At 72.6% G+C, this 56241-nt stretch carries 53 protein-coding genes and 1 pseudogene (1 of these 54 only partly in view); 23 read left to right on the top strand and 31 right to left on the bottom strand.

Going from position 1 to position 56241, the window contains the following annotated elements:
* Positions 1-143, top strand: the end of a protein-coding gene (locus ACFQ8C_RS07630) for an AzlD domain-containing protein (protein ID WP_383453282.1). It extends 175 nt beyond the left edge of the window; only the last 143 of its 318 coding nucleotides appear in the window; the start codon falls outside the window, past its left edge; the stop codon is at positions 141-143.
* A 187-nt stretch (positions 144-330) separates the two neighbouring features.
* On the opposite strand, the gene ACFQ8C_RS07625 is transcribed toward ACFQ8C_RS07630, so the two are convergent.
* Positions 331-1281, bottom strand: coding sequence for a hypothetical protein (locus tag ACFQ8C_RS07625; protein WP_383453280.1), 951 nt, complete (start codon positions 1279-1281; stop codon positions 331-333).
* Positions 1282-1360: 79 nt separating this feature from the next.
* On the opposite strand from ACFQ8C_RS07625, the gene ACFQ8C_RS07620 reads away from it, so the two are divergent.
* On the top strand, positions 1361-1555 hold the full coding sequence (locus ACFQ8C_RS07620) for a DUF3046 domain-containing protein (RefSeq protein WP_383453278.1): 195 nt from the start codon (positions 1361-1363) through the stop codon (positions 1553-1555).
* Positions 1556-1810: 255 nt separating this feature from the next.
* Positions 1811-2947 (top strand): AI-2E family transporter, encoded by a 1137-nt coding sequence (locus ACFQ8C_RS07615; protein WP_383453315.1) that lies wholly within the window; start codon positions 1811-1813, stop codon positions 2945-2947.
* A gap of 115 nt (positions 2948-3062) precedes the next feature.
* Here the strand turns inward: ACFQ8C_RS07615 and ACFQ8C_RS07610 are convergent, their stop codons facing one another.
* The 4 genes from ACFQ8C_RS07610 to ACFQ8C_RS07595 form a co-directional block, all read right to left on the bottom strand.
* Positions 3063-3842, bottom strand: a complete 780-nt coding sequence (locus ACFQ8C_RS07610; RefSeq protein ID WP_383453276.1) for a cytochrome d ubiquinol oxidase subunit II — start codon at positions 3840-3842, stop codon at positions 3063-3065.
* A 142-nt stretch (positions 3843-3984) separates the two neighbouring features.
* Positions 3985-5271 (bottom strand): cytochrome ubiquinol oxidase subunit I, encoded by a 1287-nt coding sequence (locus ACFQ8C_RS07605; RefSeq protein WP_383453274.1) that lies wholly within the window; start codon positions 5269-5271, stop codon positions 3985-3987.
* 249 nt (positions 5272-5520) lie between these two features.
* Entirely contained in the window at positions 5521-6198 is a 678-nt protein-coding gene (locus ACFQ8C_RS07600; protein WP_383453272.1) for a response regulator, read from the bottom strand.
* Positions 6195-7505, bottom strand: coding sequence for a sensor histidine kinase (locus tag ACFQ8C_RS07595; RefSeq protein WP_383453270.1), 1311 nt, complete (start codon positions 7503-7505; stop codon positions 6195-6197). Before ACFQ8C_RS07595 ends, ACFQ8C_RS07600 begins: the two co-directional genes overlap by 4 nt.
* 143 nt (positions 7506-7648) lie before the next feature.
* On the opposite strand from ACFQ8C_RS07595, the gene ACFQ8C_RS07590 reads away from it, so the two are divergent.
* The 5 genes and pseudogenes from ACFQ8C_RS07590 to recX all read left to right on the top strand — a co-directional run bounded on the left by ACFQ8C_RS07590 (position 7649) and on the right by recX (position 10862).
* Complete coding sequence (locus tag ACFQ8C_RS07590; protein WP_383453268.1) at positions 7649-8434, top strand: SGNH/GDSL hydrolase family protein; 786 nt, start codon at positions 7649-7651, stop codon at positions 8432-8434.
* A 93-nt stretch (positions 8435-8527) separates the two neighbouring features.
* A complete protein-coding gene (locus tag ACFQ8C_RS07585; RefSeq protein WP_383453316.1) occupies positions 8528-8650 on the top strand; it encodes a hypothetical protein in 123 nt (40 codons plus the stop codon).
* A pseudogene (locus ACFQ8C_RS07580) lies at positions 8635-8885 on the top strand (hypothetical protein); the annotation flags it as partial. The gene ACFQ8C_RS07585 and the pseudogene ACFQ8C_RS07580, both read left to right, overlap by 16 nt.
* A gap of 272 nt (positions 8886-9157) precedes the next feature.
* Complete coding sequence (gene recA, locus ACFQ8C_RS07575) at positions 9158-10291, top strand: recombinase RecA (RefSeq protein WP_383453266.1); 1134 nt, start codon at positions 9158-9160, stop codon at positions 10289-10291.
* 4 nt (positions 10292-10295) lie between these two features.
* The gene (recX, locus tag ACFQ8C_RS07570; RefSeq protein ID WP_383453264.1) at positions 10296-10862 is read left to right on the top strand and encodes a recombination regulator RecX; all 567 of its coding nucleotides are present in this window, start codon (positions 10296-10298) and stop codon (positions 10860-10862) included.
* Between the two features lie 172 nt (positions 10863-11034).
* Here the strand turns inward: recX and ACFQ8C_RS07565 are convergent, their stop codons facing one another.
* The 13 genes from ACFQ8C_RS07565 to ACFQ8C_RS07505 form a co-directional block, all read right to left on the bottom strand.
* A complete protein-coding gene (locus ACFQ8C_RS07565) occupies positions 11035-11448 on the bottom strand; it encodes a rhodanese-like domain-containing protein (protein WP_383453262.1) in 414 nt (137 codons plus the stop codon).
* A complete protein-coding gene (locus ACFQ8C_RS07560; protein ID WP_383453260.1) occupies positions 11445-12002 on the bottom strand; it encodes a cysteine dioxygenase in 558 nt (185 codons plus the stop codon). Before ACFQ8C_RS07560 ends, ACFQ8C_RS07565 begins: the two co-directional genes overlap by 4 nt.
* A 133-nt stretch (positions 12003-12135) precedes the next feature.
* Positions 12136-12222 (bottom strand): putative leader peptide, encoded by an 87-nt coding sequence (locus tag ACFQ8C_RS07555; protein ID WP_346768519.1) that lies wholly within the window; start codon positions 12220-12222, stop codon positions 12136-12138.
* Between the two features lie 32 nt (positions 12223-12254).
* The gene (locus ACFQ8C_RS07550) at positions 12255-14012 is read right to left on the bottom strand and encodes an FAD-dependent monooxygenase (protein ID WP_383453258.1); all 1758 of its coding nucleotides are present in this window, start codon (positions 14010-14012) and stop codon (positions 12255-12257) included.
* 369 nt (positions 14013-14381) lie between these two features.
* Positions 14382-15272, bottom strand: a complete 891-nt coding sequence (locus tag ACFQ8C_RS07545) for an amino acid ABC transporter permease (protein WP_383453257.1) — start codon at positions 15270-15272, stop codon at positions 14382-14384.
* Positions 15269-15943, bottom strand: a complete 675-nt coding sequence (locus ACFQ8C_RS07540) for an amino acid ABC transporter permease (RefSeq protein WP_383453255.1) — start codon at positions 15941-15943, stop codon at positions 15269-15271. The genes ACFQ8C_RS07545 and ACFQ8C_RS07540 overlap by 4 nt, the downstream gene beginning before the upstream one ends.
* Positions 15944-16074: 131 nt before the next feature.
* Positions 16075-16731: a hypothetical protein gene (locus tag ACFQ8C_RS07535; RefSeq protein WP_383453253.1), complete on the bottom strand. Its 657-nt coding sequence runs from the start codon at positions 16729-16731 to the stop codon at positions 16075-16077.
* A complete protein-coding gene (locus tag ACFQ8C_RS07530; RefSeq protein ID WP_383453251.1) occupies positions 16728-21155 on the bottom strand; it encodes a polymorphic toxin-type HINT domain-containing protein in 4428 nt (1475 codons plus the stop codon). The genes ACFQ8C_RS07535 and ACFQ8C_RS07530 overlap by 4 nt, the downstream gene beginning before the upstream one ends.
* Before the next feature lie 84 nt (positions 21156-21239).
* Positions 21240-22142 (bottom strand): FG-GAP-like repeat-containing protein, encoded by a 903-nt coding sequence (locus ACFQ8C_RS07525; RefSeq protein WP_383453249.1) that lies wholly within the window; start codon positions 22140-22142, stop codon positions 21240-21242.
* Between the two features lie 235 nt (positions 22143-22377).
* Positions 22378-23763, bottom strand: a complete 1386-nt coding sequence (locus ACFQ8C_RS07520; RefSeq protein WP_383453247.1) for a hypothetical protein — start codon at positions 23761-23763, stop codon at positions 22378-22380.
* The gene (locus tag ACFQ8C_RS07515) at positions 23753-24325 is read right to left on the bottom strand and encodes a DUF6114 domain-containing protein (protein WP_383453245.1); all 573 of its coding nucleotides are present in this window, start codon (positions 24323-24325) and stop codon (positions 23753-23755) included. Before ACFQ8C_RS07515 ends, ACFQ8C_RS07520 begins: the two co-directional genes overlap by 11 nt.
* A gap of 105 nt (positions 24326-24430) precedes the next feature.
* Positions 24431-25114: a DUF6230 family protein gene (locus ACFQ8C_RS07510; RefSeq protein ID WP_383453244.1), complete on the bottom strand. Its 684-nt coding sequence runs from the start codon at positions 25112-25114 to the stop codon at positions 24431-24433.
* 627 nt (positions 25115-25741) lie between these two features.
* Positions 25742-26710: a tetratricopeptide repeat protein gene (locus tag ACFQ8C_RS07505; protein ID WP_383453242.1), complete on the bottom strand. Its 969-nt coding sequence runs from the start codon at positions 26708-26710 to the stop codon at positions 25742-25744.
* A 252-nt stretch (positions 26711-26962) separates the two neighbouring features.
* Between ACFQ8C_RS07505 and ACFQ8C_RS07500 the strand changes: the two genes are divergently transcribed.
* Complete coding sequence (locus ACFQ8C_RS07500) at positions 26963-27595, top strand: TetR/AcrR family transcriptional regulator (RefSeq protein ID WP_383453240.1); 633 nt, start codon at positions 26963-26965, stop codon at positions 27593-27595.
* A 94-nt stretch (positions 27596-27689) separates the two neighbouring features.
* Here the strand turns inward: ACFQ8C_RS07500 and ACFQ8C_RS07495 are convergent, their stop codons facing one another.
* The 4 genes from ACFQ8C_RS07495 to ACFQ8C_RS07480 form a co-directional block, all read right to left on the bottom strand.
* On the bottom strand, positions 27690-29390 hold the full coding sequence (locus ACFQ8C_RS07495) for a methylmalonyl-CoA mutase (RefSeq protein WP_383453239.1): 1701 nt from the start codon (positions 29388-29390) through the stop codon (positions 27690-27692).
* Between the two features lie 71 nt (positions 29391-29461).
* Positions 29462-29794 carry a DUF3817 domain-containing protein gene (locus ACFQ8C_RS07490; protein ID WP_383453237.1) on the bottom strand — a complete coding sequence of 111 codons (333 nt, stop codon included), beginning with the start codon at positions 29792-29794 and terminating at the stop codon, positions 29462-29464.
* Positions 29795-29838: 44 nt separating this feature from the next.
* Positions 29839-30348, bottom strand: coding sequence for a MarR family winged helix-turn-helix transcriptional regulator (locus tag ACFQ8C_RS07485; RefSeq protein ID WP_383453235.1), 510 nt, complete (start codon positions 30346-30348; stop codon positions 29839-29841).
* A 9-nt stretch (positions 30349-30357) separates the two neighbouring features.
* Entirely contained in the window at positions 30358-31686 is a 1329-nt protein-coding gene (locus tag ACFQ8C_RS07480) for an MFS transporter (protein WP_383453233.1), read from the bottom strand.
* An 80-nt stretch (positions 31687-31766) separates the two neighbouring features.
* On the opposite strand from ACFQ8C_RS07480, the gene ACFQ8C_RS07475 reads away from it, so the two are divergent.
* Positions 31767-32762 carry a DUF5937 family protein gene (locus ACFQ8C_RS07475; RefSeq protein ID WP_383453231.1) on the top strand — a complete coding sequence of 332 codons (996 nt, stop codon included), beginning with the start codon at positions 31767-31769 and terminating at the stop codon, positions 32760-32762.
* Between the two features lie 86 nt (positions 32763-32848).
* On the top strand, positions 32849-33871 hold the full coding sequence (locus ACFQ8C_RS07470) for a glycoside hydrolase family 6 protein (protein WP_383453229.1): 1023 nt from the start codon (positions 32849-32851) through the stop codon (positions 33869-33871).
* Positions 33872-33898: 27 nt separating this feature from the next.
* Here the strand turns inward: ACFQ8C_RS07470 and ACFQ8C_RS07465 are convergent, their stop codons facing one another.
* From ACFQ8C_RS07465 to ACFQ8C_RS07440, 6 genes are all read right to left on the bottom strand, one after another.
* Positions 33899-35866, bottom strand: a complete 1968-nt coding sequence (locus ACFQ8C_RS07465; protein WP_383453227.1) for a galactose oxidase-like domain-containing protein — start codon at positions 35864-35866, stop codon at positions 33899-33901.
* A 3-nt stretch (positions 35867-35869) separates the two neighbouring features.
* On the bottom strand, positions 35870-37705 hold the full coding sequence (locus ACFQ8C_RS07460) for a glycosyltransferase family 2 protein (protein ID WP_383453226.1): 1836 nt from the start codon (positions 37703-37705) through the stop codon (positions 35870-35872).
* A 91-nt stretch (positions 37706-37796) separates the two neighbouring features.
* Positions 37797-38474: a TetR/AcrR family transcriptional regulator gene (locus ACFQ8C_RS07455; RefSeq protein WP_383453225.1), complete on the bottom strand. Its 678-nt coding sequence runs from the start codon at positions 38472-38474 to the stop codon at positions 37797-37799.
* On the bottom strand, positions 38471-38608 hold the full coding sequence (locus ACFQ8C_RS07450; protein WP_383453223.1) for a hypothetical protein: 138 nt from the start codon (positions 38606-38608) through the stop codon (positions 38471-38473). Before ACFQ8C_RS07450 ends, ACFQ8C_RS07455 begins: the two co-directional genes overlap by 4 nt.
* Positions 38609-38743: 135 nt before the next feature.
* The gene (locus ACFQ8C_RS07445) at positions 38744-39037 is read right to left on the bottom strand and encodes an MTH1187 family thiamine-binding protein (RefSeq protein ID WP_250761794.1); all 294 of its coding nucleotides are present in this window, start codon (positions 39035-39037) and stop codon (positions 38744-38746) included.
* Positions 39034-39378 carry a DUF3817 domain-containing protein gene (locus ACFQ8C_RS07440; RefSeq protein WP_383453221.1) on the bottom strand — a complete coding sequence of 115 codons (345 nt, stop codon included), beginning with the start codon at positions 39376-39378 and terminating at the stop codon, positions 39034-39036. Before ACFQ8C_RS07440 ends, ACFQ8C_RS07445 begins: the two co-directional genes overlap by 4 nt.
* Before the next feature lie 123 nt (positions 39379-39501).
* Between ACFQ8C_RS07440 and ACFQ8C_RS07435 the strand changes: the two genes are divergently transcribed.
* The 4 genes from ACFQ8C_RS07435 to ACFQ8C_RS07420 all read left to right on the top strand — a co-directional run bounded on the left by ACFQ8C_RS07435 (position 39502) and on the right by ACFQ8C_RS07420 (position 42172).
* Positions 39502-40140 carry an AIM24 family protein gene (locus tag ACFQ8C_RS07435; protein WP_383453219.1) on the top strand — a complete coding sequence of 213 codons (639 nt, stop codon included), beginning with the start codon at positions 39502-39504 and terminating at the stop codon, positions 40138-40140.
* The gene (locus tag ACFQ8C_RS07430; protein ID WP_383453217.1) at positions 40140-40790 is read left to right on the top strand and encodes an AIM24 family protein; all 651 of its coding nucleotides are present in this window, start codon (positions 40140-40142) and stop codon (positions 40788-40790) included. The genes ACFQ8C_RS07435 and ACFQ8C_RS07430 overlap by 1 nt, the downstream gene beginning before the upstream one ends.
* Positions 40787-41572: an AIM24 family protein gene (locus tag ACFQ8C_RS07425; RefSeq protein WP_383453215.1), complete on the top strand. Its 786-nt coding sequence runs from the start codon at positions 40787-40789 to the stop codon at positions 41570-41572. Before ACFQ8C_RS07430 ends, ACFQ8C_RS07425 begins: the two co-directional genes overlap by 4 nt.
* A gap of 123 nt (positions 41573-41695) precedes the next feature.
* Positions 41696-42172, top strand: coding sequence for a MarR family winged helix-turn-helix transcriptional regulator (locus tag ACFQ8C_RS07420; protein ID WP_383453213.1), 477 nt, complete (start codon positions 41696-41698; stop codon positions 42170-42172).
* 97 nt (positions 42173-42269) lie between these two features.
* Here the strand turns inward: ACFQ8C_RS07420 and meaB are convergent, their stop codons facing one another.
* Together meaB and ACFQ8C_RS07410 are read right to left on the bottom strand one after the other, a co-directional pair.
* The gene (gene meaB, locus ACFQ8C_RS07415; RefSeq protein ID WP_383453211.1) at positions 42270-43226 is read right to left on the bottom strand and encodes a methylmalonyl Co-A mutase-associated GTPase MeaB; all 957 of its coding nucleotides are present in this window, start codon (positions 43224-43226) and stop codon (positions 42270-42272) included.
* A gap of 24 nt (positions 43227-43250) precedes the next feature.
* The gene (locus ACFQ8C_RS07410; protein WP_383453209.1) at positions 43251-44453 is read right to left on the bottom strand and encodes an acetyl-CoA C-acetyltransferase; all 1203 of its coding nucleotides are present in this window, start codon (positions 44451-44453) and stop codon (positions 43251-43253) included.
* A 137-nt stretch (positions 44454-44590) separates the two neighbouring features.
* On the opposite strand from ACFQ8C_RS07410, the gene mce reads away from it, so the two are divergent.
* From mce to ACFQ8C_RS07375, 7 genes are all read left to right on the top strand, one after another.
* A complete protein-coding gene (mce, locus tag ACFQ8C_RS07405; RefSeq protein ID WP_383453207.1) occupies positions 44591-45043 on the top strand; it encodes a methylmalonyl-CoA epimerase in 453 nt (150 codons plus the stop codon).
* 214 nt (positions 45044-45257) lie between these two features.
* Complete coding sequence (gene scy / locus ACFQ8C_RS07400; RefSeq protein ID WP_383453312.1) at positions 45258-49430, top strand: polarized growth protein Scy; 4173 nt, start codon at positions 45258-45260, stop codon at positions 49428-49430.
* A gap of 114 nt (positions 49431-49544) precedes the next feature.
* Positions 49545-50480 carry a cellulose-binding protein gene (locus ACFQ8C_RS07395; RefSeq protein WP_383453205.1) on the top strand — a complete coding sequence of 312 codons (936 nt, stop codon included), beginning with the start codon at positions 49545-49547 and terminating at the stop codon, positions 50478-50480.
* Between the two features lie 123 nt (positions 50481-50603).
* On the top strand, positions 50604-51617 hold the full coding sequence (locus ACFQ8C_RS07390; protein WP_383453203.1) for an ABC transporter ATP-binding protein: 1014 nt from the start codon (positions 50604-50606) through the stop codon (positions 51615-51617).
* Positions 51618-51619: 2 nt separating this feature from the next.
* Positions 51620-52399: an ABC transporter permease gene (locus ACFQ8C_RS07385; protein ID WP_383453201.1), complete on the top strand. Its 780-nt coding sequence runs from the start codon at positions 51620-51622 to the stop codon at positions 52397-52399.
* A 210-nt stretch (positions 52400-52609) separates the two neighbouring features.
* Positions 52610-53746, top strand: coding sequence for an ABC transporter ATP-binding protein (locus ACFQ8C_RS07380; protein WP_383453199.1), 1137 nt, complete (start codon positions 52610-52612; stop codon positions 53744-53746).
* Positions 53743-54579 (top strand): ABC transporter permease, encoded by an 837-nt coding sequence (locus ACFQ8C_RS07375; protein WP_383453197.1) that lies wholly within the window; start codon positions 53743-53745, stop codon positions 54577-54579. The genes ACFQ8C_RS07380 and ACFQ8C_RS07375 overlap by 4 nt, the downstream gene beginning before the upstream one ends.
* An 11-nt stretch (positions 54580-54590) precedes the next feature.
* Here ACFQ8C_RS07375 and ACFQ8C_RS07370 read toward each other — a convergent pair whose 3' ends face one another.
* Entirely contained in the window at positions 54591-54917 is a 327-nt protein-coding gene (locus ACFQ8C_RS07370; RefSeq protein WP_383453195.1) for an ATP/GTP-binding protein, read from the bottom strand.
* A gap of 199 nt (positions 54918-55116) precedes the next feature.
* On the opposite strand from ACFQ8C_RS07370, the gene ACFQ8C_RS07365 reads away from it, so the two are divergent.
* A complete protein-coding gene (locus ACFQ8C_RS07365; RefSeq protein ID WP_383453193.1) occupies positions 55117-56160 on the top strand; it encodes an LLM class flavin-dependent oxidoreductase in 1044 nt (347 codons plus the stop codon).
* Positions 56161-56241 lie beyond the last annotated feature (81 nt).

Raw genomic sequence — 56241 nt, 5'->3', positions numbered from 1 at the left:
CCACGGGGTCGGCCCTCACCCTGGACGCCCGGGTCGCCGGTGTCGCCGCCGCCGCGCTCGCGCTCGTCCTGCGCGCGCCCTTCCTGGTCGTCGTGGGCGCCGCCGTGGTGGTGACCGCGGGGGTGCGGGCCCTGGGCGGGTGAGCGGGGGACCGTCGTACGACTTCGGCCGCCTGGGCCGCGCCCGGGCGGCCCAGGCCGCCCAGGCCGCCCGGGGTCGCTGGGGGTCGCTGGGGGTCGCTTGGTCGACCGGTGGGGCGCGGGCCCCGGGCGGCTGGGCCGGGACCGTACGAACCGGGTCGACCGGTCCCACGCGCGCGTGGGGGCGGGATCAGCCGTCCAGGGGCCGCCCGTAGGCGCGCAGGGTGCGCAGGGCCTCGATCGTGACGATCGGCCGCCACTCCAGGGCCGAGCCCGGCGCCCAGGCCCGCCACCGGATCGGCCAGCCGCCGTCCTCCTCCTGCTCCGCCGCGAGGAAGTCCAGGGAACGGGACAGCTCCGCGTCGGTGAACCAGCCCCGGGCGAGCGAGTCCGGCACGTGCGCGTAGTCGTGCGGATAGTGGTGCTCGCCGGGCGCGTACCCGTCGGCCACCGGGAACTCCTCCGGGCGGTCAGGGTCGAGGACCGCGAGCCGCTGCTCGCGCACCAGCCGCCCGAGCCGGTCGGCCGCCGCCTCGGCCCGCGGCCGGTCCGGCGCCGAGTCGAGGAAGGCCACCGCCGCCCGTACCTCGTACGGATGGGACTTCTCCAGGGACTCCACCGCCGCCCAGCAGAACTCGGTGGCCCGGAACAGCCAGGCGTGCCAGACCTGGTTGCGGTGGAGCGTGCCGACCACCGGGCCCGTCGACAGCAGTTCCCCGGGCGGGTCGTCGACGACCGGCACGAACGGCGCCGAAGGGTAGCCGCGCTGGGAGGGGTGGATCGCGGGGAGCGCCCCCTCGTGGGTGGAGACCGCCGTCAGATAGCGGCAGATCCGCTCCATCCGCAGTCCGCCGCAGCGCCCGATGGAGTCCAGGACCCGCAGCGCGTGCGCGGTGTGCAGCGGCTGACTGACCGGACCCCGCAGATCCGGTTCGAGCCCGTGGCCGTAACCGCCGTCCTCGTCGAGGTACGCGGTCAGGGCCGCCTCCACCTGGTCCGCGCCGCCGCGCAGGAAGTGGTAGGCGAAACGGCGCTGTTCGAGCACCCGGGCCGTCAGCCAGACGAACCGCTCGGCGCGGGCCAGCGGCGACCCGGGGGCCGCCGTGGGAGAGGGCGGGGAGGAGAGGGGTTTTTCGGCCATGTTCCGACCGTAGGGCGGAACCGCGCGGTGGCAAGCCCCGGCGGGCGGGCTGCACTCTTGGGAGCGGGATACTGGGGTCATGCGGTTGACGATTTTCTGGGAACGGATGGCCGATCACTTCGGCGCCGGGTACGCCGACTCCTTCGCGCGTGACCACGTCCTGTCCGAACTGGGCGGCCGGACCGTCCACGAGGCGCTGGACGCCGGCTGGGACGCGAAGGACGTGTGGCGGGTGGTCTGCGGCGCCATGGACGTCCCGGCCGAGAAGCGCTGAGGGCGTCTTGGGAGGATCCGCTCCGACCCCGGGCGGATTGTCCGCCGGGTGCGCGAGACTTGCGGGGTGGCCCCGACTGACGACACCGAGATGACCGCCCGGAATCCCTCCGCGACGCCCGCCCCCGCCCGGAGCGAGCCGCCCGACGCGAGTGCGGCGCCCGGCGCGAGTGCGTCGCCCGGCGTCCCCGCGGCCGGCTCGGGAGGGCGGCCACCCACCGAGGTCCCCGCCACCCCCGCGGCGCCCGGCGCGCGCATGCCCCGCTGGCTGCCCCGCGCGATGGTCCTCGCCCTGGCCCTCTACGCCTGCTTCCAACTCGGCGACTGGGCCTTCCACCAGCTCGTCGGCCTGCTCGTCAACATCCTGCTCGCCTTCTTCCTCGCCCTCGCCATCGAACCGGCCGTCGGCCGTATGGCGGCGCGCGGGATGCGCCGGGGACTCGCCACCTTCCTCGTCTTCTTCGGAGTCCTCGCCGTCGGCATCGGTTTCGTCGTGCTGCTCGGTTCGATGCTCGCGGGCCAGATCGTCGACATGGTCGAGAACTTCCCCAAGTACCTCGACTCGCTCATCAACTGGATCAACCAGACCTTCCACACCGAGCTGTCCCGGGTCGAGGTCCAGGACAGCGTGCTCAAGTCGGACTGGCTGCAGAAGTACGTGCAGAACAGCGCCACCGGTGTCCTGGACGTCTCCGCGACCGTCCTCGGCGGGCTCTTCAGGCTGCTGACGATCTTCCTCTTCGCCTTCTACTTCGCCGCCGACGGCCCCCGCCTGCGGCGAAGTCTCTGCTCCGTCCTGCCGCCCGCCCGCCAGGCGGAGGTGCTGCGCGCCTGGGAGATCGCGGTCGACAAGACCGGCGGCTACCTCTACTCGCGCGGCCTGATGGCCCTCATCTCCGGCGTCGCGCACTTCGTCCTCTTCGAGATCCTGGACGTGCCCTACGCCCCCGCCCTCGCGGTCTGGGTCGGGCTGGTCTCGCAGTTCATCCCCACCATCGGCACCTACCTGGCCGGTGCGCTGCCGATGCTGATCGCCTTCACCGTGAACCCCTGGTACGCGCTGTGGGTGCTCGGCTTCGTCGTGGTCTACCAGCAGTTCGAGAACTACGTCCTCCAGCCGAAGCTCACCTCCAAGACGGTCGACATCCACCCGGCGGTGGCCTTCGGCTCGGTGATCGCCGGCACCGCCCTGCTCGGCGCGGTCGGCGCGCTGATCGCCATCCCGGCCGTGGCCACCCTCCAGGCCTTCCTCGGGGCGTACGTGAAGCGGTACGACGTCATGGACGACCCGCGGGTGCACGGCCACCGGCGGTACGGCGAGGCGGTCGTGGCCCGGCTCCAGAAGGCCCTCCAGCACAAGAAGGAGAACCAGAACACCGACGGCGACGCCTGACGGGCCGGTTCACCGGGGTGGGGGGCGGGTCCACTGGTGCGAGGGGCCGGCTCACCGGTGAGAGGGGGCGGCCCACCGGTACGAGGGGCGGGCTCACCGGTACGAGGGGGTGGGTTCACAGGTACGAGGGGCCGGTGACACGGCCCCGGAAGGTGTACCAGACCCACGCCTGGACGGTGACGAGCAGCGGGGTGACCAGCACCAGCGCGGGGACGAGCAGGTCCAGCGTCCCGGGCGCCGCCGCCCGCTCGGCCAGCGGCAGCGCCGTACCCGCCCAGAGCGGCAGCCCGGCCAGCGGGACGGCGGTGAGGGCGAGCGGGTGCCAGGGCCTTCCGGCTCGCCCCACCAGCCGCCGGGCCCGCTGGTAGGGGGCGCCGGTGAGCCTCAGCGAGGCGAAGCCGAGGCCGTGCGCCGCGAAGAGGGCGGCGACGGCCGGAGCGACCGCGAGGGCGACGGGCCCGTCGGCGGGCTCGTACGGCCTGCCGGTGAGGAGGGCCGCGAGCAGCAGGCCCCAGGACAGGGCGACCGTCCAGCTGCCGGCCGTCACCGCGGCGTCGCAGGCCGCCCGCCAGCGGGGTCCCGGGCCCCGGCCACGGGACCACAGCCCCGCGTCCCGGACGATCCACCCGGCCAGGAGTGCCACGAGGACCGGTGCCTGACCACTGAGCAGCTCGCCCTCCAGGGAGGGGAAGCAGCCGACGAGGACGCCGGCGGTGGCGACCAGCCACACCTCGTTCCCCAGGAAGAAGGGGGCGAAGGAGGCGAGGACGAGTCTGCGCTCGGCGTCGCCGCGGCCGAGCCAGGGCAGCAGCATGCCGCTGCCGACGTCCGTGCCGGCGAGCACGGACCAGCCGGTGGCACAGCAGGCGAGCAGGACGACGGCGAGGGTTTCCACGGTTCTCCTCGGGCCCGGGGCGGGTGACGGGTCGGTACGGGGTCCGACGGTGGGTTCGGGCAGCGGTCCGACGGTGGGTTCAAGCAGCGGTTCGGCGGCGGGCTCGGTGGCGCGGGCCGGTACCGGGCTCGGTGACGGGAGTTCAGTAACGGGGCAGGGACGCGGCCGGGACCGGCGGGGAATGCTCCGGGGCGCGCTCGTCCCGGCCGAGGCCCGTGTCGACCGGGCCCCGGCGGGCGTGCCGGGCGATCAGCCAGGCGTTGAGGACGGCGAGCAGCAGGAAGAGCGTGGCGAACACGGCCAGCGAGAGCCGCATCGTGCCGGGGGAGAGCGCGGAGACGGCGTCCTCGGTTCTGAGCAGGCCGTACACGACCCAGGGCTGACGGCCCGACTCGCGGAAGACCCAGCCGCCGATCATGGCGAGGTACGGCAGCGGCACGGACGCCATCAGGACCAGGTGCCAGAGCCGGAACCGCAGGACGACCTTCCGGAACGCGGCCAGGACGACCCCGGCGAAACAGAGGTACATCATCAGGCCGAAGGCGATCAGCATCACCAGGCCGCCGCCCCGGGTCCACGCCTCGGAGGGCAGGTAGTCGCCGGGGCCGAAGCGGGCCGCCGACTCGGCCTGCACCCGGGCGATCTCGGCCGCCTGCCCCCGGAAGACGGCCGCCTTCATGGGCTGGAAGGAGGCGAGGGACGCGAACTGGAGCCCGCCGCTGACCGCAGCCGCCACCAGCGCGGGCGCCGCGACGTAGACCCCGGTCCGCAGGCTCCGCCGGAAGAAGTCCGCCTCCGCCGAGCGCCGGAAGAGGTGGTGGGCGCTGACGCCGGCCATGAAGAAGCCCGCGGTGAGCAGCGCGCCGGCGAGGACGTGCGCGAGCGGGAGGAGGGCGGCGGGGTTGGTGAGGACCGCGGCCGGATCGGTCAGGACCAGTTCGCCGCCCTCGGAGCCGTACCCCACCGGATGGTTGAGGAAGCCGTTGGAGACGAGGATCCAGTACGCGGAGAGGTAGGCGGTCAGGACGACGACCCAGATCGTCGCCAGGTGCGCCCAGCGGCCGAGCCGGTGCCAGCCGAAGATCCACAGGCCGAGGAAGGTGGACTCGACGAAGAACGCGACGAGCGTCTCCACGGCCAGCGACGCGCCGAGGATGTTCCCCGCCTCGTGGGTGAGGCCGCTCCACGCCATGCCGAACTGGAACTCCATGACGAGACCGGTGACGATCCCGACCGCGTAGTTGATCACGTACAGCTGGCCCCAGAAGCGGACCTGGCGGGCGTCCTCCGGGCGCCGGGTGAGCGTGGCGCGGGTCTGGAGGACGGCCACGATCGTCCCGAGGCCCAGCGTGAGGGCGACGAAGAGGAAGTGGCCCGCGGCGGTGAGGCCGAACTGCAGCCGCGCGAGATCGAGTACGTCCTGATGCACTCCGCCAGCATGCTCGGACGGCCCCCGGCACCACATCTGACCAGGGATGACAATCACGGGCGGGCGTCGTACATCCCCGGGTTGACGGGGCCGGCCGGGCGTACCACGAAAGTTGATCGGGGCGGCCCCGGACCCTTAGGGGGAAGGCTCTGGGGCGGGCCGGGGAAGGCCCCGGGAAGGCCCCGGGAAGGCCCGGAGGTCGGGCAGGCCCGGACCAGGGGCTTCCCCGGGCCGGGCCGCGGGGGAGGGTCAGGCCAGCCAGCCGGGGGTGATCATCCCTGACTCGTAGGCCAGGACGACCAGTTGCGCCCGGTCCCGGACCTCCAGCTTGGTCATGATCCGGCTGACGTGGGTCTTGGCGGTGGCGGGGGAGAGGACGAGCCGGCCCGCGATCTCGTCGTTGGACAGACCGGCCCCGACCAGGCCCAGCACCTCCCGTTCGCGGTCGGTGAGGGCGTCCAGGCGCGGTGCGGGGTCGGGGCGGCGGCCGGACGGGTCGGCGCGCCCGGCGAACTCGGCGATCAGGCGGCGGGTCACCGCCGGGGCGATCAGGGCGTCGCCGCGGGCCACGACCCGTACCGCGTGCAGCAGTTCCATCGGCTCGGTGTCCTTGACGAGGAACCCGGACGCGCCGGCGCGCAGCGCCCCGTACACGTGCTCGTCCTCGTCGAAGGTGGTCAGGATGACGACCTTCACGCCGTCGGACCGGGGGTCGGCGATGATGCGGCGGGTGGCCTCCAGGCCGTCGAGGACGGGCATCCGGATGTCCATGAGGACGACGTCCGGGCGGAGTTCGGCGGCGAGCGCGACGGCCGCCGCTCCGTCGCCCGCCTCGCCGACGACCTCGATGTCGTCCTCGTCGGAGAGGATCGACCGGAATCCCGCCCGGACGAGGGTCTGGTCGTCGGCGAGCACGACGCGGATCATGCGTGCGTCCCTTCCTGAGGGGTGAGGGTCGTGGGGAGGCGGGCGTCGACGACGAAGCCGCCGTCGGCCGGTCCGGCGGTGAGCGTGCCGCCGAGGGCGCGGGCCCGTTCGGCCATGCCCCGGACGCCGCTGCCGGCGGAGGCCCGGGTGTCGGCGGAGGTGTCGGTGTCGGTGTCGGCGTCGGCGGAGGCCTGGGTGCCTTCGGTGTCGGCGGAGGTCCCGGTGTCGGCGGAGGTCCCGCCGCCGTCGTGCCCGTCGGGGGGTGGCTGCGGGTTCCCGCCGTCGTCCGCGATCCGGAGCCGTACCGTGCCGCTCTCCGGCTCCCAGTCCAGGGTGACGGTGACGGCCGAGGCGGCGGAGTGGCGGGTCACGTTCGTGAGCGACTCCTGCACGATGCGGTACGCGGCGAGGTCCACGGGCGGCGGCAGCGGGACGGGCGTGCCCGTGACCCGGGTGCGGACGTCGAGACCGGCGGCGCGGGCCCGGGCCGTGAGCTCGCCGAGCAGGGCCAGTCCGGAGGCGGGCGGGGCGGTCGGCGCGGCCTCGTCGGCGCCGCGCAGCACCCCGAGGGTGGCGCGGAGCTCCCGCAGGGCGTCCTTGCTGGTGGCGCGGACCGCGGTCAGGGCCTCGGTGGCGGTGGTGAGCGCGCTCTCGGGGTCGGGGCGTTTGGCGAGCCGGTGCAGGGCGGCGCCGGACTGCACGTTGACGAGCGAGACGGTGTGGCCGAGGACGTCGTGGAGTTCGCGGGCGATTCTCAGCCGCTCCTCGGTGGCGCTCTGCCGGGCGCGGGCCTCCTGCTCGCGCTCGGCGGCGAGGGCCCGCTGCTCCACCTCGTGGAGGTAGGCGGTCCGGGTGCGCTGGGCCCTGCCGACGGCGACCAGGCTGATCAGCCAGCCGGCGAGCATCGCGAGCGCGGTCTCGTCGATCTGGCGGTGGCCCGGCGCCTGGCGGGCCTCTCCGAGGCCGACCGCGAGCAGGGTGACGGCGGCGAGCGCGGCGGCGGCGGCGAAGCGGCCCTCGGCGGCCGTGGTGTAGAGCGCGAGGGCGAAGGCGATCATGAGCGGCCCGTCCTGCTCGGAGAGCGGGTAGTAGGCCACGCAAGCGAGGAGGGTCACGACGGCGACGGCCACGGGCCACCTACGGCGGAAGGCGAGCGCGCCGCAGCCGACGAGCACGAGCGCCCAGCCGAGCGCGGCGCGCGGGGCGGACTCGTGCGTGTGCCACCCCGAGACCAGCGTCCAGACCGCCACCAGGAGGAGCACGAGGCCGGCGACGAGGGCGTCGGCGGTCCGGGGCGGGAGGCGCATGGGTCGAAGGATAGGCGGGGCGGGGGTCGGGAGCCGCCCGATGCCCCTATACTAAACAAGTTGAATAGGTAATGGGTCGGGTACCCGGGTTGCGGACGGGTGCGGGGCACGGGTTACGGGTTACGGGGAAAGGCGACCGGCGGATGGACGCGCACGGATACCGGCGGTACGTGGCCCTCGGGGACAGTCAGACCGAGGGTGTCGGCGACGGGGACGACCTCGTCGGGCTGCGCGGCTGGGCCGACCGGCTCGCCGAACACCTCGCCAGGACCGGTACCGGGGTCCGGTACGCCAACCTCGCCGTACGGGGCCGCCTGGCCGCCGGGGTGCGGGCGGAGCAGCTCCCGGCGGCCCTCGCGCTCCGGCCCGACCTCGCCACCGTCGTCGCCGGCGTGAACGACCTGCTGCGGCCGGGCTTCGACGCCGACGAGACGGCCGGCCACCTGGAGGCCGTCTTCGCGGCCCTGACCGGCCAGGGCGCCCGGGTGGCGACCCTCACGTTCCCCGACGTCGGCCGCCTCACCCCACTGGCGCGACCCCTCGCGCCCCGTGTCCACGCCCTCAACGACCGGATCAGGGAAGCCGCCCGCCGGCACGGCGTGACCGTCGCCGAGACCGCCCACCACGACGTGGTCACCGACCCCCGGCTGTGGAGCGCCGACCGGCTGCACGCCTCCCCGCTCGGGCACGCGCGCATCGCGGCCGCCGTCGCCGACGCGCTCGCCCTGCCGGACAGCGACGACGGCTGGGCCCGGCCGCTGCCGCCGCTGCCGGCCCCGACGCGCCTGCGCGCCGCCGCCGGCGAAGTCGCCTGGGCCGGATCCTTCCTCGGGCCCTGGATCGCGCGGCGCGTGCGCGGCCGGTCCTCCGGGGACGGCAGGGTCGCCAAGCGCCCCGGACTCCTGCTCGTGGAGGAGCGCGGCGAGTAGCCGGGCGGCCCGGCCAGGCGGGCGTGGACCGGTAGGGCGGGCATGGGCCGGCAGGGTGGGTGTGGACCGGTAGGGCGGGCGTCGTCCGGCAGGGTGCCGACCGGCTGCCGACAGGGCCTCGACCGGCAAAGTGTCGACCGGCTGGACCTCGACCAGCTGGACCTCGACCGGCTGGACCTCGACCGGCTGGACCTCGACCGGCTGGGCGTCGACTGATGCCCCGGAGCGTCCGCCCCGAGGCGATCCGCACCATGGTCGGCCTGGTGATCGCGGCCGGCACCGGTCTGAGCCCCAGCCTCTGGCGTCGGCGGTACGGGGAGTGCACCGCGGAGGAGGCACCGCCCTGGAGGCCACGGCCCTCCTGCCGGCCGAGCACGTCAACCGGATCGCCGGCGACCGTGACTACGCCACCCGCATGATCGGCGAGACGCTCTCCCGTGCCGACCGGGAGGCGGTGTCGGGCTTCGATCCGGAGGGGGCGAGGGGCGGGGCCGGGCGGGGAGACGGGCGGGGAGACGGGCGGTCCGGCGTTGTCCACAGGGAGCGCGTGGCGCGCTTGACACGAAAATCGAACATCTATTCTCATGAAGGTTCCGGCCCTTGGAATCGCGGGCAGCTCGGCGAGTTGTCCACAGGTCGGAGAGACGCGAGGGCCCATTGTCAGTGGCAGGGGTTAGCGTCTTTCACATGAAGCGATCGACTCAAGCACCCCGGGTGGAACCCATGGCAGGAACCGACCGCGAGAAGGCGCTCGACGCCGCGCTCGCACAGATTGAACGCCAATTCGGCAAGGGCGCCGTGATGCGCATGGGCGACCGTACCCAGGAGCCGATCGAGGTGATCTCCACCGGATCGACCGCCCTCGACGTCGCCCTCGGCGTCGGCGGTCTGCCGCGTGGCCGCGTCGTGGAGATCTACGGCCCGGAGTCCTCCGGCAAGACGACCCTGACCCTGCACGCCGTGGCCAACGCGCAGAAGGCCGGCGGACAGGTCGCCTTCATCGACGCCGAGCACGCCCTCGACCCCGAGTACGCCCGCAAGCTGGGCGTCGACATCGACAACCTCATCCTGTCCCAGCCGGACAACGGCGAGCAGGCCCTCGAGATCGTCGACATGCTGGTCCGCTCCGGCGCCCTCGACCTCATCGTCATCGACTCCGTCGCCGCGCTCGTCCCGCGCGCGGAGATCGAGGGCGAGATGGGCGACTCCCACGTGGGTCTCCAGGCCCGACTGATGAGCCAGGCCCTCCGGAAGATCACCAGCGCCCTCAACCAGTCCAAGACCACCGCGATCTTCATCAACCAGCTCCGCGAGAAGATCGGTGTGATGTTCGGCTCGCCGGAGACCACGACCGGTGGCCGCGCGCTCAAGTTCTACGCCTCGGTGCGCATCGACATCCGCCGCATCGAGACCCTCAAGGACGGCACGGACGCGGTCGGCAACCGCACCCGCTGCAAGGTCGTGAAGAACAAGGTCGCGCCGCCGTTCAAGCAGGCCGAGTTCGACATCCTCTACGGCCAGGGCATCAGCCGCGAGGGCGGCCTGATCGACATGGGCGTGGAGCACGGCTTCGTCCGCAAGGCCGGCGCCTGGTACACGTACGAGGGCGACCAGCTCGGCCAGGGCAAGGAGAACGCCCGCAACTTCCTGAAGGACAACCCCGACCTCGCCAACGAGATCGAGAAGAAGATCAAGGAGAAGCTGGGCGTCGGCGTCCGCCCCGACGCCGCCAAGGCCGAGTCGGCCACCGACCCGGCGGAAGCGGTCGACCCGGCCGCCGCGGACGACGCCAAGGCCGCCCCGGCCGCCGTGGCCAAGACCGCCAAGGCGACCAAGGCCACCGCGGCCAAGAGCTGAAGCGGTGACCGGTCGCACCGAATGGCCGGGTGACAGCCCCGACTCGTCGAGGGCCGAGAAGGAGCTGTCACCCCAGGATCCGGCTGAGCGGGCGCGGGCGATCTGCCTGCGCCTGCTCACCGGAACCCCCCGCACGCGCAAGCAGCTGGCCGATGCCCTGCGCAAGCGGGAGATTCCCGACGACGTCGCCGAGGAGGTCCTCGCCCGCTTCGAGGACGTCGGCCTCATCGACGACGCCGCCTTCGCGGACGCCTGGGTGGAGTCCCGCCACCACGGGCGGGGCCTCGCCCGCCGGGCCCTCGCCCGGGAACTGCGCACCAAGGGCATCGACCCCGGCCTCGTGCAGGAGGCCGTCGGACAGCTGGACTCCGAGCAGGAGGAGGCCACCGCGCGCGAGCTGGTGGCGCGCAAGCTCCACGCCACCCGCGGTCTCGACCGCGACCGCCGGCTCAGACGCCTCGCCGGCATGCTCGCCCGCAAGGGCTATCCGGAGGGCATGGCCCTGCGGGTGGTCCGCCAGGCCCTGGAGGAGGAGGGCGAGTCCACCGACGGGCTGGAGGAGGGCTACTAGCGCCCGCCGGGGAACCGCCGACCGGCCCGGGCCGCGTCAACGGCCGGGGGCCGGTGGCAGGGGCCGATGTCAGGGCCCGCGCCAAGGGCCCGGTGCCAGGCCCGTGTCAGGAGGCCACGCCAAGGGCCCGGTGCCAGGCCCGTGTCAGGGGGCCGCGCCAAGGGGGCCGGTGTCAGGGGGCCGTCCTTCCGGCTGGGAGGAGGACCGGGAGGCCCGCGGCCTTCCAGGCCTGGAATCCGCCGATCAGGTCGGTCGCCCGGTGGAGGCCCAGGCGGCGGAGGGACTCCGCCGCCAGCGAGGAGGCGTAGCCCTCGTTGCAGAACACCACCACCCGCAGGTCGTGGCCGGTGGCACGCGGGGAGCGGTGGCTGCCCAGGGGGTCGAGCCGCCACTCCAGCTCGTTGCGTTCCACGACCAGCGCACCCGGCACCAGACCGTCCCGTTCGCGCAGGGCCGCGTAGCGGGTGTCGACCAGGAGCGCCGCGCCCGACACGTACTCCTCGTGCGCGGTGCGGGCGTCGACCCGGTCGAGGCCGGACCGGACGCGTTCCAGAAGCTCGTCGATCCCGACGCGGTCGCCGCTCACTGCCAGTCCTCCGGGCGCTCGACCTGCTCCAGGCGGAGCACCGCGCCCGTCCGGCTGAAGCGCCGGATCAGCGGGAGCGGGGGGTAGTAGGCGTGCACCGAGATCGCGTGGGCGTCGGGGGAGACGTTCAGCACCTCGTGCAGGTGGTCGCGGCCGAAGGCGCGGCCGTCGCCCGCGCCGAGCCGGCGGGAGCGGTCCAGCCCCTCGGCCAGCTCCAGGGTCTTCCAGCCGCCCGCCGGGAGCCGGACCGCGAGCGCGTGCTCGGTCAGGCTGCCACGGGCGGTGGCGAAGGCGCCGAAGGACTCGGCGTGGTCGTGCCAGCCGGTGCCGGTGCCGGGCGGCCAGCCGATGAGCCAGGCCTCGCTGCCGCCGGGGCCGTCCAGGCGCACCCACGTACGGCCTTCCGGGTCGAGCGGCAGGGAGTCGACGAGGGCCTGGTCGGCGGCGGTGCGGCGGACGAAGTCGAGCAGTTCGGCCGCGGTCGGGGGACCGGCGGCCGCCCGGGTGGGGGAGGGGGCGGGCGAAGGGGACGAGGTGACAGAAGACGCGGGCACGGGTGACCGTCCTGGAATCGCTGGGGTGCGCGCCGTGACCGGGGGAACGGTGGGTTCGCCGAGGAGGCCGAGGACACCCGCGGGACGGAGGTCCGGGGTGGGTCGGCGGGCGCGCGGGGGAAGGGAAGCGAGTTCAGAAGGACGGGCGACACACGCAGCCCGCGTAGCGGATCAGGTCCATGTGGACCCTCCGCCACAGGCGTACATCGGTGTCGGTCACGTTCCGGAGTACACCACGCGCGCCCGCGCGAATCAATGGACGTCCACGGTCCGGTCGTGCCCCAGCGAGGCCTCGGCCGGTGCCGGGACCTCCACCGGGACCATCGGATCGGGGGTCGCGGACCCGGGGGAGCGGGCCCCGGACGGTTCGCCCCCCTCCGGGGCGTCGGAAGCCGGGGCTTCCTCCGGGGTGCTGCCGCGGGCCGCTTCGGCCGCCGCGTGGAGTTCCTCGGGACGTACGCCCGCGAAGGCGGCGACCAGGTGCCCGTCGGGGCGGACCAGCAGGACGGCGTGGGCGGGGGCGCCCGGGTAGGCGTCGGTCACCAGGACCTCCGACGCCACCGGAAGGGCTTCGGCGGCCTCCTCCAGACGGGGCATCAGGCCGGCCGTGCGCCAGTGCCGGCGCTCCCACACCCCGGAGCCGGGGGCGACGAGGAGGACGAGGAACCTGGCCTGCCCCAGCCGGTCCCGGAGCCGTACCGTCGTGTCGTCGGGGGCGGTCACCCGGACGTCCTCGACGGGCGCGCCGAGCGGGGTGCCCACCGGGACCATGCCCTCGCTGAAGGGCGCGGCGAGCGGTGAGTGCGGATAGGCGGGGGAGGCGCCCAGCGGGCCCCGTCCCAGGTGTCCGTCGGTCAGCAGGGCGTCGTGGCCCCGCATCACGCCCGGCAGGTAGCTGCGCAGCCCGCCACCGCCGCGCAGCGCCGGAAGGGCCTGGTCGGCGGCGCGCAGCCGGGCCGCGATCGCCGTGCGGCGCTCGCTCTGGTAGCTGTCGAGCAGGGTGTCGGGGGCGGCGCGGTGCCAGGTGAGGGCGAGTTTCCAGGCGAGGTTGTCGACGTCCCGGAGGCCCTCGTCGAGCGCCTGCGTGCCGATCGCGCCGAGCAGATGGGCCGCGTCCCCGGCGAGCAGCACCCGGTCGACGCGCCAGCGACGGGCGAGCCGGTGGTGCAGGGTGTGGACACCGGTGTCGAGGAGCTCGTACGGCGGGGTGCCGCCCTCGCACCAGCCGGCCAGGGTCTCGCGGATCCGGGCCACCAGCGCGTCCGGGGTGACGAGTTCGCCGCGCGGCGGCAGCAGCCAGTCGACCCGCCACACCCCGTCGGGCAGCGGGCGGGCGGTGATCTCCTCGCCGACCCCGCGCCACGGGGGCTGACGGTGCAGCAGGGACTCTCCGGGCCAGGGGAGTTCGGTGCGCAGCGCGGCGACCGCGTGCCGCTCGACCGCGGTGCGCCCGGGGAAGCGGACGCCGAGCAGCTTGCGGACGGTCGAGCGGGCGCCGTCGCAGCCGACGAGGTGGCTGCCGCGCCACCAGGTGCCGTCCGCGCCGCGGGTGTGGGCGGTGACCCCGGTGCGGTCCTGCTCGACGGTGTCCAGGCGGGCGTCGGTGACGAGCCGGACCAGGGGCTCGCGGGCGATGGCCTCGCGCAGACCGCGGGCGAGCGCGTGCTGGGGGATGTGCAGGGGGGCGGCCGGGGCGGCGGGGGAGTCCGGGTCCTCGGACCACTCCTCGGTGCCGCCGAGTCCCAGGTCGAAGGCGACCTGGCGGAGGTGCTGCCGCCGTCGCATCCCGCGCCAGCCGACCCAGCGCAGTCCCTCGTCGCGGACGGTGGCGCAGCCCAGCCGCTCGACCAGGGCGGCCATGTCGGCGCGCAGCACGACGGTCCGCGCGGGGCGCGGATCCTCCTTGCCGGAGGTCTCGTCGAGGACGACGCTGGGCACGCCCTGCGCGGCGAGCGCGAGGGAGAGCGCGAGGCCGACCGGCCCCGCGCCCACGATGATCACCGGGTCCACGGCGCGGCTCCAAAAGGCCGGAAAGTCATGGGGGCAGCACAGCAGAGTGTGGCACGAGCCCGGTGCTTGATCACAGACCGTATGCAACCCAGTCAGGGTGTTTTGCGTCAAGTGACGCGGTGGGCGTGGTGCGGTCGGCCTTGCGTCCGGAGCGTTTCGGGCCGTGTCGGCCGGCCTCTCGGGCCGCTTCCGGTCCCACCAGGACCTCCGGCCCCGCCGGTTCCACCGGAAGCGGATGCTCCGGTGGAGACGGACGGGGCCGGAAGTGGACGGGCGCGGAACTTGGGGGGAAACCGGGCCGGTCGGGGTGGTGGTCGTGGGGGTCCGGGCGCCGGGTGGTGTCGTACGGAGCCCGGCGCCGGGTGGTGGTCAGGCGCCGTTGGTGCTCGCCGCGCCCGCCTCGACGTTCGTGATCGGGGCCACGTCCTTCACCGCGGCCGCCTTGCGGCCCTGGCGCAGCCGCTTCTCCAGGCGGGCGGCGAGGTAGGTGAGGAGGGCGTTGAGCACGATGTAGATCAGGGCGATGACGGTGAAGGCGGCGATCGTGTTGGCGCCGTAGTTGGCGGTGATCTGCCGGTTCTGGCTGAGCAGTTCGCCGAAGCCGAGCATCGCGCCGCCGAGCGCGGTGTCCTTCACGATGACGACGAGCTGGCTGACCAGGGCGGGGAGCATGACGGTCACGGCCTGGGGCAGCAGCACGTACAGCATGGTCTGGCCCTTGCGCATGCCGAGCGCCACGGCCGCGTCGCCCTGGCCCCGCGGGAGCGAGAGGACACCGGCGCGGACGACCTCGGCGATGACGGAGGCGTTGTAGAGCACCAGGCCGGTGACGACCGCGTACAGGGGGCGGAAGTCGGAGCTGACGGGCGTGTAGGCGGCGTACACGGCGCTGGAGAACATCATCAGCAGCAGCACCGGGATGGCGCGGAAGAACTCGACGACCGCGCCGACCGGGACGCGTACCCAGCGGTGGTCGGAGAGCCGGCCGATGCCCAGGGCCGCGCCGAGCGGCAGCGCGATCAGGATGGAGAGCGCGGCGGCCTTCAGGGTCTCGGTCAGGCCGGGGATCAGATACGTCGTCCAGACCTGGGAGTCGGTGACGAACGGGCTCCACTTCTCGGCCGTCAGCTGGTTCTTGTCCGCCATGGCGGAGAGCACCCAGTAGGCCACCAGGCCCAGGACGGCGAGGAAGCCGATCGTGTAGACGACGTTGCGCCGCCTGGCCCGCGGGCCGGGGACGTCGTAGAGGACGGAGTTCATCGCTTCACCGCCAGTCGCTTGGCCGCCCAGCCGAGGACCAGGCCGGTGGGGAGGGTCAGGACGATGAAGCCGAAGGCGAAGAGGGCGAAGACCGTGAAGAGGGCGTCGGCCTCGTTCTCGATCATCTCCTTCATGAGGAGAGCCGCCTCGGCGGCGCTGATCGCCGACGCCACCGTGGTGTTCTTGGTGAGGGCGATGAGCACGTTGGCGAGCGGGGTGATCGCGGCGCGGAAGGCCTGCGGCAGCACCACGACGGTCAGCACCTGCGTGAAGCTCATGCCGAGCGCGCGGGCGGCCTCGGCCTGGCCGGGCGGGACGGTGTTGATACCCGAGCGCAGCGCCTCGCAGACGAAGGTGCCGGTGTACGCGGTGAGGCCGAGGATCGCGAGGCGGAAGCCGATCTCCTCGGAGCGTCCGCCGCCGAGCGTGATCTGGAGGGTCTGGTGGAGACCGAAGGAGCAGGCCACGATGACCACGGTCAGCGGCGTGTTGCGGACGAGGTTGACGTACGCGGTGCCGAAGGCGCGCATCAGCGGGACCGGGCTGACCCGCATCGCGGCCAGGGCGGTTCCCCAGATCAGTGAGCCGATCGCCGAGTAGAGGGCGAGCTGCGCCGTCACCCAGAAGGCGCCGAGCAGGTCGTACTGCCCGGAATCAAGAAAGTCGAACACGATGCCCCGCGCTCTCCCCTGGTGGTCGGTCGGTGGGACGGCCGGTGCGTCGGCAGCGGCCGGTGGCGCCGGGGGGGGGGCCCCCCCCGGGGGTGGGGGGGGCCCCCCCACCGCCGTTTCCGGTGCTCGCGTCATCGACGCACTAGGTCCACCAGGAAGTCGGCGTCGTCCACGTGGTACGCCCCGTAGCCGAACCGCTCGCCCCATGACTGGTAGCGCTCGTACTGTTCGAGCTCGATGGGAACCCAGTAGGCGATGATCACACGGAGGAACATTCTGAACGCGAGGTCCGGATCGACCTCCTCGGCAAGGCTCACCAAGGCCGTCACCACTCGGTCGGGTTCGCGGGCGCCACGTACCCGCAGCTCCTCGGACAGCGCCTCCCGCGCCGCGTGGATCTCGCCCACGACGGCCTGAGCGACCTGACGGTCGACAGGGACCACAGCGGCGTCCGGCACCGCCACGCCCAGATCCCCCAGGCGCTCAGCACTGACTTCGACGATGCGGGACAGCCATCCCCGGACGTCCTCCGAGCTCCACTGCGAACCGTGGTTTCCGCCCGTGGCAGCCAGCCAGATCACACGGGTGTCATCGGCCGACAAGGCGGACCCCAGGAGCCGCGCCGAATCTGCCATAAGCAGCCTGGCGGCGACACCCGGCTCCTCGTTCGATCGGTCCGTGGCCGCTGCCACGATGGTGCCGAGTTCGCTGCCTTCATGATCCCACGGGCCGTGGAATCGCTTCGCGAGGCCACTGAGACCGAAGTCCCAATCAGTCATCGATTTCATTGCGCCCTGTTCCTCGGGTACGCCGAGTAGACGACAAATCCACCACGCCCCTTGTGCGGGTACTTCTTCAGGAGGACGACGACTTCATTGTCGGTGATGTCCCTCACCGTGCGACCGTCCGGGTAATAGGACTTACCCAACGACGGGTATTCGCCCAGGAGGCCCTTCACTTCAAAATAGTCCTGCGATCCAGCCGTCGCTCTCCATGACTTGAACTTATCCCAGCGCGCCGTGTCCAGCTTACGCACCCCTCCCCTAAGGGGGTAAAAGTAATCGGACAAGACCCGGTCGACAGCTTGCTGGGCAATCTCCGAACTCACCCAGACTCCGTTCACCTTACCGGTGTCAACTGCGATTTCAAACGCTCTCGCAGGTGAAACCACATGCTTCGAAAGCGTGTGTGCACCACTGTCCGGAAGAACGGTTTCGTCCGACAGGTTCAAGCAGTTGTGAACCAGGACGTCCTCACGCCCTCTGTCTCCGATGCGGACGTAGAAGTTATGGAGATCGGCGACAGTGATGTCGAAGACCCTCACCGCCGACGAGATCGGCCGATCCCGCACCTCCCTCACTTCTCGTATCGCACCGTCCGAGCCACGCAGGGCGTCTCCCGCCCGGATCTCGGCCGCGAGCCGCCAACCGCGCCCGACCACGAAGACCCGATGACCGGCCGTACTGGCGAGAACACCGCCATCGGCGAGGCGGACCTCCACGAGGCGCTGCGTATCGTGCCGGAACGTGTCACTTACGTACGCTGCCCTGTTCGCACCGGCAGGGACGTCGGCGGCGAGTACGGCATCACCGAGCCGCAGGGAGTCGATGGACCGGTACGACCCGTCCGCCATCAGGACTTGAGTGCCCGCCGGGAAGCTGTTGATGGTGCAGGATGTGAGGACATCCTCAGCCATGTTGGCTTCACGCTCGATCGCGGCAAGCACCTGGGGATCGATGTCGAGATTCTTGAGCGCTCGATATGCGTCGGCAATACCGACGCCGGTCTTCAGCGCCGCGTCCAGGGCCCGAACGGCGTCCACCGCATCAGCGATCTTCTTCCCGGGGATGAAGTTGCTCGCAGCCCACAGGCATCCGGAGACACTTCCCTTGGAGCACTGCACGAAGTCATCCGTCAGGACATGCCACACCGTCTTGAGGAAGGCCTTGTCCAGCTCCAGGACGATTTCCCACCGCTTGAAATAGTGGTCGACATAGGCGACCTGGTTATCGAACCGCTGACTTCCCATCCATGTGGTCGCCGCTGTCGGGCACGTGGCCGCAGTCGGGTTGTCTCCCACCGCGGGATCCACGCACAGATAGAAGTCCACGGTGACGTTGAACGTCAGCTTGAACTTGACCGTGCAGCCGTCGAAGCCGATGCCCAGAACACAGTCGTTCTGGGGCTGTGCCTCACCGATCTGCTCCATGTTCTGTCGGGTGAAGACTCCTCCGATGCCGGTGGCGCCTCCGGTCGTGATGGTTTCCTGGGCCTCGGCGTTCTCGGCGCGGGTCGCCGACTCCTCCGCTTCGGTCGCGGCCTCGTCGGCCCTGCCGGCCGATTCCTCGGCCGCCGTCGCGTCCTGCTCGGCCTGGGTCGCCACGTCGTTGGCGGTGCCGGCATCGCTCTCGGCCGCCGCCGCCGACTCGCGGGCCGCGGCCGCGTCCTGCTCCGCGTCGGTGGCCGCCGTGTCCGCCTGCGACGCGTAGTCCCCGGCGGAGTTCGCGGCCTCCTGGGCCGCTTCGGCGTCCTCCGTCGCCTTCTGGTGGTACTCCACCGTCTTGGCGAGGGACTGCTTGGCCGCCTCGACCGACTTCGCCGCCGCGTTCGCGGACGCCTGGGCCGCCTCGGCCGACGCCGTGGCCGCCGCCGCGTACTCGGCGCTGCGGGCGGCCGCCTCCGCGGCGGCCTTCGCGTCGGCGGTCGCCTTGGCCGCGATCGCCTTGGCCTCGACCGCCGCCGCGGCGGCCTGCACCGACTTGGCCTTCGCGAGAGCGGCCTGCTGCTCGGAAAGGGTCTTGGACGCCTGCCCGGTGAGCACCGCGAGACCTGCCGAGGCATCGGTCTCCGCGTACGGGGATCCCAGCTCGATGGCGTCGTTGGCGGGCTTGATCACCTGCTGCGCCGAGCTCCGGGTCGCGGCCGCCGCCTGCGCGGTGGCGTAGGCGAAGCCCGCCGCCCGCACCGACTCGGCGACCGCCGCCGCCGCCTCCTGGCGCGCGGCGTCCGCGTGCCCCTTGGCCTCGGCGGCCTTCTGCCGCGCCGTGGCGGCCTGCGCCTTCGCCGTGATCGCGTTCCATTTCGCCTGGTCGGCGGCGTCGATGGCGTCGGCCGTGGCGGCGGTGGCCTTCGCCACGGCGGCCTCGGTGATCGCGACATCCCGCTTGGCCGCGTCGGCCGCGGCCTGGGCCCGCTTGGCCCCGGCTTCGGCCCGAGTGGCGGCCGCCCTGGCGTTGGCCGAGGCCGTCGTGGCCGTGTCCGCGGCCGCGCGGGCGTTCACCGCGGCCGTACCGGCTTCGTTGGCAGCGGTGCGCGCCTCCGTGGCGGCGGCCCGCGACGCGGCGGCGGCGTCGGTGCTCTCGTCGGCCTCGGCCCGGGCTTCCAGCGCGTAGGCCTTGGCCTCCAGGGCATCACGCCGGCCTTCGGCGGTGATGGCCTTGTCCCTGGCCGTGACCGCGTTCTGCTCGGCCGCCAGCGCCTCGTCCTTCTTCGTGGCGGCGGTGGCACCGGCGCTCTGCGCGGCGGAGAGCTTGTCCGCCGCGACCTGGCGTTCGGCCTCCGCCTTCTGCCTGGCCGTGGCGGCCTTGGACCGCTCGGAATCCGCCAGTTCCTTCTGGGACTTGGCGTAGTCGCGTTCGGCCTCGGCCTTCTGCCGCTTGGCCGCCGCGTCGTCCGCGGCGGCCTTGGCCTCGGCCTCGGCCGCGGCCGCCCGTCCCTGGGCTTCCTTGGCCTTGGCGGCGTTGTCCGCAGCCAGCTTGGCCTGGTACGCCGCGCCCTCGGCGGCGGCCTTGGCCTGCGCCTCGGCCTCTTCCGCGGCCTCGCGCCGGAATTCCGCCTTGGCGGCGTGAGCCTGGGTCATCGCCAGCGCGGCCATCGTCTTGGCGTTGCTCGCCGAGGCGCGGGTGGCGTTGAGCGCCGTCTCCGTCGCCTTCACGGCGGCCGTGGCGGCCGCGGCGGAGGCCTTGGTGACCTGGACGGCCTGCTGGCCGTGCATGAGGCCGCGGCCTCGGGGCAGACCGGCGGCGTCCGCGATCGCGTACGCCTCGGCCTGCGCCTTCTGGACCTTCGCCGCCTGGGCGTTGGCGACGATCATGGCCCGGCTCGCGACGTGCAGCCGGCCTCCGGCCCGGCCCTGCGCGTGGTGGATGCGCTTGTCCACCTCGGCGAGCTCGGCGGCGGTCGGGGGGCTGTTCGAGAGGTCCGGCTCGTGCGTGGCCCAGTAGGCGCGCCACTCGGCGAGACGGCTCGCGATCATGGACTGGCCGAGGGCCTCGCCCATCGCCTGGGCCGCCGTCTGCAGGGCCTTGTTCGCCTGGACCTCGGCGGTGAGGATCGTGTTCCGCTGGGCCTCCTGCCCCTTGATCTCGGCCTGCCACTCGGCGGACGCGACGGCCAGCTCCGTGCCCAGCACGTTGTTCGGGTCGGGCGGGTTCGTGAAGGTGCAGGAGGCGTAGCGGGCCTTCAGGTTCTCGACGTCGATGCGGAACTCGACGGAGTCAGGGGCGGGCGCGGTGGTCGGGAAGCCTCCGTACTGGAGGAAGAAGCGGGCGTCGTCGGCGTACATCGAGTGCATGAAGGTCATGCCCTTGAACGCCTCCCACTCCTCGTAGTCCTCCTTCCAGATGTCGTCCGAGTACCGCGATTCGGCGATGGCCGTGACGGCGTCGACCGACTTCTGGTCGGCCCGGGGCGTCACGTCGTCGTAGTAGGAGAACTCGCTGGTCCAGAACTGGTCGGAGATCCAGCCGGCGAAGCCCGTCTGGCTGAAGATCTTGGGCTCGTCGTCCCCGGGGTGTCCCGGCGGCCAGTTCTCGTAGTTCGGGGAGACGGGGAAGCCGGCCAGGGTGGTCTGCGTCTGCCAGGCGTTCTGGCGCTCCTCGAAGAGCTCCGTCATCTTGGCGTCGGCGTAGTCGCGGTCGGTGTCGTAGGCGATGGTGAGCGGTGTGACGGGCTGCGCGAGGTCCCATTCCTTCGCCGCCGCGTGGAGTTCCTCGTCGGTGCCGGAGAGGCCCTGCCGTGCGACGGCCTTCATGGCCGCCCCGCCCTTGCGCAGGACGTGGTTCAGCCGGCACTGGTCCTCGCGTACGCGGATCGACTCCGCGGGGTCGACCGCGAGCCCCTGTGCCGCGAGCGTGGCGGGGAGTGCGGCGGCCGAGGCCGGTCGTGGTTCGACGCCGACCGCCGTGACGGTCATGGCCGTCGCCATGGCCATGGCGACGACGAGGCCTCTCCCGGCGCCGCGGCGGCGCGGGGGCGGCATGGTGCTTCTTCGCATGTGAGTGGTCTGCCGTCCTGGTCAGAAGAGGTGGTCGAAGGCGGCCCAGCCACCGGTGCCGATCTGCACGCGCGCGGCGAGGGGGGTGCCGGGGGTGCCGGTGCCCTTGTAGAGCCAGAGCAGGCCGGCCGTGTCCGCGGCGATCAGGTCGGTCTTGCCGTCGCCGGTGTTGTCCCCGGTGGAGACGATCAGCTTGTGGGTGTTCCAGCCGTTGCCTATGGCGATCCGCGCGCCCAGGACCCCGTCCTGCACGTAGTTGCCGGTGCCGGGGTAGAGGTAGAGCGCGCCGTCCGACTGCCGTGCGATGAGATCGGCCTTGCCGTCGCCGGTGTAGTCGCCGCGGCCGGCGAGTGCGGTCATGCTGTTCCAGCCGCCGCTGCCGATCCGCACGCGGGGCTGGAGCAGGCCGTCGGGTCGGGCCGTGTAGAGCCAGAGCGTCCCGTCCGTCTGCCGTGCGACGAGGTCCGGTTCGGCGGTCCCGCCCATGTTGCCCACGGAGACCAGCCGGTCGTAGATCGACCATCCGCCGCCGACGACCTTGGTGTCGTTGCCGTGTTCGGCGGTGTAGAAGAGCGTGCCGTCGAGGCGGTGGTAGAGGTCGTTGCCCTTGCCGCCCTCGGAGACGTTGGCCTGGACGATGGAGTCCGCCTCCGCCCAGCCGCCGCCCATGTCGATCATGGCCTGGAGGCCGCCCGTGCCCTTGGGCTCGTAGTCGTAGAGGCGGCCGGACTTGCGGCCGAAGAGGGGGAACATCACGGGTCCGGGAGCGGCCTGGACCTGTTCGGCGGCGATCGCGTCCGCGCGGTCGGACGTCCAGGGCAGTGGCGGTCTCGTGGCCACGAGCAGGGCGGCGAGCAGCCCGCCCAGGGCCACCGCCGCGCAGACCGCCGTTCTGCGGAACGGGCGGTCGGTCTGACGAAGCATGAAGGTTGTCGGTCCTCACAGGGGTTGCCTGCACGGGACACGAGAGGATCACTGCACGACGGCCGCCCCCCAGCGCCCGAGCACCGGGGTGGTCTGCCTCGGCAAGATCCAAAATAGAACGTCAGTTTGATTATGTGAAGATGCTTTCACCCTCCTGTGAACGCCGGTGCGGGCCGCGTCCGGGGAAGTGGACGCGGCCCGCAGCCGGTGCGCGGCTCCCGGAGTGGTCCGGGGGTCAGCTCGGCTCGATGGTGTTGCGCAGGTCCTGGACGCGGAGGGTGCCGCCGAACTGGCCGGCCTGCTTGAGCTTCACGTTGCTGAAGAAGACCGCCGGGAGGTCCAGCGGCGGGGGCGACTCGGGGGCGAAGGTGATCGGGATGATGCCGAGGAGGTTGCCCTTCAGCTCCTCCGTGTACATCGTCACCGTGCCGTCGGTGATGGTCGACGTCGAACCGCCCTTGGAACGGACGTGGGCGACGCGGCCCTCGGAGTGCTCGGTGATCTGGTGCAGGTCCTTGATCCCGACGTAGGTCGCGGTGAACTTCAGGACCTTCTTGACCTTGCCGCCGTAGGTCTTCACCTCGACGATGCCGTGGTACTTCAGACCGCTGAGGGTGAGCAGCGAGGACTCCAGGCGCCACGGCTCGTCCGGCAGCAGCGGGATGCCGGGCTCGACCTCGGCGGCGGCGAGGGCCGCGTCGTCGCGCTCGGGGCACGGGAAGCGGGGCTTGGCGCCGTCGGGTATGTCCGTGTCCGGCTTGGCCTCCAGGCCCTGCGCGCTCTCGGGCAGCTCCTGGGCCTTGACGCCGGCCTTCTCCGCGGCCTCCTTGATGGCGGCCTTGGTCGCGTCGGCCTTCGCGTCCGTCGCCTTCGTGTCCGCGGTCTTCGTGTCCGCGGCGCCGGTCCCGGCGGCGGGCGCGCCGGTGGCCGGGGCCTGTGTGGCCGGGGCCTCGTCCGCCGTGGCCGCGCGCTGCCGCGGGGCGGCCGTCGTCGCCGACGGGGTCGGCGACGGGGTCGCGGTGGCCGACGGGGGCGCGGTGGGCTCCTGCTTCGGGGCGAGCCCGTCGAAGAAGTCCTTGAGGGCGTCGCCGACACCCAGCGGGTCGAGCGGGTTGACCGACTTCGTGGGCGTCGGCGTGGGGCTGGGCGTGGACGTGGCCTTCGCCACCGTGTCGGCGGCGGGCGCCAGGGCCTGCGCGCCGCCCTGGACCACCGTCGTGGCGGACGGGCTCGCCGTGGCGGTGGGCGTGGCGGTCGCGGACGGGGTCCCGGAGGGGGTCGCCGTCGGCTGCCCGGTCGGCTCGGTCGGCTGGGTGGCCGTGGCCGTCGGTTCCGGCTTCGCGGTCTCGGTGGCCTTCGCCGTGGGCGTGGCCGTCGTCTCCTCCGCCACCGGCTCGTCGGAGCGGGTCACGCAGGGGCCGGGCGCGAAGGGGATGTCCTTCTCGTCGGCGAGTGCGGGACTGGGCGCGAGGCCCATGCCCACGAACACCGCGGTCGGCATGGCGGCGATGGCCATCGCCTTGCCCGCGGGGCCCTGGATCCTGTTCAGCAGCGTCTTACGAGGGGCCGCGTGGCGCGGTCCGCTCCTCCCGAGGCCCTGCTGGGTCTCGTCACCCCGCACTGTTCCTCCCGCCCTTGGCGTCGATCGTCGTGTCGGTCACCGGTCCGTGCGCCGCGCGCTGCTCCGGGACTCCGGCCGCCAGTACGGCCTCGGTCTCGGCCTCGGAGGCGTACCCGGCCTCGTCGGAGGCCACCGGCTCACCGTCGTGCTCCGCGTCGCCGGTCTCCTCGACCGGCGGGGCGGGTGCCCAGGCCGCGGACATGCCGCCGCCGATGAGGGCGAACAAGAACCCGATGACGAGACCGCCGAAGTTCGACACGGGGATGGAGACCAGGCCCAGCACGATCGCCGCGATGCCCGCGAAGACCCGGACGACGGGCTGGAACCACATCGTCAGGCCGAGCGTGAAGAGCAGGACGCCGATGATCAGCGCACCGGCTCCGGCGGTCGTGGCCATGGCCAGGGTCATGTTGCCGAGCCGCACGTCCCCGTACGGGAGGTAGGCGATCGGCACACTGGCCAGGATCGTGAACAGTCCCGCCCAGAAGGGCCGGGTCTGCCTCCAGACCTTGAACCGGTTCTCCTTGCGGACTTCGGGGGAGGCAGGGGTCTCGGCGCTCATGGAAAACAGCTCCCTGGAAGCGGTGTTGCTGAGAATGGTGAAGAGACCGGGGGAGCCCCGGCGCGGGTGCGGGCCGCCGGAACGGCCCGCACCCCGAAGGCCGGGTCAGCCCTGGAAGCACTCCTTCTCAGTGCCCCGGTGCAGGGACAGGCTGAGGTCGGGGAGCCTGAAGGTGCCGGCCGTGGTGGCCCATGCCTTCTGCTTGACGTCGGTCAGCGTGACGCGCTCGGCGCGCTGGCCGAAGCCGTGCGGGTTGGCCTGGGTGTTGGGCTGGATGCCCTGGCGGCCGGACGGCTTGCCCTGGGCGTCGTGGTTGAGCGCGCCCGCCGCGATGCCGATGTCGATCTTCTCGAACGCGGCGTCGGCCTCGAGGTACGAGACGTCGAGGTAGAGCTCCTCGGCCTGGACCTTGTCCTTGTCCTCGCCGCTCTTCGCGGCGGCCTTGCCGGCCTCCAGGCGGAGGGTGATCGGTCCCAGACCCGGAACCGGGGTCACGACCGACTGGCACATGTTGGTGATCTTGGCCGTGTCGAAGCCGGAGACCGCGACCGGAGCGGCGAACGGCTTGCCCTCCAGGTCCTGGCCCTTGTTGACACTGCCGTACTGGACGAACTCGGTGCCCTCGAGCTTGTCGGTGCTGACCTTGAACTCCTGGCCGGAGATCGCGAAGGACGCGGCGAGCGCGCCCTGGGCCAGGCCGACACCGATCGCGGCCGTGGCCGCCAGGCTCGGGACCATGACGACGGCGAACCGCTTCCATCTGGTCCCGCCACGAACCTGGGACTTCATGAGAATCCTCCTTCTCGGACGTACATCTCCAAGCGGGGCCCGGGGCCCGGCCTGGGATGGGAGAAGAGCTACGTCCTCGGGAAGGAGAGCGCCGAAGCGTCAGGAGGCGCGACGCGCGTCCGAATCACCGGCGATCACCCCCGAGCGACAACCATGTGCCGCGCGTGCGCACGGCCCGGCGGACAGGTCCTGCCCGGTGGGAGCAGGAACCCCCCTGTCCGATGACCGGCCGCCTGTGGCGCCGGCCCGCCCGGTGGGGACCCTCGCCGCGCGTCCTGGCGGTTGCCGGGGCGTGCGGTTCGGACCGAGCGTGGCCGATCGTGGTCCATTCCCGGCGCCCGCACAAGGGGTTCATTACTCGCTAGTAACGGATGCGTGACCACGCCATGGCGGGATGCCGCTACCCGGGCACTCAGGGTAGAAGCGAGTGGTGCGGAAAATCCGCTTATGTGAGGGTGAACCCGGACAGACCCACGGGTTCGATTTACTGCAAGTAACAGCGGCCGCGATTATCAAGATTTGGTAAAGCGCGGCCGCCACTTGTCACCGAGTCGCCAAATCGTCGGACGATCCGGCGCCTTTCCCCGCCCTGAGCAGGCGCTTAGCCCGAGGGCGGGAATGCGGAACTCAGAACAGCACGCGCGCCAGCGCCTGACGGGCCGCGATCACCCGCGGGTCCTCCGGGCCGATCACCTCGAACAGCTCCAGGAGCCGCAGCCGCGCCGCGTCCCGGTCGTCGCCGAAGGTGCGGCGCACGGTCTCCACGAGCCGCCCGAAGGCGTCCTGGACGTGACCGCCCACCAGATCCAGGTCGGCGGCGGCGATCTGCGCGGCGACGTCCGTCGGGGCGTCCGCCGCGTTCTTCCGGACCGTCTGCGGGTCCATGCCCTGCACCCGGCTGAGCAGTTCGGCCTGGGCGAGGCCCAGCTTGGCCTCGGGGTGCTCGGGGTCGTCGGCGAGGACGTTCTTGTACGCCTGCACCGCGCCGGACAGGTCGCCCGCGTCCAGCGCGGAGGCGGCCGCCTCCAAGAGGGCGTCGTACGGGCCGACGGCCGCGCGGGCGGCGGGCTCGGCACCCGCGGCGCCGGCGTCCACGGTCAGGCCGGTCAGGCCGAACCGCTCCTCGCCGACCTGGATCAGCTGGTCGAGGGTCTCCCGGATCTGCGCCTCCGGCACCGCGCCCTGGAAGAGGGGCAGAGCCTGACCGGCGACGACCGCGAAAACGGCCGGAATTCCCTGGATGCCGAACTGCTGCATCAGCATCTGGTTGGCGTCGACGTCGATCTTCGCGAGCAGGAAACGGCCGTCGTACTCCACGGCCAGCCGCTCCAGGAGCGGGCCCAGCTGCTTGCAGGGCTCGCACCACTCGGCCCAGAAGTCGAGGACGACCGGGACTTCGGCGGAACGCTGGAGCACATCGCGCTCGAAGCCCGCCTCGTCGACGTCGATCACGAGGGCGGAGGGCGGCACCGCCGCGGGCCCACCGTGGCGCGCCGCCTCGGCGCGCGCCTGCTCCGCCTTCGTCTTGGCCTCTCCGGCCGCCTTCACCGCGGCGAGGTCGACGACGCCGCTCATGGACATGTTTCGGGGCTGCATGAGTACATCCTCCCCCTTCCGCGCGCGGATCCGGTAAGTCATGGCTGAACAGCGCCCTCCGCCGAGGGCGCCCTCCGCTTCACCGGGTCCCCACCCGGCGTCCTGCATGGTTGTCGCTCAGGCCGCTCAATGCCTTTCGCTACGGGTCGTAGCGTAATGGTCGGGGCCGGGCCGGGGGGAGCCCCACACCGTGAACTGCCTCACATCACGCGCCTCTGGCGCCGTACCTACCGGCGGGTATGGTCGTCGTTCATGTGTAGCCGCACCACCCCTCGCAGCACCCGTACCGGTCGCCCCCGCTCCACCGAGGCCGACGAGGCCATCCTGGAGGCGACGCGCGCGGCCCTGGTGGAGCTGGGCTGGTCCAAGCTCACGATGGGCGACGTCGCCACCCGCGCCGGGGTCGCCAAGACCACGCTGTACCGCCGCTGGGCCAACAAGAACGAACTCGTCGTCGACGCCGTCGCCGTCCTCTTCGATGAACTCGAACTGCCCGACCTGGGTTCCCTCCAGGCCGACATCGCCCATGTCGTCCTCCAGTTCGCGGCGCTCCTGGAGCGCCCCGAGACCAAGACCGCGCTGATGGCCGTGGTCGCCGAGTCGACCCGGGACGCGCCGCTGCGCGAGCGGATCCGCACCTCGATCGTGGAGCGGCAGAAGCGGCTGGTACTCGACGGCCGGCGGCGGGCCCAGGAGCGCGGCGAACTGCCCGCGGACCGCGACCCGGTGGTCGTGGACGCCATCGACGACCTCATCTTCGACGTGGTCGCCGGCGCCGTGGTGCACCGCGCGCTGGTGAGCGCCGAGCCGGTCGACGCGGCCTGGGTGGCCCGCCTCTCGGCCCTCCTGGTCGGCGGCCTGGGCGCCGTGGCGACGCTCGGCTAGCGCACGCCCCACCCGGGACGGAACGGAAAGCGGCCGGAAGGGGGAAGGGCCGGTACGGGAGTTCCCGTACCGGCCCTTCTCCTCGCGGGGCGGCTCAGAAGCCGGCGGGCTCCACGTACACGCCCCACTCCTCGCGGAGGACGTCGCAGATCTCGCCGAGGGTGGCCTCGGCGCGGACGGCGTCGAGCATCGGCGGGATCATGTTGGAGCCGTCCCGGGCCGCGGCCAGCATGGCGTCGAGGCAGCCGCGGACCTTCGCCTCGTCGCGCCGGCCCTTGCGGTCGCCGAGGACCCGGACCTGCTCCCACTCGACCTCGTGGCTGACCCGCAGGATCTCCAGGTCGCCGGTGACGGAGCCGTGGTGGACGTTGACGCCGACGACGCGCTTCTCGCCCTTCTCCAGGGACTGCTGGTAGCGGAAGGCGGACTCGGCGATCTCGCCGGTGAACCAGCCGTCCTCGATGCCGCGCAGGATGCCGGAGGTGATCGGGCCGATCGGGTGCTGCCCGTCCGGGTGGGCGCGCAGGCCGCGCTCCTTGATCTGGTCGAAGATCTTCTCGGCGTCGGCCTCGATGCGGTCGGTGAGCTGCTCGACGTACCAGGAACCGCCCAGCGGGTCCGCGACGTTGGCGACGCCGGTCTCCTCCATCAGCACCTGCTGGGTGCGCAGCGCGATCTCGGCGGCCTGCGCGCTGGGGAGGGCGAGGGTCTCGTCGAGGGCGTTGGTGTGGAGGGAGTTGGTGCCGCCGAGGACGGCGGAGAGGGCCTCCACGGCCGTGCGCACCACGTTGTTGTACGGCTGCTGCGCGGTGAGCGAGACGCCGGCGGTCTGGGTGTGGAAGCGGAGCCACTGGGCCTTGTCGGTCTTGGCGCCGTACACCTCCTTCATCCAGCGGGCCCAGATCCGGCGGGCGGCGCGGAACTTGGCGATCTCCTCGAAGAAGTCGAGGTGGGCGTCGAAGAAGAAGGAGAGGCCGGGGGCGAAGACGTCCACGTCCAGGCCGCGGGAGAGGCCGAGCTCGACGTAGCCGAAGCCGTCGGCGAGGGTGTACGCCAGCTCCTGCGCGGCCGTCGCCCCGGCCTCGCGGATGTGGTAGCCGGAGACGGAGAGCGGCTTGTACGCGGGGATGCCGGCGGCGCAGTGCTCCATCAGGTCGCCGATGAGGCGCAGGTGCGGCTCGGGCGGGAAGAGCCACTCCTTCTGCGCGATGTACTCCTTGAAGATGTCGGTCTGGAGCGTGCCGTTGAGCACGGCCGGGTCGACGCCCTGGCGCTCGGCGGCGACGAGGTACATGCAGAAGACGGGGACGGCGGGGCCGGAGATCGTCATCGACGTGGTGACGTCGCCGAGCGGGATGCCCTTGAAGAGGACCTCCATGTCGGCGGCGGAGTCGATGGCGACGCCGCAGTGGCCGACCTCGCCGAGGGAGCGGGGGTCGTCGGAGTCGCGGCCCATGAGGGTGGGCATGTCGAACGCGACCGAGAGCCCGCCGCCGCCGGCGTCGAGGATCATCTTGTACCGCTCGTTGGTCTGCTCGGCGTTGCCGAAGCCGGCGAACTGGCGGATGGTCCAGGTGCGGCCCCGGTAGCCGGTGGGGTGGAGTCCCCGGGTGAAGGGGTACTCACCGGGCCAGCCGATGCGCTCGAACCCCTCGTAGGCGTCCCCGGGCCGGGGCCCGTAGACCGGCTCGACCGGGTCCCCGGAGAGCGTGGTGAAGTCCGCGTCGCGCTTGCGGGCCTTGTCGTAACGGGCCTGCCAGCGACGGCGGCCTTCCTCGATCGCGTCAGCGTCCATGCTTCGAATTTACTAGGACGTCCTAGTAAATGTCGATGACAAACCCCCGCACAGTTGTACGGGGGTGGATATCAGGCCTTGACCGGAACCGGCTGCACGCCGCTGACCAGCGGCTTCACCTCGGCGACGACCTTGCGCTCGACGAAGAACGCCGCGAAGGGGATGGTGCCCGAGAGGAGTACCCAGACGATCTTGCCGAACGACCACCGGGCCTTGGAGCCCAGGTCGAAGGCGAAGACCAGGTAGATGATGTAGAGCACGCCGTGGGCCTGGGAGACCGCGAAGGTCACGTCCTCGCCGGTGTCGAAGCCATACTTGGCGACCATGCAACCGCAGAGGATCAGGAGCATGACGGCGGTCACGTACGCCATGACGCGGTAGCGGGTCAGCACGCTGGATTTCATGCCGTCGAGCGTAACCGCCCGTTCCGGGGCGATCTTCGCGGGGGTCAGCCCTCGTCGAAGTCGTGCGCCGCGACGCGCAGCGGCCGGAGGAGGGCGAAGATCTCGGTGCACTCCTCGGCGTCGTAGGCGCCCAGACCGAACTCCATCTCCATCAGGTCGCGGGTGGCCGCCTCGACCACCTCCCGGCCCTTCGCGGTGATGGAGGCGAGGGTGCCGCGCCCGTCGTTGGGGTTGGGGCGCTTGGCGACGAGGCCCGACCGCACCAGGCGGTCCACCGTGTTCGTCACCGAGGTGGGGTGGACCATCAGCCGCTCGCCGATCTTCGACATGGTCAGCTCGCCCTCCTTGGAGAAGGTGAGCAGCACCAGTGCCTCGTAGCGGGCGAAGGTCAGCCCGTACGGCTTGACCACGGCGTCGACCTCGGCCAGAAGGATCTGGTGGGCGCGCATGATCGAGGTGATCGCGGCCATCGAGGGGACCGGGCCCCAGCGCTTCTGCCAGAGTTCGTCGGCTCGGGCGATGGGGTCGAAGGGGAGACTCAGCGGCTTCGGCACGCGACGACCTTACCGATTGGTCATATGACGGTCAGCCCCGTCTCGCCCTTCGGTCGCGAGGAGGACACCGAGGATCAGGACGGCGAGGAGGCCCGCGCCGGCGACCACCAGGTGGACCGGGACGAACTCGGCGGCGAGGCCCGCACCGGCCATGCCGACGCCCTGGACGGTCATCATGCCCGCCGTCATGAGGGTCATGGCCCTCCCCCTCCGCTCCTCGGGGACGGCGGCGACGAACCGGGCGTCCAGACCGAGGGTGTACGCGCCGGCGGCGCCGGCCGCGACGAGCGCGAGGGCGGCGAGGGCGGGGCCGGGGCGGAGCGCGTACAGGAGGAAGGGGAGGAAGCCGGCGAGGAGGAGGGGGGCGACGAGCCGGACGCGGGTGGCCGGGCTCAGGACGGCGCCGGCGAGGAGCTCCCCGGCGATGGTGCCGACGGGCATGGCGCACATGAGGAGGCCGAGGGCGGCGGTGGAGACGCCGAGGCCGTCGGCGTAGGGGGCGGCGAGCGCCTCGGGGACGACGACGAAGAGCGGCGGCACCCAGAAGAGCAGCATCAGGCCGCGGATCCGGCGGTCGCGCAGCAGGGACCAGGTGGCGCCGAGTCCTTCGCGCCCTTCGGCGGCGCGGGCGGGGCGGCGGACGGTGCCGAGGCGCAGCAGCAGGGCGGAGAGGAGGAAGGTCCCGGCGGTGAGGGCGATGGCGCCGCGGGCGGGGACGACGGTGAGCAGGACGCCGCCGACGCCGAAGCCGGCGAGGAGGGCGGACTGGGAGACGATCCGCAGCAGCGAGCGGCCGAGGACGAAGAGGTCGCCGTCGCCGAGGATGTCGGCGAGCGTCGCCATCCGGGTCCCCTGGAAGACGGGCGCGACGGCGGCGACGGCGCAGCGCAGGGCGAGGAGTCCGGCGACGGGGGTGGCGGGCAGGACCATGAGCGCGACGGCGCCGGCGCAGACCAGGTCGCAGACGACGAGGACGCGACGGGGCGGGTGGCGGTCGGCGAGACCGGCGAGGAGGGTGCCGCCGAGGAGGTAGGGGAGGAAGCCGAGGGCGAAGGTGAGGGAGGAGAGCAGCGGGGACCGGGTGAGGTCGTAGACGAGGACGGTGAGCGCGATCTCGCTGACGACGAGCCCGAGCAGCGAGAGCAGGTGCGCCCCGAACACCCACCGGAACTCGCGGACGCGGAAGACGGCGAGGTAGCCGGGGGCGGGTCCGGTGGCGGCGTCGTCGGGTCCGGCGGTGTCGGGTCCGGCGGCGGCGTCGGGTCCGGCGGTGGTGGCGGCGTCGGGTCCGGCGGCGGTGGGTTCGGCGGTGGCGGCAGGGGTGTCGGTCTGGGCCATGCACGCAGCCTGGGGGCGACCCGACGGCCGTCCTAGACTTTCGGCTCCAGCCGAATGTCCCGTACCTCGGAGGGCGTGCCGTGCCGTATCACCTGCTCTTCGGGGAGTCCGATCCGCTGCGGATCCGGTTCGCCGTGTCGCCGCTGTGGGAGACGCAGTCGGCCGTGCGGGTGCTGGCGCGGCCACGGCAGCAGGGGTACCACCTGCCGTGGCTGCGGCGGATCGCCGGAGCCGCGCGGGAGCTGGAGCTGGCGCCGCTCCAGCTGCTGATGCCGGAGCGGGGGCATTCGCCGGACTTCCTGTATCCGCCGCCGCTGGGGCCCGCCGCCACCTTCGAGGAGGAGCTGGCCGCCGTACGGGCCGTCGATCCGGCGCTGGTCGGGCCGGACCTCGCGCGGGCGCTGGCCGGTACGCCGGGGGCGGCCGGGAGCGCCGAGGGGCGTCGGCTGCTCGCCGATCCTGCGGGTGCCGTGGCGCGGCTGTCGGAGCTGCTCCGGGCCGCCTGGGAGGCGCTGGTCGCCCCCGAGTGGCCCCGGCTGCGGACGCTCCTGGAGGCGGATGTGGCGTACCACTCGCGGCGGCTCGCGGAGGGTGGCCTGGAGCGGCTGCTCGGCGAGCTGCATCCGTCCTTCTCCTGGGATCCGGAGACGGCCGTCCTGGAGGTCGGCGCCTATCGCGGGGAGCACGTGCGGGCGCTGGGCGGCCGGGGTCTGGTCCTGATGCCGTCGGTGTTCATCTGGCCGGAGGTGGTGAGCGGTTTCGAGGAGCCGTGGCAGCCGACGGTGGTGTATCCGGTGCGCGGCGTCGGCGGGCTGTGGACCCCGGCGCGGGAGCGCGCGCCGGAGGCGCTGTCGCGGCTGCTCGGGCCGGTGCGGGCGGACGTGCTGTGCGCGCTCGACGAGCCGGCGGGGACGACGGCGCTGGCGCACCGGCTGGGGCGGGCGCCGTCCTCGGTCTCGGCGCACCTCGCGGTGCTGCGGGACGCGGGGCTGCTGACCTCGCGCCGTTACGGCCACCAGGTGCTGTACGAGCGGACACCGCTGGGGATCGCGGTGTCGCAGCCGGACGCCGGATGACCGTCATGTCACGATGAGCCCCGTTCGTCGCGCTGCCGCGGGCGGACCCACGCCCGTACTCCCCGTGTGCCGACCCTGGGGGCCGGATGTCCCGCCGTACCGCCGTCACCGCCTTCGCCCTCGCGGCCGCCCTGCTGCTGACCGGCAGCGGCTGCTCCTCCGACGGGCCCGCGCCCTCCCCCGTCGGTCCGCCGGTCACGACGAAGGGCGAGGCCCCGGCGCCGACCGGCGGTTCGCCGTTCTGGGTGGATCCGGAGAGCGACGCGGCCCGGCAGGTCCGGCAGTACGAGGCACAGGGCCGGGCCGACGACGCCCGGGTGCTGAAGCGGATCTCCGAGCAGCCGGTCGCGGACTGGCCGGCCGGGGACGACCCGGTGCCGGAGATCCGGCGGGCGGTGAGCGGGGCGGCGGCCGAGGGCCGGACGGCGGTCTTCGTGGCGTACAACATCCCGCACCGCGACTGCGGGATGTACTCGGCCGGCGGGGCGCACGACGGGCAGGCGTACCGGGCCTGGGTGGACTCCTTCGCCTCGGCGATCGGGGACGCCCCGGCGATGGTGGTCCTGGAGCCGGACGCGGTGCCGCACATGGTGGACGGCTGCACGCCGGGGCAGTACCACGGGGAGCGGTCGGGGCTGCTCGCCGAGGCGATCGAGCGGCTGAAGCGGCAGCCCGGCACCCGGGTCTACCTGGACGCGGGGAATCCGGCGTGGATCGACGATCCGGGGAAGCTGGTGGAGCCGCTGCGGCGGGCCGGGATCGCCCGCGCGGACGGCTTCTCGCTGAACGTGTCGAACTTCCAGGAGACCTCGGTCGTACGGGACTTCGGGGCGACCCTGTCGGGGCTGCTCGGCGGCCTGCACTTCACGGTCGACACGAGCCGGAACGGCGCCGGCCCCCTCCCGGGGGACGGGGCGGAGGCCTGGTGCAATCCCCCGGGCCGGTCGCTGGGCGTGCCGCCGACGGACCGGACCGGGGACGCGCTGGTGGACGCGTACCTGTGGATCAAGCGTCCGGGGGATTCGGACGGGCAGTGCCGGGGCGGCCCGGCCGCGGGGACCTGGTGGCCCGAGTACGCGCTCGGCCTGGCCCGCCGCTCCGGTTCCTGACGCCCCGCTCCCCCGGGCTCCGCTCCCTCACTCCCCGGCGACCCGGACCCAGGTGGCCTCGGAGGGGATGCCGGCCTCGTCGGTGACGAAGAGCATGTACCAGCCGGGCGGGACGAGGGTGCGGTCCTCGGGGGCGTCCACGGTGACCGTGAGCCCGTCCTCGCCCTTGATCAGCTCCAGTGCCACCGAGCGCTGTTCGACGTCGGTGGTGTGGGTGACGGCGCTGGGCCGCATCAGCCGGGCCTTGACGATCCGGCCGGCGTCCTTGGTCTTGAAGGTGGCCCGGCCGTTCCGGTCGAGCTCCCGGGGGCCCTCGCCCAGGACCGGCCGGTCGGCGCCGGCCCGGTGGAGGTAGGGCGGGGTGAAGACCTCGACGCGCTGCTCGAAGGTGCCGAGCTTGGTGTTGTCCTTGTCGTCGAAGAGCGGGTCGGAGCCGAAGGTGGCGACCCGCCCGTCCGGCAGCAGCAGCGCCTCCGAGTGGTAGTTGCGGCCGACGGTGGGGTCGGCCGCCGCCGCGAAGGCGTTGGTGGCGGGGTCGTAGAACTGTGCCTTGAGGATGTCGCTGCCGCTGCGGCCCCGGTAGTCGCGCGAACCGCCGGTGGTGAAGACGGTGTCGTCGGGGAGCAGGACGCTGCTGAGGTAGCGGGTGCCCTGCGGGAGTGCGGGGCCGTCCCGGAAGGTGGGGCTGTCGGTGGCGAGGTCGACTATGGAGGTGCGGGCGGTGGACTTGGCGGACTCGCCGACCCCGCCGCCGCCGAGGACCATCACCTTCTGGGCCTGCGCGGGCGGCAGGATCAGGGAGGCGGAGGTCTCCAGCTGGTCGGCGTCGGTGAGGCCGGGCAGCTTGGTGAAGGTGTTGGTCCTCAGGTCCCACAGGCCGGGCGCGCGGCCCTTCTCGGCGGGTCCGTAGCCGGCGTTGGAGCCGGTGTAGAGGAGCTTGCCGCCCTTGGTCAGGAAGAGCGAGGGGTAGGTGGGGAAGTAGCGGAAGGGGCCCCTCGTCCACTTCTTGGTCTGCGGGTCGTAGATCTCGTTGTCGCCGGGGACGACGTCGCCGACGTCGTTGAGACCGGAGACGGCGAGGACCCTGCCGTCCTGGAGGCCGACCAGGGTGGGGTACCAGCGGGCGTCCCTCATGGGGGCGACGGGGATGTACCTCTCCGCCTCGGGGTCGAACTCGTAGGCGGCCTTGATGCCCTGGAAGTCCTGCTTCTCGGTGGTGAGCTTCTGGGCGAGGCCGTAGACGTCGTCGGCCTGCTTGCCCTTGAGGCCGACGACCTCGTACTGCGCGGCCTCGGTGGTGAGGGCCTGCGGGCCCTCCTCGACGGCCTCGACGAAGACCCGGGCCTCGGCGGCGGTCACCTTGGTCTTCCACGGCTTCATCTGGCCGCTCTTGAAGTACGAGATCTCGAACTCGCGCTTCGCCTTGGGGACGGTGACGTCGGTGGTGGTGACGTACTCGACCCCGGACGGGGAGCGGAAGACGGTGCCCTTCTTCAGGGTCACGGCCTTGTCGGGGCTCTCGTTCTTCACCCGCATGCCGCCGCCGGCCTTCTTCACCCCGCCGTCGAGGACCTCGTAGCGGGCGGTGCCGCCGGCCACCAGGAGCCGGCCGTCGGGCAGCTGGCTGTGGCCGGCGCAGAAGAAGTCCTCGGGGGTGGGGATCTTCTTGAAGGTGTTCTTCACCGGGTCCCACAGGACGGTGTCGAAGGTCCCGGCGTCGAAGTTCTGCTGGTTGTTGCCGGAGCCGGCGATCAGCAGCACCTTGCCGGTGCGCAGGAGGGCGGCGTGGATGGCGTTGATCCGCGCCCCGTCGGGGACGGAGACGGCGCCCCAGGAGCCGTACTTCTTCTTGTAGCCGGGCTGGGCGATCTTGTAGGCGTGGTACTTCTCCGAGGCGAAGGTGACGGCGGCGGGGGCGTTGAGCGCCGCGAGGACGAGGACGGCGCCGCTGCCGAGCAGGGTCTTCTTGAACTTCTTGGACGGCCGGTAGGTCATGGATCAGTTCCCTCCGGTCGTGGGCGCGGTGGTCGCGGGCGGGTGCGGGGGCAGGGGCGGGAACTGCGGCAGCGGCGGTACGGTGCGCAGCTCGATGCCCTTGCGGGCGACGGCGAGGCGGCGGTCGCGGGTCCGGGCGCGGGCCCGCTCGCGGACCGTGCGGGCGCGGCGGTCGCGCAGGAGGGTCCAGGACCACACGGCGACCGGGGCGAGCGTGATGACGAGGGCGAGGACCGCCCAGGTGCGCATGGCCGCGTGGGTGTGGCCGAAGTGGACCGAGGCCACCAGGGAGGCGACGAGGACGGCCGCCCAGCAGAGGTGGATGCGGAAGGTGAGGACGCGGTCGGGGCTGGCGGCGCCGCCCTTGGGGGTGACGACGAAGCGGCCGCGGGTGCGCAGCAGCGCGGAGCCGAGGGACTTCAGGTAGACGGGCGCGGAGAGCGCGGACATCGCCATGCCGGCGAGGCCGCCGGAGCCTTCGGGTTCGTGCGGGGAGACGTTGTGGCGGCGGTTCCAGAGGTAGAGGCCGATCTGGAGGGCGACGGCGTCGCTGTAGATCATGAGCCAGACCTGGGAGGAGACCTGGGTGCCGGAGGCGCCGAGCCACAGGTAGAGGACGCAGCTGAGGATGCCGAGCAGCCAGTTCACGGCCGTCATGGGGTAGTAGACGAGCATGAGCGTGTAGTTGAGGAGGCGGCCGGGCGGCATGCTGAACGGCGCCTTCCAGTACTGCTTGACGACCGTCTCGTACGTCCCCCGGGACCAGCGGAGCTGCTGGCTGAAGAAGTCGGTCCAGGACTCCGGTCCCTCGCCGACGGCGAGGACGTCGGGGGTGTAGACGGAGCGCCAGCGGCGGCCGGTGAGCGGGTTCTTGCGGCGGTGCAGCTCGAAGCCGGTGGCCATGTCCTCGGTGACGGAGTCGTACAGGCCGCCGATCTGCCGGAGCGCGGCGATCCGGACGACGTTGTTGGTGCCGACGAACATGGGGGCGCGGTAGCGGTTCCCGGCGCGCTGGATGAGCGCGTGGAAGAGGAACTGCTGGGACTCGGCGGCCTTGGTGACGGCGCCCGTGTAGTTGCCGTAGACCTGGGGGCCGACGACGAAGGCGACGTCGGGGTCGCGGAAGTAGCCGAGCATCCGCTCCAGGAAGCCGGGGAGCGGGACGTGGTCGGTGTCGACCGAGGCGAAGTACTCGTAGGCGTCGCCGTGCAGGGCGAGCCAGGCGTTGTAGTTGCCGTGCTTGGTCCTCGCCTTGTGCGCGCCCTTCCTGCGGTTCCACTCGGGCACGCCGGCCCGGGTGAAGTGGCGGACGCCGAGTTCGGCGCAGAGGGCCTTGGCCTCGTCGTCGTCGCCCTCGTCGAGGAGCCACACGTGCAGGGTGCCGTCGTGCCGTACGCGGACGGCGGCCTCCAGCGTGCCGCGGACCATGGCGAGGGGTTCCTTGCCGGGCACGTACGTGGTGAGGAAGGCGACCCGGGTGCCCTGGGCGGGGTACACCGGGACGGGGTCGCGGGCGACCATGGTGGCGTGGGCGATCGAGGTGACGTTCACCAGCATGAAGAGGCAGATGAGGCCGATCGACACGAGCATCACGGTGTCGTAGGGCACCCGCCAGGTGTCGTCGCCCTCGCGGACCGTCCAGTGGGTGGGCCAGACCAGGTAGGCCAGCAGCACCGCGGAGAGCAGCGGCGCGAGCGCCATGAGCAGGACGGCTCGTATTCGGTGCGGCTCCTTCGAGAGCAGGCTCGTGTACTGCACCCGGTAGGACGCCGTGTCCGGTTCCGTGAGGGGACCGGCGAGTCGGCTGTAGGTGTCGTAGTCGTAGCCTCCCGGCCGCACGGTGCCTCCAGCTGTCGTCGATCGGGTCGATATCCCCACGAAAGGGGAGATCGTCCGGCGTGTCGACTGGAGTACTCCGAGTGAGGGCGTCCTAGCGCCCGCGGCCACCCGATCGACGCAGCGTGTACGCGACCGCCTTCCGCGCCACCGGGTTCAGCTCCTGGAGGGCGGCGAGCAGGGCGGCGAGCTGTTCGAGCGCGTGGAGGGCGGCGTCGGCGCCGTCCGGGTCGACGCCCTCGTAGAGTTCGAGGCCGACGAAGGAGGCGGCGACGGCCCGGGCGAGGCCGGCCGGGTCGGTGACGCCGTCCAGCGGGGTGCCGGCGAGCACCCGCCGGAGCACCTGCTCGATCTCCTCGACCCACAGGTCGAGCCCGGCGGCGGTGGCCGGGGCGAGCCGGGGGTGGGTCTGGGCGCCGGCGAGCAGTTGGGCGAGGACGGCCACGTGCCCGGCGTCCCGCTCCTCGTCGTGCATCGCCCGCCCGAAGGCGAGCAGTTCGCCCAGGTCGGTGACGGCCCTGAGCCGGTCGCGGTGGCGGGCCACCCGCAGCTCCGCGCCGCGCCGGCAGGCGGTGGCGAGGAGCTCGTCGACGGAGCCGAAGTGGTAGAAGACGAGGGCCTGGTTGACCCCGGCGGCGGCCGCGACGGTCCGGGCGGAGGCGCCGGTGATGCCGTGTTCGACGAGGGCCCGCAGGGCGCCGTCGAGCAGCTTCTCGCGGGTCTCCCGCCCCTTGGCGTCCCGCGACCCCCGCGCCTTCTCTTCCCCGCTCACGCCCGCCCCTCCTCGCGTACGGATCCCCACCCCACCGCGGCACACAGCCGGCCGCCGCCGGCCCGGTGGCGCTCCCCCGCGGAGACACCGGTGCCGGCGACGGCCGGAAGCGGGAAGAAGCTGTGGAGCCCCACGGCCGTTCCCCCGTTTTGAGCGACTGCTCAAGGAGGACGTTAACCGATGTTGAGCACCTGCTCAAAGTCGTTTCGGCGCCCCCCGGGCACACGGAAACCCCCGGTGGTATGCCGGGGGTTCCGGGTGGCGCGGGCTCAGGCGCCGAGGTGGCGCTCCACCGTCTCGACCTTGGCGGTGAGGCCGTCGGTGACGCCGGGCCTGATGTCGGCCTTGAGGACGAGGGAGACGCGCGGGGCGCGGGCCTCTACGGCGGCGACGGCCCGCTTCACGACGTCCATGACCTCGTCCCACTCCCCCTCGACGGACGTGAACATGGCGTCGGTGCGGTTCGGCAGACCGGACTCCCGGACGACGCGGACGGCGTCGGCGACGTACTCGCCGACCTCCTCGCCCACGCCGAGCGGGGTGACGGAGAAGGCGACGATCACGCGTTCACCGTGCCCTCGCGGCGGGCGCGGGAGGCCATGACGGCCGCCTCGGCCTCGCCCTTCAGCTTGCGGTCGGCGAAGAAGCCGCCGAAGGGCACCACGGAGAGGAGGAAGTAGACGGCGGCGGTGCCGAGGCTCCACTTGGTGCGGTTCCAGGCGTCCAGCCAGAAGAGCACGTAGAGGACGAAGAGCACGCCGTGGACGGCGCCCATCACCGGCACCGCGTTGAAGTCCGTGGTCCGCTTGAGCACCGAGCAGACCAGCAGGAGCAGGAACGAGACGGCCTCGGGCGCGGAGACGAGCCGGAGGCGGTGCAGCGAGGAAGCGGTCTTGAGGTCCACGGAGGGGTCACCTTCGTTCGAGCAGGAGCGCGATCTTGTGAACGGATGCACAAGGGGTGGGCGAGTCCATTGTGCACGGCGACTTTGCTGTCTCTTTATCCGGGTCCCCGCTACCTTCGGCCCGTGGCTACGTTCCGACTCCAAGGCAGCAGGGTGCTCGCCGTGACGATGACCGGCGACGCCGTCAAGGCGAAGAACGGCTCGATGGTCGCCTACGACGGGCAGATGGCGTTCAAGAAGATGAGCGGCGGCGGGGAGGGCCTGCGCGGCATGGTCACCCGTCGGCTGACGGGGGAACAGATGGAGGTGATGGAGGTCAGGGGCCAGGGGACCTGCTGGTTCGCCGACCGGGCTTCCGAGATCAACCTCGTGGGGCTGCGCGGCGAGAAGCTCTGGGTGGAGGCGAGCAACCTGCTCTGCACCGACGCGGGGCTGCGCACCGGCACCACCTTCACGGGACTGCGCGGCGGCGCGACCGGAAACGGCCTCTTCACCACCACGGTGGAGGGCACCGGACAGGCGGCGATCATGTCCGACGGTCCGGCGGTGGTGCTCCGGGTGACCCCGCAGTACCCGCTGTCGGTCGACCCGGGGGCGTACATCGCCCACCAGGGCGACCTCCAGCAGCACTTCCAGTCGGGTGTGACCTTCCGCACCCTGCTCGGCGAGGGCGGCGGCGAGGCCTTCCAGATCCGCTTCGAGGGCGACGGCCTGGTCTACGTCCAGCCCAGCGAGCGGAACACCGTCGGAGGCGACGTCTGATGCCGTTCCGAGAGATCAACTCGAAGATGGTCGAGGCGACCGTCGTCCCCGGACAGCGCCTCTTCAGCCAGCGCGGCGCCATGCTCGCGTACCGCGGGAACGTCACGTTCACGCCGAACATGGCGGGCGGCCAGGGCGGCCTGATGTCGATGATCGGCCGCCGGGTGGCCGGCGAGGCGACACCGCTGATGACCGTGGAGGGCAGCGGCACGGTGATGTTCGGGCACGGCGGCCACCACATCCAGGTGATCGCGCTGACCGGCGACACCCTCCACGTGGAGGCGGACCGGCTGCTCGCCTTCGACGGCACCCTGGAGCAGGGCACGATGTTCATGGGCTCGCAGGGCGGGGTCATGGGCCTGGTCCGCGGCCAGGTGACCGGCCAGGGTCTCTTCACCACCACCCTGAAGGGCCACGGCGCGGTGGCGGTCATGGCGCACGGCGGGGTCGTCGAGCTGCCGATCACCCCGGGCCGCCCGGTCCACGTCGACCCGCAGGCGTACGTGGCCCACCACGGCGACGTGCGCAACAAGCTCTCGACCGCGCTGGGCTGGCGGGACATGGTGGGCCGCGGTTCGGGCGAGGCCTTCCAGCTGGAGCTGAGCGGCAGCGGCGCGGTGTACGTCCAGGCATCGGAGGAGAAGCTGTGAGCAGCCCCGTCATCCACGATCCGCACACCCTGCCGTCGGACGACAACGTCAACGCGTACACCTTCTGCGTGGAGCTCAAGGGCTCCCAGTGGTTCCTGCAGAAGGGGAAGATGATCGCCTACTACGGGCGGATCGAGTTCAACGGGATCGGGCACGGGCGGCTCGACCGGCTGGTGCGGACCGCCTTCCACTCGCCGCTGCACGCGAGCGACTGGGTGGTGGCCGAGGGCTCCGGGAAGATGCTCCTCGCGGACCGGGCCTTCGACGTGAACTCGTACGACCTGGACGAGGGCAACCTGACGATCCGTTCCGGGAACCTGCTGGCCTACCAGCCGACGCTGGCGCTGAAGCAGTCGATCGTGCCGGGCTTCGTGACGCTGATCGGCACCGGCAAGTTCGTGGCCGCGTCGAACGGGCCGGTGGTCTTCATGGAGCCGCCGCTGCGGGTGGACCCTCAGGCGCTGGTCGGCTGGGCGGACTGCCCTTCCCCCTGTCACCATTACGACCACGCCTACCTGACGGGCGTGATGGGCGGCGTACGGGCCCTGACCGGCATCGGGGGCTCCTCCGGCGAGGAGCACCAGTTCGAGTTCGTCGGCGCGGGCACGGTGCTGCTCCAGTCGACGGAGCTGCTGATGGCGGAGCGGGAGATCGGCGGACCGCCGGCCCAGGCGGGGGTCCCGGGCGGGCATGGTCCGCACGGTTCCGGCCAGGCGGCGCCCGGTGCGGTACCACGCCTTCCCGGCCAGCTCGGTGACCTGCAGCGGCGCTTCGGGCTGTGAGCGGTAGTCTGCGGAGCGTGACGCTTCGAACGGCCGCGCGGGGACCGCGGCCGGTCCGGCGGGTGCCGAGCGTCACCCCGCAGATTTCGTCAAGTATTCAACTTCTTAGGTAGAATCCACTCTATGGACACCGAGACGGCCACCCCCTGGCTCACCGACGCCGAGCAGTGCGCGTGGCGCACCTTCCTCGACGTCCAGAGAATGCTGACGCACCAGCTGGAGCGGGACCTCCAGCCCTTCGGCCTGACGATGAACGACTACGAGATCCTCGTCAACCTCTCGGAGTCCGCCGAGCGCCGACTCCGCATGAGCGACCTCGCCGCCGCCACCCTCCAGTCCAAGAGCCGCCTCTCGCACCAGATCACCCGGATGGAGAACGCCGGCCTGGTCCAGCGGGTGAACTGCGAGTCCGACCGGCGCGGCCTCTACGCGGTCCTCACCGACCAGGGCATGGACACCATGCGCAAGGTCGCCCCGCACCACGTGGAGTCGGTCCGCGACCACTTCATCGACCGGCTCTCCCAGGAGGCGCTCGGCGACCTCCACGAATCGCTCAAGCCCGTCGCCGAGCGGCTGCGCGGCAAGCGCGGCAAGCCGTGACCTGACAGATGTGACCAGGGCACGGAAAGGGCCCTCCCGCCGAGCGGGAGGGCCCTTTCCGTACGTCCGGGCCTGCTTTCCGGTCAGGCGTCCGGGCCTAGTTTCCGGTCAGGCTCGCCAGGAGCTCGTCGGAGGCCGCGTAGGGGTCGGTCGCGCCGGTCGCGATCCGCTCGGCCAGCGCGTCGAGCCGCCGGTCCCCGTGCAGGTCGCCGATCCGCTCGCGCAGCGCCGTGATGGTGATGGTCTCCACCTCGCGGGCCGCGCGGGCCTTGCGGCGCTCCGCCAGGACCCCGTGCTCCTCCATCCAGGCCCGGTGCTTCTCCAGGGCCTCCACGACCTCGTCGACGCCCTCGCCGCGCGCCGCGACCGTCTTCACGATCGGCGGCCGCCAGTCGGCGGGGCCGCGAGCCTCGCCGAGGCCCAGCATGTGGTTGAGCTCGCGGGCCGTGGCGTCGGCGCCGTCCCGGTCGGCCTTGTTGACCACGTACACGTCGCCGATCTCCAGGATGCCCGCCTTCGCGGCCTGGATCCCGTCGCCCATGCCCGGGGCGAGCAGCACCACCGAGGTGTCCGCCTGCCCGGCGATCTCCACCTCGGACTGGCCGACGCCGACGGTCTCCACCAGGATCACGTCGCAGCCGGCCGCGTCGAGGACGCGGATGGCCTGCGGGGCGGACCAGGCGAGGCCGCCCAGGTGGCCCCGGGTGGCCATCGAGCGGATGTAGACGCCGGGGTCGGAGGCGTGCTCCGACATCCGCACCCGGTCGCCGAGGAGGGCGCCGCCGCTGAACGGCGAGGACGGGTCGACGGCGAGCACGCCGACCCGCTTGCCGGCCCGGCGGTACGCGGTCACCAGCGCCGAGGTCGACGTGGACTTGCCGACCCCGGGGGAACCGGTCAGGCCCACCACGTAGGCGTTGCCGGTGAGCGGGGCCAGCGCCGCCATCACCTCGCGCAGCTGCGGGGACGCCCCCTCCACGAGCGAGATCAGCCGGGCCACGGCCCGCGGCCGGCCCTCCCGTGCCTGGGCGACCAGTGCGGGGACGTCCACCATGCTGCGTTCTCCTGTCGGAAGTGCTTACTTGCCGGCCACGCGGATGATCAGGGCGTCGCCCTGGCCGCCGCCGCCGCAGAGCGCGGCCGCGCCGGTGCCGCCGCCGCGCCGCTTGAGCTCGAGGGCGAGGTGGAGCACCACCCGGGCGCCGGACATGCCGATCGGGTGGCCGAGCGCGATGGCGCCGCCGTTGACGTTCACCTTTTCCGGGGACACGCCGAGGTCCTTCATGGACTGTACGGCGACGGCGGCGAAGGCCTCGTTGATCTCGATCAGGTCGAGGTCGTCGACGGTCAGGCCGTCCTTCTCCAGGGCGTGCCGGATGGCGTTGGACGGCTGCGACTGGAGCGAGTTGTCCGGGCCGGCCACGTTGCCGTGGGCGCCGATCTCGGCGATCCACTCCAGGCCCAGCTCCTCCGCCTTGGCCTTGCTCATCACGACGACGGCGGCGGCGCCGTCGGAGATCTGCGAGGAGGTGCCGGCGGTGATGGTGCCGTCCTTGGCGAAGGCCGGGCGGAGCTTGCCGAGGGACTCGGCGGTGGTCTCGGCGCGGACGCCCTCGTCCTTGGCGAAGATCACCGGGTCGCCCTTGCGCTGCGGGATCTCGATCGGGGTGATCTCGGCCTCGAAGACGCCGTTCTTCTGGGCGGCGGCGGCGCGCTGGTGCGACAGCGCGGCGATCTCGTCCTGCGAGGCGCGGTCGATGCCCAGGCGGGTGTTGTGCTTCTCGGTGGACTCGCCCATCGCGATGTTCTCGAAGGCGTCGGTGAGGCCGTCGTACGCCATCGCGTCGAGCATCTCGATCGCGCCGTACTTGTAGCCCTCGCGGGACTTCGGCAGCAGGTGCGGCGCGTTGGTCATCGACTCCTGGCCGCCGGCGACGATCACATCGAACTCGCCGGCGCGGATCAGCTGGTCGGCGAGCGCGATGGCGTCCAGGCCCGACAGACAGACCTTGTTGATGGTGAGGGCGGGGACGTTCATCGGGATGCCGGCCTTGACGGCGGCCTGGCGGGCGGGGATCTGCCCGGCGCCCGCCTGGAGCACCTGGCCCATGATCACGTACTGCACCTGGTCGCCGCCGATGCCGGCCCGGTCCAGGGCGGCCTTGATGGCGAAGCCGCCCAGGTCGGCCCCGGAGAAGGACTTGAGCGAGCCGAGCAGGCGACCCATGGGCGTGCGGGCGCCCGCGACGATCACTGAGGTGGTACCGGTCGTTCCAGACATGAGGCACGGCCCCTTGGGATGAGGAGTGAACGAGGGTTTACCGCCAATGTACTGAGGGGTGCGGCGCGCGGTCACCGGCCTGCCGGTGTGACGGCGCGCACGTTGCGTAACCACCCCCGCGGAGGTGCACTGGAGCCATGCTGACGCGTATCGACCACATCGGGATCGCCTGCTTCGACCTGGACAGGACCGTCGAGTTCTACCGTGCCACGTACGGCTTCGAGGTCTACCACTCCGAGGTCAACGAGGAGCAGGGCGTCCGCGAGGCCATGCTCAGGATCAACGCCACCGACGACGGCGGCGCCTCCTACCTCCAGCTCCTGGAGCCCACCCGCGAGGACTCCGCGGTGGGCAAGTGGCTGGCCAAGAACGGCGAGGGCGTCCACCACATCGCCTTCGGCACCGCGGACGTCGACGGGGACGCCGAGGCGATCCGCGGCAAGGGCGTCCGGGTCCTCTACGACGAGCCCCGGATCGGCTCCATGGGCTCCCGGATCACCTTCCTCCACCCCAAGGACTGCCACGGAGTCCTCACCGAACTCGTCACCTCCGCACCGCCTTCCGCCGACCACTCCTCAGTGGAGCACTGACCTCCGTATTCCCGGCCCGGTAGAGTGGGCGACTCCGGGCCGGGGCCGGTCGGGGCCGCTTCGCGCGGCACCGTAGTCGGGATGTCGGGGTCGTCCGATCTGCCACGATTCCCCGGGGGGGCCGTTCTGTCCGGTGAACGGTGCTCGTCGGAACGTAGCGACCAGGGTTGGGGTCTCCCCTGCTCGGAGAGCTCGGGGAAGGATGGACCGCGCAGTGCGGGGCTACGAACGCCAGGAGAGCCACCGAGCTGAAGACGACCATCTCTCGCGGTTCGAAGCCGAGATGGACCGGCTGAAGAAGGAACGCGAGAAGGCCGTCCAGCACGCCGAGGACCTCGGCTACCAGGTCGAGGTCTTGCGTGCCAAGCTCCACGAGGCGCGGCGCACCATCGCGTCCCGTCCCGCCTACGACAGCGCGGACATCGGCTACCAGGCCGAGCAGCTGCTGCGCAACGCCCAGGCGCAGGCCGAGCAGCTCCGCCAGGACGCCGAGCGGGAGCTGCGCGAGGCCAGGGCGCAGACCCAGCGGATCCTCCAGGAGCACGCCGAGCACCAGGCCAGGCTCCAGGCCGAGCTGCACAACGAGGCCGTCCAGCGCCGCCAGCAGCTCGACCAGGAGCTGAACGAGCGCCGCCAGACCGTCGAGGCCCACGTCAACGAGAACGTGGCCTGGGCCGAGCAGCTGCGCGCCCGCACCGAGTCCCAGGCCCGCCGTCTGATGGACGAGGCCCGCGCCGAGGCCGAGCAGTCGCTCACCGCCGCCCGAACCGAGGCCACCCGCCTCTCCGAGGAGACCGGCCGCCGCGTCGGCGCCGAGGCGGAGGCCGCGCGCGCCGAGGCCGAAGCGATTCTGCTGCGCGCCCGCAAGGACGCCGAGCGGCTGATGACGGCCGCCTCCACCCAGGCCCAGGAGGCCACCGGCCACGCCGAGCAGCTGCGTACCGCCGCCGTCGCCGAGACCGACCAGGCCCGTCGCCAGGCCACCGAGCTGTCCCGCGCCGCCGAACAGCGGATGCAGGAGGCCGACGAGAAGCTGCGGCAGGCCCGCTCCGAGGCCGACAAGGCCCTCGCGGAGGCCAAGGACTCCGCCGCGAAGACGCTGGCCTCCGCCGACTCCGTCAACGAGCAGCGCACCCGTACCGCCAAATCGGAGATCGCCCGGCTGGTCGGCGAGGCCACCGAGAAGGCCGAGCAGCTCAAGGCCGAGGCCGAGGAGAAGCTGCGCGAGGCCACCGCGCACTCCGAGAAGGTCCTCGCCGAGGCCACCGAGAAGGCCCGCGCCAGCGCGGCCGAGGACTCGGCCGCCGCGCTCGCCAAGGCCGCCCGCAGCGCCGAGGAGGTCCTCAGCAAGGCGTCCGAGGAGGCCGCCGAGACCACCCGCAAGGCCTCCGAGGAGGCCGAGCGGATCCGCCGCGAGGCCGAGACCGAGGCCGACCGGCTGCGCTCCCGCGCCGAGGAGCAGGCCGACGAGCTGCTCGGCTCGGCGAAGGACGACACCAAGGAGTACCGGGCCAAGACCGTCGAGCTCCAGGAGGAGGCGCGGCGGCTGCGCGGCGAGGCCGAACAGCTGCGCGCCGAGGCCGTCGCCGAGGGCGAGCGGATCCGCGGCGAGGCCCGCCGCGAGGCCGTCCAGCAGATCGAGGAGGCGGCGAAGACCGCCGAGGAGCTGCTGGCCAAGGCGAAGGCCGACGCCGACGAGCTGCGCACCCACGCCGGCGCGGAGAGCGAGAAGGTCCGCTCGGAGGCGATGGAGCGCGCCCAGACGCTCCGGACCCAGGCCGAGGAGACCCTGGAGCGGACCCGCGCCGAGGCGGAGCGGCTGCGCGTCGAGTCCGAGGAGCAGGCCGAGGCGGTACGGGAGGCGGCCGAGAAGGCCGCCGAGGGGCTGCGCGCGGACGCCGAGCGGGCCGTCGAGGCGCGCCGGGCCGAGGCCGCCGAGGAGCTGACCCGGCTGCACACCGACGCCGAGGCGAAGGTGGCCGCGGCCGGACGGGAGCTGACCGACGCCCGTGCCGAGGGCGAGCGGATCCGGCGCGAGGCCGCCGAGGAGACCGAGCGGCTGCGCGCCGAGGGCGCCGAGCGGATCAAGGCGCTGTCGGAGCAGGCCGAGCAGGAGGCCGAGCGGCTGCGGACCGAGGCCTCGACGGACGCCTCCGCGGCGCGCGCCGAGGCCGAGGCGACCGCGCAGCGGCTGACCTCCGCGGCGGAGACCGAGGCCGAGCGGCTGCGGTCGGAGGCCCAGGAGACCGCCGACCGGGTGCGGGCCGAGGCCGCGGCCGCCGCCGAGCGGGTCGCCGCCGAGGCCGCCGAGGCGCTGGCCGCCGCGCAGGAGGAGGCCGTACGCCGCCGCCGGGAGGCCGAGGAGACGCTGGAGTCGGCCCGCTCCGAGGCCGGCCGGGAGCGCGAGCACGCCCGCGAGCGGTCCGAGGAGCTGCTCGCCGCCGCCCGCAAGCGGGTGGAGGAGGCCCAGGCCGAGGCCCAGCGCCTGGTCGAGGAGGCGGACGCGCGGGCGACCGAGATGGTCGGCGCCGCCGAGCAGACCGCGCAGGAGGTCCGCGACTCCGTCGCCGGGCTGCGCGAGCAGGCCGAGGAGGAGATCGCCGGGCTGCGCTCGGCCGCGGAGCACGCGGCGGAGCGGACCCGCACCGAGGCGCAGGAGGAGGCGGACCGGGTCCGCGCCGACGCGTACGAGGAGCGGGAGCGGGCGTCGGAGGACGCGACCCGCACGCGCGCGCGTGCCCAGGAGGAGTCCGAGGCGGCGAAGGCGCTCGCCGAGCGGACGGTCGGGGACGCGATCGCGGAGGCGGAGAAGCTCCGCGGGGACACCGCCGAGTACGCCCAGCGGGTGCGGACCGAGGCGACGGACGCGCTGGCGTCGGCCGAGCAGGACGCGGCCCGCACCCGGGCCGACGCCCGGGACGACGCCAACCGGATCCGTTCGGAGGCGGCCGAGAAGGCCGAGGGCGTGGTCGGCGAGGCGACGGCCGAGGCGGAGCGGATCGCCGCGGAGGCCACCCAGGTCCTCGACGACGCCCGCCAGGCCGCCGACAAGCGCCGCCAGGACGCCGCCGAACAGGCCGACACCCTCGTCGGCGAGGCGACCGCCGAGGCCGAGCGGATCACGGCCGAGTCGGCCGAGCTGTTCGAGACCACCGAGCGGGACGCGGCCCGGCTGCGGACCGAGGCCGAGCAGGTCAAGACGGACGGCGAGGCGCACGCCCAGGCGCTGCGGACGGCGGCCCTGGCCGACGCCGAGCAGATCCTGGACGAGGCCCGCCAGGCCGCCGACAAGCGCCGCCAGGACGCCGCCGAACAGGCCGACGCCCTGGTCGGCGAGGCGAACGCCGAGGCCGGCCGGATCACCGACGAGGCCGGCGAGCTGGCCGACTCGGTGACCGCCGACGCCCGGGCCGAGGCCGAGCGGACGATCGCGGACGCGGCCGGTGAGGCCGAGCGGCTGCGGACCGAGGGCGCCGAGGCGCTGGAGGCGGCCCGCCGGGACGACGAGCGGATCCGTACCGAGTCGGCGCGGGTCAGGGAGGACGCCGAGGCGGCCGCCGAGCAGATGCGCTCCGAGGCCCGCGAGGAGGCCGACCGGACCCTGGACGAGGCCCGCGAGGCCGGCGCGAGGAAGCGCGCCGACGCGGCCGAGCAGGCCGACCAGCTCGTCGCCAAGGCCCAGGAGGAGGCGCTGCGCGCCACCACCGAGGCCGAGACCCAGGCGGACACCATGGTCGGCGCCGCCCGCAAGGAGGCCGACCGGATCGTCGCCGAGGCGACCGTGGAGGGCAACGCGCTGGTGGAGAAGGCGCGGACCGACGCGGACGAACTCCTGGTCGGGGCGCGGAAGGACGCCACCGACATAAGGGAGCGGGCCGAGGAGCTGCGGGGCCGGCTCGAGGGCGAGATCGAGGAGCTGCACGAGCGGGCGCGGCGCGAGTCGGCCGAGCAGATGAAGACGGCCGGCGAGCGGGTCGACAAGCTGGTGAAGGCCGCGGAGGAGCAGCGCGTCGAGGCCGAGGAGAAGGCCAAGGAGCTGGTCTCGGAGGCGAGTTCGGAGGCGAGCAAGGTCCGGATCGCGGCCGTGCGGAAGGCCGAGGCGCTCCTGAAGGAGGCCGAGCAGAAGAAGAGTTCGCTGGTGGCCGAGGCCGAGCGGATCAAGGCGGAGGCGGAGGCCGAGGCGGACCGGCTGGTCCAGGAGGGCCGGCACGAGCTGGAGGTCCTGACCCGGCGCCGCACCGACATCAATGCCGAGATCTCCCGTGTCCAGGATGTTCTCGAGGCGTTGGAGTCTTTCGAGACCCCGTCGGCGGGGGCGAAGGACGGACTCAAGGCGGGCGCTTCCTCGGGTTCCACTCGTTCGAGTGGCAAGTCCCAGGACGGCTAGCCACTCAAAAGGCTGGACATTCTCCAGATCAAACGGGCATACGCTCGATGACACGCCGCTTCGGCCCCTAGGATTCCCTCTAACACCTCACCGGTCTCATTCGACAGGAACCCCATGAGCGACACATCCTCCCCCTTCGGCTTCGAGCTCGTGCGGCGTGGTTACGACCGCGGTCAGGTGGACGACCGCATTACCAAGCTCGTCGCCGACCGTGACAGTGCTCTGGCCCGGATCACCTCCCTGGAGAAGCGCATCGAGGAGCTCCACCTCGAAACGCAGAACGCCCAGGCGCAGGTGAGCGACGCGGAGCCGTCGTACGCCGGTCTCGGCGCGCGTGTCGAGAAGATCCTCCGTCTCGCCGAGGAGGAGGCGAAGGACCTGCGCGAGGAGGCCCGCCGCGCCGCCGAGCAGCACCGCGAGCTGGCCGAGTCGGCCGCCCAGCAGGTGCGCAACGACGCGGAGTCGTTCGCGGCCGACCGCAAGTCGAAGGCCGAGGACGAGGGTGTCCGGATCGTCGAGAAGGCGCAGGGCGAGGCGAACTCGCTGCGTGCCGAGGCCCAGAAGGACGCGCAGTCGAAGCGCGAGGAGGCGGACGCCCTCTTCGAGGAGACCCGCGCCAAGGCCGCCCAGGCCGCCGCGGACTTCGAGACCAACCTGGCCAAGCGCCGCGAGCAGTCCGAGCGCGACCTGGCCTCCCGCCAGGCCAAGGCCGAGAAGCGTCTCGCCGAGATCGAGCACCGCGCCGAGCAGCTCCGCCTGGAGGCCGAGAAGCTCCGCACGGACGCCGAGCGCCGGGCCCGCCAGACGGTGGAGACCGCGCAGCGCCAGGCCGAGGACATCGTGGCCGACGCGAACGCCAAGGCCGACCGGATCCGTTCGGAATCGGAGCGCGAGCTGGCGGCGCTCACCAACCGCCGCGACTCCATCAACGCCCAGCTGACCAACGTCCGCGAGATGCTGGCGACGCTGACCGGCGCCGCGGTGGCCGCGGCCGGTTCCCCGCTGGACGAGGACCGCTCCACGGGCGTCCCGGCCCAGCAGACCCGCTGAGGCCCGGCGGACCCGTCAGGGACCTGTAGAACCGGTGGGGCCCGCGGGCGTCCCGGAAGACCCCGTGAGAACCCCCCGTCACTCCGGTGGCGGGGGGTTTCGCGCACCCTTAGCTTGGTACGCATGATCGAGCTTGACGGGCTGACGAAACGGTACGGGACGAAGACGGCGGTCGATCATCTCTCCTTCCAGGTCCGGCCGGGCATGATCACCGGCTTCCTGGGGCCCAACGGGGCGGGGAAGTCGACCACGATGCGGATGATGCTCGATCTCGACAACCCCACGAGCGGGACGGTGCGGATCGACGGCCGGCACTACCGCGAGCTGGACGAGCCGCTCAAGTACATCGGGGCGCTGCTCGACGCCAAGGCGATGCACGGCGGCCGCTCGGCCCACAACAACCTGCTGTGTCTGGCGCAGTCGAACCGGATCCCGGAGCGCCGGGTGGGCGAGGTGCTGGACCTGGTCGGTCTGACGGCGGTGGCGAGGAAGAAGTCGAAGGGTTTCTCGCTCGGCATGGGGCAGCGACTCGGCATCGCGTCGGCGCTCCTCGGCGATCCCGAGATCCTGATGTTCGACGAACCCGTCAATGGTCTGGACCCCGAGGGAATTCACTGGATCCGCAATCTGATGAAGTCGCTGGCGGCCGAAGGCAGAACGATCTTCGTCTCCAGTCATCTCATGAGTGAAATGGCGCTGACCGCGGATCATCTGATCGTCATCGGCCAGGGAAAGCTGCTGGCCGACATGTCGATGGCGGATTTCATCCAGCAGAATTCGCGGAGTTTCGTCCGGCTGCGCTCTCCGCAGCAGGAACGGCTGCGGGACGTCCTCCACGCCGGTGGATTCGTGGTGATCGAGGCCGGCAACGGCACCCTGGAGATCGACGGGGCCTCGACGGAGAAGGTGGGCGAGCTGGCGGCGGCGCACCAGCTGACGCTGCACGAGCTGAGCGCCCAGCGCGCCTCCCTGGAGGAGGCGTTCATGCAGATGACGGCGGGCGCGGTGGAGTACCACGCGCACGGCACCGACGTGCACGGCGGCGGACCGGCCGCGCCCGGCCCCGTGTGGGGCGCGAACTCCGGCTGGGATCCCGCACGGGGCCCGGAGGCCGACCAGAGCAGCGAGGGGGTCTGAGGATGACGGCGGTACCCGCGGTCCTCCAGTCCGAGTGGACCAAGATCCGGACGGTCTCGTCGACGATCTGGACCCTGGCGAGCGCGCTGATCGTCACGGTGGCGATGGGCGCGGCGCTCTCGGCGCTCCTGAGGTCGTCCTTCGACGACCTCTCCGACCTCGAACGGGCGACCTTCGACCCGACCTTCGTGAGCTTCTCCGGGATGGTGCTGGGGCAGCTGGCGATGGTGGTCTTCGGCGTGCTCGTGGTGGGGACCGAGTACTCCTCGGGCATGATCCGCACCTCGCTCGCGGCCGTCCCCCAGCGGGCCACCTTCCTCTTCTCCAAGGTCGCGGTGGCCGGGGTGCTCGCCCTGGTCGTCGGCCTGGTGACGAGCTTCCTGTCGTTCTTCCTCGGGCAGGCCCTGCTCGGCGAGCACCGGACGACGATCGGCGCGGACAACGTGTTGCGGGCGGTGGTCGGCGGCGGGATCTACATGGGGCTGATCGCGGTCTTCTCGATGGGCGTGGCGACGATGCTCCGCTCCTCGATGCTGTCGCTGGGCATCCTGGTGCCGTTCTTCTTCCTGATCTCCCAGATCCTGTCGGCGGTGCCGAAGGCGAAGGAGGTCGCGAAGTACTTCCCCGACCAGGCCGGCTCCAAGATCATGCAGGTGGTGCCGGACGCGCTGGGCACCGAGAAGGCGCCGTACGGGCCGTGGGGCGGGCTCGGGATCATGCTGGTCTGGGTGGCGGCCGCGCTGCTCGGCGGCTATCTGGTGCTGAAGCGACGGGACGCCTGACCTCGCCGGACGACCGCGACCGGACGCCCCGGAGCCCCTGAGGGGGATCCGGGGCGTCCCGGATTTCTCCCGGAGGTTTCGCTTCGGTCTCGTATCACCGGCGCGGGAACCGTCAACGGCTGGATAAGCTCCTGACTCGTACGGGGGCCTTCCGGCCACGCGCCGTCATGCCCCGATCGCACACCACCGAGCTGTCGATGGGGCTGGAGAATGATCGAGGCAGTCGGCCTGACCAAGCGCTACGGCGCCAAGACGGCCGTGTACAACCTTTCCTTCCAGGTGAGGCCCGGCGTCGTCACCGGCTTCCTGGGACCCAACGGCTCCGGCAAGTCGACCACCATGCGCATGATCCTCGGCCTGGACCGGCCGACGGCCGGCCAGGTGACGATCGGCGGCCACCCCTTCCGGCAGCTGCCGAACGCGCCCCGGCAGGTCGGCGCCCTGCTCGACGCCAAGGCCGTGCACGGCGGCCGCTCCGCCCGCAACCACCTCCTCTCGCTGGCCCAGCTGGCCGGCATCCCGGCCCGCCGGGTGGACGAGGTGCTCGGCGTGGTGGGCCTCCAGGACGTGGCGAGGCGGCGTTCCAAGGGCTTCTCGCTCGGCATGGGCCAGCGGCTCGGCATCGCGGCGGCCCTCCTCGGCGACCCGCAGGTGCTGCTCTTCGACGAGCCGGTCAACGGCCTCGACCCGGAGGGCATCCTCTGGGTGCGGAACCTGATGAAGAAGCTGGCCTCCGAGGGCCGCACGGTCTTCGTCTCCAGCCACCTCATGAGCGAGATGGCGCTGACGGCGGACCACCTGATCGTGATCGGCCGGGGCCAGCTGCTCTCCGACATGCCGGTGAAGCAGTTCATCTCGGCGAACTCGGCGGACTTCGCCCGGGTCCGCATCCCGGAGGGCGAGCCCGCGCAGCGAGACAAGCTGTCGGGCGTGCTCGTCGAGGCCGGCGGCCGGGTCCTCTCCGAGCCGGACGGGGCGCTGCGCGTGACCGGCCTGCCGCTGCCGAGGATCAGCGACCTGGCGCACGGGGCGGACGTCCGCCTCTGGGAGCTCTCCCCGCACCAGGCCTCGCTGGAGGAGGCGTACATGCGCCTCACGCAGGGCGCGGTGGACTACCGCTCCACCGACGACAAGCTGGCCCACCTCCAGGCGCCGCCGCAGCCCGGCCAGGCGGGGTACGGCGTGCCGCCGCGGCCGCCGGTCCCGGCGGACGCGCCGCAGCAGGGCTGGTACGCCCCGCCGCCGCCCGGACAGAACCCGTACGCCGCCCCGCAGCCCCCGGCGGCCCCGGCCGCGCCCGGGCCGAGCATCCAGAAGCAGAGCGACACCACCGAGGACGCCCGATGACCGCGCCGACGCCGACCCCGACGCCTCCCCCGCCGTACGGCTACGTCTCCCCCATCCCGGTCCGCCGGGCGCACCTCGGGGACGCGCTCGCCTCGGAGTGGACGAAGATCCGCTCGGTGCGGTCGACGATGTGGACGCTGGGGACGATGGTCCTGCTGATGCTGGGGATCGGTCTGGGCGTGGCCGCGATCGCCGCCGGCGAGGGCGGGAACATGGGCGAGGAGTCGGCGCTGCCGCTGGGCTTCTTCGGGATGCTGCCGGCCTCGATCTGCGTGATCACGCTGGGCGTGCTGACCATCTCGTCCGAGTACGGCACCGGGATGGTCCGGACCACGCTGACGGCGTGCCCGAGCCGGTCCCGGGTGCTGACGGCGAAGGCGATCGTCTTCTTCCTGCTGGTCTTCACGGTGACGCTGGTGATCGCCTTCGTGGTGGCGACCGCGCAGGTGGCGATGGTGGACGCGGCGGAGCCGACGGGCGCGGAGTGGGCCCGGGCCACGGTCGGCGCGGCCGGGTTCATGGCGGTGCTGGGTCTCCTGTCGATGGCCGTCGGGGCGCTGGTGCGCCACTCGGCCGGGGCGATCACCGTGATGATCGGTGTGCTGCTGCTGCCGCTGGTGGCGGCGCTGTTCATGTTCGCGCCGGCGATGAAGGGGCTCCAGGAGGCGCTGTTCACCTACTCGGTGCCCTCGCAGATGATCGCGCTGTACAGCGCGCGGCCGCCCTTCGGGGAGAACGGTCCGGCGGGCTGGGAGGCCCTGTTCATCCTCGCCGGGATCACGGCGGTGGCCCTGGGCGGCGCGTACGCGCTGCTGAACAGCCGGGACGTCTGAGCCCGGCGGAGCTAGTACTTCGGCGCGTTGCGGGACCGCTGCACCCGGGAGGTGCGGCGGTCCTTCGCGTTCCAGCAGGCCTTGTGCCAGTGGCGGCGGTCGTCGACGCCGCCGTACTCGGGCCAGGCGACGACGTGCGGGGCGCCGCCGGGGATCTCCTGGTCGCAGCCGGGGCAGCGGTAGCGCTTGCCCGGGGAGCTGGCGCCGGCGACGAGGCGGACGTACCACTCCTCGCCCTGCCAGGACTCGGTGCGCTGCGAGCCGCCGTACCGGTCGTCGCGGTCGTCCTGCGCCTCGGGGCTGGCGCCGCGGCGGGAACGGTTGTGACGCGGGGACACAGCACACCTCACGGGGTCGGGGAACACGGACCGTTCCCTCCAGCGTACGGGCCGCGACGCGGTGCCCGGGGCCCCGATCCCGGCGCCCGGACCGAAAATCGCAAGAACTTCATGAACGGCCGTTGCCTTTGGCACGTGTCAGACGTTGTTGCCGGTACGAGGGTCAGTGAACGCGTCGGCCGTGAGGAGACAGAAGGCGATGCGCGTAGGAACGTTCGTTCTGGCGGCTCAGTTTCCGGGTCAGGGCCAGGGGGAGGCGCTGCACCGGGCGGTTCGGACCGCCGAGGTGGCCGAGGAGGCGGGCCTGGACTCGGTCTGGCTGGCCGAGCACCATTTCGTGCCGTACGGCGTGTGCCCCTCGGCGGTGACGCTGGCGGCGCTGCTCCTCGGCCGCACCCGGCGGCTGCGGGTGGGGACGGCGGTGAGCGTGCTGCCGAGCGTCCACCCGGTCGCCCTCGGCGAGCAGGCGGCGCTGCTGCACATCGCCTCCGGCGGCAGATTCACCCTCGGGGTGGGGCGCGGCGGGCCGTGGGTGGACCTGGAGGTGTTCGGCGCGGGTCTGGAGGCGTACGAGCACGGTTTCCCCGAGGCCCTCGACCTGCTGCTGCGGTGGCTGACCGAGCCCCGGGTGGACGCCGGGGGCGACCGGTTCTCCTTCCGTGAGGTGGCGGTGGTGCCCCGGGCCGGCGAGCTGCTCGGCGGCGAGGCCTCGCCGGAGGTGGTCGTGGCCTGCACCTCGCCCAGGAGCGTGCGGCTCGCGGCCGAGCGCGGGCTGCCGATGCTGCTCGGCATGCACTGCGGCGACGAGGAGAAGGCGGAGATGGCCGCGGCCTGGGCCCGCTGGGCGCGGGAGGCCGGGCGGGATCCCGACGAGGTCGCGCGGATCGCCGCCGGCCACGTCTCCGCGGGCGTGGCGCAGCTCGCGGACCGGACCGGGGACGCGGTGGAGACCCTGGTGAAGGCGATGCCGGGCTGGCTGAAGCAGGGTCTGGACGCGCATGTGACGGTGGACGGCCGCCACCGGGCGATGCGGGACCCGGTGGCGTACACCGAACTGCTCTGCTCGCTGCACCCGGTCGGTACCCCGGCGCTCGCGGCGGACCGGCTGGCGGCGACCGCCGAGCGCACCGGCATCACCCGCTTCGCACTGCTCGCCGAGGGCTCCGGCGACCTCGCCTCGACCGAGGAGAACCTGCGGCGGCTCGGCGCCGAGGTGCTCCCCCGCCTGGGCGGAGGCGCGTGAGCCGCCGCCGCCCCCGCGTCCCCGCGGCCGGTGCGGGGCGGAACCCCCCCGCGGCGGCTCCCCCCAAGCGGGGGCGCCGCC

It is taken from the genome of Streptomyces sp. NPDC056503 (assembly GCF_042794995.1).
In the GTDB taxonomy this organism is placed as follows: Bacteria; Actinomycetota; Actinomycetes; order Streptomycetales; family Streptomycetaceae; genus Streptomyces.
This window is presented reverse-complemented; position numbering and strand designations above follow the sequence as displayed.

Coding starts and splice junctions, on each gene's coding strand:
- ACFQ8C_RS07465 (WP_383453227.1), bottom strand. CDS start 35,866: ATGACCTACCGGCCGTCCAAGAAGTTCAAGAAGACCCTGCTCGGCAGC.
- ACFQ8C_RS07510 (WP_383453244.1), bottom strand. CDS start 25,114: ATGAAGTCCCAGGTTCGTGGCGGGACCAGATGGAAGCGGTTCGCCGTC.
- ACFQ8C_RS07430 (WP_383453217.1), top strand. CDS start 40,140: ATGCCGTTCCGAGAGATCAACTCGAAGATGGTCGAGGCGACCGTCGTC.
- ACFQ8C_RS07380 (WP_383453199.1), top strand. CDS start 52,610: ATGATCGAGGCAGTCGGCCTGACCAAGCGCTACGGCGCCAAGACGGCC.
- ACFQ8C_RS07625 (WP_383453280.1), bottom strand. CDS start 1,281: ATGGCCGAAAAACCCCTCTCCTCCCCGCCCTCTCCCACGGCGGCCCCC.
- ACFQ8C_RS07385 (WP_383453201.1), top strand. CDS start 51,620: ATGACGGCGGTACCCGCGGTCCTCCAGTCCGAGTGGACCAAGATCCGG.
- ACFQ8C_RS07395 (WP_383453205.1), top strand. CDS start 49,545: ATGAGCGACACATCCTCCCCCTTCGGCTTCGAGCTCGTGCGGCGTGGT.
- ACFQ8C_RS07530 (WP_383453251.1), bottom strand. CDS start 21,155: ATGGCCATGGCGACGGCCATGACCGTCACGGCGGTCGGCGTCGAACCA.
- ACFQ8C_RS07495 (WP_383453239.1), bottom strand. CDS start 29,390: ATGGACGCTGACGCGATCGAGGAAGGCCGCCGTCGCTGGCAGGCCCGT.
- recA (WP_383453266.1), top strand. CDS start 9,158: ATGGCAGGAACCGACCGCGAGAAGGCGCTCGACGCCGCGCTCGCACAG.
- ACFQ8C_RS07420 (WP_383453213.1), top strand. CDS start 41,696: ATGGACACCGAGACGGCCACCCCCTGGCTCACCGACGCCGAGCAGTGC.
- meaB (WP_383453211.1), bottom strand. CDS start 43,226: ATGGTGGACGTCCCCGCACTGGTCGCCCAGGCACGGGAGGGCCGGCCG.
- ACFQ8C_RS07595 (WP_383453270.1), bottom strand. CDS start 7,505: ATGCGCCTCCCGCCCCGGACCGCCGACGCCCTCGTCGCCGGCCTCGTG.
- ACFQ8C_RS07590 (WP_383453268.1), top strand. CDS start 7,649: ATGGACGCGCACGGATACCGGCGGTACGTGGCCCTCGGGGACAGTCAG.
- ACFQ8C_RS07525 (WP_383453249.1), bottom strand. CDS start 22,142: ATGCTTCGTCAGACCGACCGCCCGTTCCGCAGAACGGCGGTCTGCGCG.
- ACFQ8C_RS07490 (WP_383453237.1), bottom strand. CDS start 29,794: ATGAAATCCAGCGTGCTGACCCGCTACCGCGTCATGGCGTACGTGACC.
- ACFQ8C_RS07505 (WP_383453242.1), bottom strand. CDS start 26,710: ATGCAGCCCCGAAACATGTCCATGAGCGGCGTCGTCGACCTCGCCGCG.
- ACFQ8C_RS07545 (WP_383453257.1), bottom strand. CDS start 15,272: ATGAACTCCGTCCTCTACGACGTCCCCGGCCCGCGGGCCAGGCGGCGC.
- ACFQ8C_RS07375 (WP_383453197.1), top strand. CDS start 53,743: ATGACCGCGCCGACGCCGACCCCGACGCCTCCCCCGCCGTACGGCTAC.
- ACFQ8C_RS07470 (WP_383453229.1), top strand. CDS start 32,849: ATGTCCCGCCGTACCGCCGTCACCGCCTTCGCCCTCGCGGCCGCCCTG.
- ACFQ8C_RS07480 (WP_383453233.1), bottom strand. CDS start 31,686: ATGGCCCAGACCGACACCCCTGCCGCCACCGCCGAACCCACCGCCGCC.
- ACFQ8C_RS07410 (WP_383453209.1), bottom strand. CDS start 44,453: ATGTCTGGAACGACCGGTACCACCTCAGTGATCGTCGCGGGCGCCCGC.
- ACFQ8C_RS07620 (WP_383453278.1), top strand. CDS start 1,361: ATGCGGTTGACGATTTTCTGGGAACGGATGGCCGATCACTTCGGCGCC.
- mce (WP_383453207.1), top strand. CDS start 44,591: ATGCTGACGCGTATCGACCACATCGGGATCGCCTGCTTCGACCTGGAC.
- ACFQ8C_RS07600 (WP_383453272.1), bottom strand. CDS start 6,198: ATGATCCGCGTCGTGCTCGCCGACGACCAGACCCTCGTCCGGGCGGGA.
- ACFQ8C_RS07390 (WP_383453203.1), top strand. CDS start 50,604: ATGATCGAGCTTGACGGGCTGACGAAACGGTACGGGACGAAGACGGCG.
- ACFQ8C_RS07500 (WP_383453240.1), top strand. CDS start 26,963: ATGTGTAGCCGCACCACCCCTCGCAGCACCCGTACCGGTCGCCCCCGC.
- ACFQ8C_RS07515 (WP_383453245.1), bottom strand. CDS start 24,325: ATGAGCGCCGAGACCCCTGCCTCCCCCGAAGTCCGCAAGGAGAACCGG.
- ACFQ8C_RS07365 (WP_383453193.1), top strand. CDS start 55,117: ATGCGCGTAGGAACGTTCGTTCTGGCGGCTCAGTTTCCGGGTCAGGGC.
- ACFQ8C_RS07535 (WP_383453253.1), bottom strand. CDS start 16,731: ATGAAATCGATGACTGATTGGGACTTCGGTCTCAGTGGCCTCGCGAAG.
- ACFQ8C_RS07615 (WP_383453315.1), top strand. CDS start 1,811: ATGCCCCGCTGGCTGCCCCGCGCGATGGTCCTCGCCCTGGCCCTCTAC.